The 54917-nt window shown below is 64.6% G+C and carries 61 protein-coding genes and 1 tRNA gene (2 of these 62 running past the window's edge); 40 read left to right on the top strand and 22 right to left on the bottom strand.

Annotated features, from left to right (window positions below; genetic code table 11):
- The 3 genes in view from C7G41_RS00580 to ychF are tightly spaced (at most 58 nt apart) and all read left to right on the top strand, a layout consistent with a single transcriptional unit that may run on beyond the window.
- Positions 1–193, top strand: partial view of a 50S ribosomal protein L25/general stress protein Ctc gene (locus C7G41_RS00580; RefSeq protein ID WP_018453521.1) — the 3' portion only. The gene continues 527 nt to the left of window position 1, outside the view; only the last 193 of its 720 coding nucleotides appear in the window; its start codon lies off the left edge, out of view; its stop codon occupies positions 191–193.
- A 58-nt stretch (positions 194–251) separates the two neighbouring features.
- Positions 252–857, top strand: a complete 606-nt coding sequence (pth, locus tag C7G41_RS00575; RefSeq protein WP_106940765.1) for an aminoacyl-tRNA hydrolase — start codon at positions 252–254, stop codon at positions 855–857.
- Between the two features lie 5 nt (positions 858–862).
- Positions 863–1960 carry a redox-regulated ATPase YchF gene (ychF, locus tag C7G41_RS00570; protein ID WP_106940764.1) on the top strand — a complete coding sequence of 366 codons (1098 nt, stop codon included), beginning with the start codon at positions 863–865 and terminating at the stop codon, positions 1958–1960.
- 128 nt (positions 1961–2088) lie between these two features.
- Here ychF and C7G41_RS00565 read toward each other — a convergent pair whose 3' ends face one another.
- Entirely contained in the window at positions 2089–2385 is a 297-nt protein-coding gene (locus C7G41_RS00565; protein WP_106940763.1) for a DUF4282 domain-containing protein, read from the bottom strand.
- A 177-nt stretch (positions 2386–2562) separates the two neighbouring features.
- On the opposite strand from C7G41_RS00565, the gene C7G41_RS00560 reads away from it, so the two are divergent.
- The 3 genes from C7G41_RS00560 to C7G41_RS37610 all read left to right on the top strand — a co-directional run bounded on the left by C7G41_RS00560 (position 2563) and on the right by C7G41_RS37610 (position 3842).
- Entirely contained in the window at positions 2563–3015 is a 453-nt protein-coding gene (locus tag C7G41_RS00560) for a MaoC family dehydratase (RefSeq protein WP_106940762.1), read from the top strand.
- The gene (locus tag C7G41_RS00555; protein WP_106940761.1) at positions 3015–3497 is read left to right on the top strand and encodes a MaoC family dehydratase; all 483 of its coding nucleotides are present in this window, start codon (positions 3015–3017) and stop codon (positions 3495–3497) included. Before C7G41_RS00560 ends, C7G41_RS00555 begins: the two co-directional genes overlap by 1 nt.
- Positions 3498–3695: 198 nt before the next feature.
- Positions 3696–3842, top strand: a complete 147-nt coding sequence (locus C7G41_RS37610) for a hypothetical protein (RefSeq protein WP_007596790.1) — start codon at positions 3696–3698, stop codon at positions 3840–3842.
- Between the two features lie 39 nt (positions 3843–3881).
- Here C7G41_RS37610 and C7G41_RS37605 read toward each other — a convergent pair whose 3' ends face one another.
- The 5 genes from C7G41_RS37605 to C7G41_RS00535 all read right to left on the bottom strand — a co-directional run bounded on the left by C7G41_RS37605 (position 3882) and on the right by C7G41_RS00535 (position 7271).
- Entirely contained in the window at positions 3882–4019 is a 138-nt protein-coding gene (locus C7G41_RS37605; protein ID WP_007614812.1) for a hypothetical protein, read from the bottom strand.
- Positions 4020–4288: 269 nt separating this feature from the next.
- On the bottom strand, positions 4289–4711 hold the full coding sequence (locus tag C7G41_RS00550; RefSeq protein ID WP_106940760.1) for a hypothetical protein: 423 nt from the start codon (positions 4709–4711) through the stop codon (positions 4289–4291).
- A 329-nt stretch (positions 4712–5040) separates the two neighbouring features.
- Complete coding sequence (locus tag C7G41_RS00545) at positions 5041–5958, bottom strand: hypothetical protein (RefSeq protein WP_199198051.1); 918 nt, start codon at positions 5956–5958, stop codon at positions 5041–5043.
- A 214-nt stretch (positions 5959–6172) separates the two neighbouring features.
- A complete protein-coding gene (locus C7G41_RS00540) occupies positions 6173–6613 on the bottom strand; it encodes a nuclear transport factor 2 family protein (RefSeq protein WP_018453530.1) in 441 nt (146 codons plus the stop codon).
- Positions 6614–6818: 205 nt separating this feature from the next.
- Positions 6819–7271, bottom strand: coding sequence for a nuclear transport factor 2 family protein (locus C7G41_RS00535; protein ID WP_106940759.1), 453 nt, complete (start codon positions 7269–7271; stop codon positions 6819–6821).
- A gap of 291 nt (positions 7272–7562) precedes the next feature.
- On the opposite strand from C7G41_RS00535, the gene C7G41_RS00530 reads away from it, so the two are divergent.
- The 4 genes from C7G41_RS00530 to C7G41_RS00515 all read left to right on the top strand — a co-directional run bounded on the left by C7G41_RS00530 (position 7563) and on the right by C7G41_RS00515 (position 8948).
- Positions 7563–7805: a hypothetical protein gene (locus C7G41_RS00530; protein ID WP_106940758.1), complete on the top strand. Its 243-nt coding sequence runs from the start codon at positions 7563–7565 to the stop codon at positions 7803–7805.
- Positions 7806–7897: 92 nt separating this feature from the next.
- Positions 7898–8077 (top strand): hypothetical protein, encoded by a 180-nt coding sequence (locus tag C7G41_RS00525; protein ID WP_106940757.1) that lies wholly within the window; start codon positions 7898–7900, stop codon positions 8075–8077.
- 111 nt (positions 8078–8188) lie between these two features.
- On the top strand, positions 8189–8575 hold the full coding sequence (locus C7G41_RS00520; RefSeq protein ID WP_106940756.1) for a hypothetical protein: 387 nt from the start codon (positions 8189–8191) through the stop codon (positions 8573–8575).
- Positions 8576–8582: 7 nt separating this feature from the next.
- Positions 8583–8948: a hypothetical protein gene (locus C7G41_RS00515; RefSeq protein ID WP_106940755.1), complete on the top strand. Its 366-nt coding sequence runs from the start codon at positions 8583–8585 to the stop codon at positions 8946–8948.
- A 59-nt stretch (positions 8949–9007) separates the two neighbouring features.
- Here the strand turns inward: C7G41_RS00515 and uvrB are convergent, their stop codons facing one another.
- The 4 genes from uvrB to C7G41_RS00495 all read right to left on the bottom strand — a co-directional run bounded on the left by uvrB (position 9008) and on the right by C7G41_RS00495 (position 13661).
- Positions 9008–11998, bottom strand: a complete 2991-nt coding sequence (gene uvrB, locus C7G41_RS00510) for an excinuclease ABC subunit UvrB (RefSeq protein WP_106940754.1) — start codon at positions 11996–11998, stop codon at positions 9008–9010.
- A 107-nt stretch (positions 11999–12105) separates the two neighbouring features.
- Positions 12106–12336: a hypothetical protein gene (locus tag C7G41_RS00505; protein ID WP_106940753.1), complete on the bottom strand. Its 231-nt coding sequence runs from the start codon at positions 12334–12336 to the stop codon at positions 12106–12108.
- A 55-nt stretch (positions 12337–12391) separates the two neighbouring features.
- Complete coding sequence (locus tag C7G41_RS00500) at positions 12392–12619, bottom strand: hypothetical protein (RefSeq protein WP_007596778.1); 228 nt, start codon at positions 12617–12619, stop codon at positions 12392–12394.
- A 124-nt stretch (positions 12620–12743) separates the two neighbouring features.
- Positions 12744–13661, bottom strand: coding sequence for a LysR substrate-binding domain-containing protein (locus tag C7G41_RS00495; RefSeq protein ID WP_106940752.1), 918 nt, complete (start codon positions 13659–13661; stop codon positions 12744–12746).
- A gap of 257 nt (positions 13662–13918) precedes the next feature.
- Here C7G41_RS00495 and C7G41_RS00490 point away from each other — a divergent pair, with 257 nt between their 5' ends.
- From C7G41_RS00490 to C7G41_RS00480, 3 genes are all read left to right on the top strand, one after another.
- Positions 13919–14698: a sulfite exporter TauE/SafE family protein gene (locus tag C7G41_RS00490; protein WP_106940751.1), complete on the top strand. Its 780-nt coding sequence runs from the start codon at positions 13919–13921 to the stop codon at positions 14696–14698.
- The gene (locus C7G41_RS00485) at positions 14695–14925 is read left to right on the top strand and encodes a hypothetical protein (RefSeq protein WP_106940750.1); all 231 of its coding nucleotides are present in this window, start codon (positions 14695–14697) and stop codon (positions 14923–14925) included. Before C7G41_RS00490 ends, C7G41_RS00485 begins: the two co-directional genes overlap by 4 nt.
- A 115-nt stretch (positions 14926–15040) precedes the next feature.
- On the top strand, positions 15041–15739 hold the full coding sequence (locus tag C7G41_RS00480; protein ID WP_106941437.1) for a glutathione S-transferase family protein: 699 nt from the start codon (positions 15041–15043) through the stop codon (positions 15737–15739).
- 65 nt (positions 15740–15804) lie between these two features.
- Here the strand turns inward: C7G41_RS00480 and C7G41_RS38160 are convergent, their stop codons facing one another.
- The gene (locus C7G41_RS38160; protein WP_106940749.1) at positions 15805–16017 is read right to left on the bottom strand and encodes a cysteine-rich CWC family protein; all 213 of its coding nucleotides are present in this window, start codon (positions 16015–16017) and stop codon (positions 15805–15807) included.
- Positions 16018–16130: 113 nt separating this feature from the next.
- On the opposite strand from C7G41_RS38160, the gene C7G41_RS00470 reads away from it, so the two are divergent.
- The 3 genes from C7G41_RS00470 to C7G41_RS00460 all read left to right on the top strand — a co-directional run bounded on the left by C7G41_RS00470 (position 16131) and on the right by C7G41_RS00460 (position 19328).
- A complete protein-coding gene (locus tag C7G41_RS00470) occupies positions 16131–17705 on the top strand; it encodes a DUF1800 domain-containing protein (protein ID WP_106940748.1) in 1575 nt (524 codons plus the stop codon).
- Positions 17706–17707: 2 nt separating this feature from the next.
- Positions 17708–18925 (top strand): DUF1501 domain-containing protein, encoded by a 1218-nt coding sequence (locus C7G41_RS00465; protein WP_199198145.1) that lies wholly within the window; start codon positions 17708–17710, stop codon positions 18923–18925.
- Positions 18926–19004: 79 nt separating this feature from the next.
- Positions 19005–19328: an antibiotic biosynthesis monooxygenase gene (locus C7G41_RS00460; RefSeq protein ID WP_007596764.1), complete on the top strand. Its 324-nt coding sequence runs from the start codon at positions 19005–19007 to the stop codon at positions 19326–19328.
- 17 nt (positions 19329–19345) lie between these two features.
- Here C7G41_RS00460 and C7G41_RS00455 read toward each other — a convergent pair whose 3' ends face one another.
- From C7G41_RS00455 to C7G41_RS00435, 6 genes are all read right to left on the bottom strand, one after another.
- Positions 19346–20287, bottom strand: coding sequence for an aldo/keto reductase (locus C7G41_RS00455; protein ID WP_106940746.1), 942 nt, complete (start codon positions 20285–20287; stop codon positions 19346–19348).
- Between the two features lie 306 nt (positions 20288–20593).
- Entirely contained in the window at positions 20594–21049 is a 456-nt protein-coding gene (locus C7G41_RS00450; RefSeq protein ID WP_106941436.1) for a GNAT family N-acetyltransferase, read from the bottom strand.
- A 65-nt stretch (positions 21050–21114) separates the two neighbouring features.
- The gene (locus tag C7G41_RS00445; protein ID WP_106940745.1) at positions 21115–21927 is read right to left on the bottom strand and encodes a PAS-domain containing protein; all 813 of its coding nucleotides are present in this window, start codon (positions 21925–21927) and stop codon (positions 21115–21117) included.
- A gap of 129 nt (positions 21928–22056) precedes the next feature.
- A complete protein-coding gene (locus C7G41_RS00440) occupies positions 22057–22251 on the bottom strand; it encodes a hypothetical protein (protein ID WP_106940744.1) in 195 nt (64 codons plus the stop codon).
- A 37-nt stretch (positions 22252–22288) separates the two neighbouring features.
- Positions 22289–22465 carry a hypothetical protein gene (locus tag C7G41_RS37600; protein WP_198034906.1) on the bottom strand — a complete coding sequence of 59 codons (177 nt, stop codon included), beginning with the start codon at positions 22463–22465 and terminating at the stop codon, positions 22289–22291.
- 154 nt (positions 22466–22619) lie between these two features.
- Positions 22620–23270 (bottom strand): glutathione S-transferase family protein, encoded by a 651-nt coding sequence (locus C7G41_RS00435; RefSeq protein WP_106940743.1) that lies wholly within the window; start codon positions 23268–23270, stop codon positions 22620–22622.
- Between the two features lie 516 nt (positions 23271–23786).
- Between C7G41_RS00435 and C7G41_RS00425 the strand changes: the two genes are divergently transcribed.
- The 8 genes from C7G41_RS00425 to C7G41_RS00390 all read left to right on the top strand — a co-directional run bounded on the left by C7G41_RS00425 (position 23787) and on the right by C7G41_RS00390 (position 32800).
- Positions 23787–24989, top strand: a complete 1203-nt coding sequence (locus C7G41_RS00425) for a pyridoxal phosphate-dependent aminotransferase (RefSeq protein WP_007596745.1) — start codon at positions 23787–23789, stop codon at positions 24987–24989.
- A gap of 406 nt (positions 24990–25395) precedes the next feature.
- Entirely contained in the window at positions 25396–25875 is a 480-nt protein-coding gene (locus tag C7G41_RS00420; RefSeq protein WP_106940742.1) for a DUF992 domain-containing protein, read from the top strand.
- Positions 25876–26026: 151 nt separating this feature from the next.
- The gene (locus tag C7G41_RS00415) at positions 26027–28075 is read left to right on the top strand and encodes an elongation factor G (RefSeq protein WP_106940741.1); all 2049 of its coding nucleotides are present in this window, start codon (positions 26027–26029) and stop codon (positions 28073–28075) included.
- Positions 28076–28407: 332 nt separating this feature from the next.
- Positions 28408–28680 (top strand): helix-turn-helix domain-containing protein, encoded by a 273-nt coding sequence (locus C7G41_RS00410; RefSeq protein WP_007614761.1) that lies wholly within the window; start codon positions 28408–28410, stop codon positions 28678–28680.
- Between the two features lie 108 nt (positions 28681–28788).
- Positions 28789–30543 carry a SulP family inorganic anion transporter gene (locus tag C7G41_RS00405; protein ID WP_106940740.1) on the top strand — a complete coding sequence of 585 codons (1755 nt, stop codon included), beginning with the start codon at positions 28789–28791 and terminating at the stop codon, positions 30541–30543.
- 91 nt (positions 30544–30634) lie between these two features.
- Positions 30635–31468, top strand: coding sequence for a shikimate dehydrogenase (locus tag C7G41_RS00400; RefSeq protein ID WP_106940739.1), 834 nt, complete (start codon positions 30635–30637; stop codon positions 31466–31468).
- A gap of 66 nt (positions 31469–31534) precedes the next feature.
- Entirely contained in the window at positions 31535–32161 is a 627-nt protein-coding gene (locus C7G41_RS00395) for a hypothetical protein (RefSeq protein WP_007596731.1), read from the top strand.
- A gap of 15 nt (positions 32162–32176) precedes the next feature.
- Positions 32177–32800, top strand: coding sequence for a hypothetical protein (locus tag C7G41_RS00390; RefSeq protein ID WP_106940738.1), 624 nt, complete (start codon positions 32177–32179; stop codon positions 32798–32800).
- A gap of 154 nt (positions 32801–32954) precedes the next feature.
- On the opposite strand, the gene C7G41_RS00385 is transcribed toward C7G41_RS00390, so the two are convergent.
- On the bottom strand, positions 32955–34091 hold the full coding sequence (locus C7G41_RS00385) for an alpha-hydroxy acid oxidase (protein ID WP_106940737.1): 1137 nt from the start codon (positions 34089–34091) through the stop codon (positions 32955–32957).
- Positions 34092–34243: 152 nt separating this feature from the next.
- Here C7G41_RS00385 and C7G41_RS37595 point away from each other — a divergent pair, with 152 nt between their 5' ends.
- From C7G41_RS37595 to C7G41_RS00335, 11 genes are all read left to right on the top strand, one after another.
- Positions 34244–34411 (top strand): hypothetical protein, encoded by a 168-nt coding sequence (locus C7G41_RS37595; RefSeq protein ID WP_199198050.1) that lies wholly within the window; start codon positions 34244–34246, stop codon positions 34409–34411.
- Between the two features lie 219 nt (positions 34412–34630).
- Positions 34631–35974 carry a phosphoglucosamine mutase gene (gene glmM / locus C7G41_RS00380; RefSeq protein ID WP_027565344.1) on the top strand — a complete coding sequence of 448 codons (1344 nt, stop codon included), beginning with the start codon at positions 34631–34633 and terminating at the stop codon, positions 35972–35974.
- Positions 35975–36120: 146 nt separating this feature from the next.
- Complete coding sequence (locus C7G41_RS00375) at positions 36121–37368, top strand: MFS transporter (protein ID WP_106940736.1); 1248 nt, start codon at positions 36121–36123, stop codon at positions 37366–37368.
- A 235-nt stretch (positions 37369–37603) separates the two neighbouring features.
- Positions 37604–38431, top strand: coding sequence for an outer membrane protein (locus C7G41_RS00370; RefSeq protein WP_199198049.1), 828 nt, complete (start codon positions 37604–37606; stop codon positions 38429–38431).
- Positions 38432–38598: 167 nt separating this feature from the next.
- On the top strand, positions 38599–39426 hold the full coding sequence (locus C7G41_RS00365; RefSeq protein WP_199198048.1) for an outer membrane protein: 828 nt from the start codon (positions 38599–38601) through the stop codon (positions 39424–39426).
- A 69-nt stretch (positions 39427–39495) separates the two neighbouring features.
- Entirely contained in the window at positions 39496–40086 is a 591-nt protein-coding gene (locus tag C7G41_RS00360; protein WP_106941434.1) for a glutathione S-transferase family protein, read from the top strand.
- 25 nt (positions 40087–40111) lie between these two features.
- Positions 40112–40576 (top strand): GNAT family N-acetyltransferase, encoded by a 465-nt coding sequence (locus C7G41_RS00355; RefSeq protein ID WP_106940734.1) that lies wholly within the window; start codon positions 40112–40114, stop codon positions 40574–40576.
- Between the two features lie 173 nt (positions 40577–40749).
- Positions 40750–40941, top strand: a complete 192-nt coding sequence (locus tag C7G41_RS00350) for a hypothetical protein (RefSeq protein WP_245446428.1) — start codon at positions 40750–40752, stop codon at positions 40939–40941.
- Between the two features lie 79 nt (positions 40942–41020).
- Complete coding sequence (locus C7G41_RS00345) at positions 41021–42193, top strand: phosphoserine transaminase (protein ID WP_106940732.1); 1173 nt, start codon at positions 41021–41023, stop codon at positions 42191–42193.
- 135 nt (positions 42194–42328) lie between these two features.
- Positions 42329–43918, top strand: a complete 1590-nt coding sequence (gene serA, locus C7G41_RS00340) for a phosphoglycerate dehydrogenase (protein WP_106940731.1) — start codon at positions 42329–42331, stop codon at positions 43916–43918.
- Between the two features lie 152 nt (positions 43919–44070).
- Positions 44071–45243, top strand: a complete 1173-nt coding sequence (locus tag C7G41_RS00335) for an acetyl-CoA C-acyltransferase (protein WP_106940730.1) — start codon at positions 44071–44073, stop codon at positions 45241–45243.
- A 58-nt stretch (positions 45244–45301) separates the two neighbouring features.
- Here the strand turns inward: C7G41_RS00335 and C7G41_RS00330 are convergent, their stop codons facing one another.
- Positions 45302–46408 carry an AI-2E family transporter gene (locus C7G41_RS00330; RefSeq protein ID WP_245446427.1) on the bottom strand — a complete coding sequence of 369 codons (1107 nt, stop codon included), beginning with the start codon at positions 46406–46408 and terminating at the stop codon, positions 45302–45304.
- A gap of 282 nt (positions 46409–46690) precedes the next feature.
- A complete protein-coding gene (locus tag C7G41_RS00320) occupies positions 46691–50206 on the bottom strand; it encodes a PAS domain-containing sensor histidine kinase (protein ID WP_106940727.1) in 3516 nt (1171 codons plus the stop codon).
- Between the two features lie 651 nt (positions 50207–50857).
- On the opposite strand from C7G41_RS00320, the gene C7G41_RS00315 reads away from it, so the two are divergent.
- The 5 genes from C7G41_RS00315 to C7G41_RS37590 all read left to right on the top strand — a co-directional run bounded on the left by C7G41_RS00315 (position 50858) and on the right by C7G41_RS37590 (position 54508).
- The gene (locus C7G41_RS00315) at positions 50858–51295 is read left to right on the top strand and encodes a phasin (RefSeq protein ID WP_106940726.1); all 438 of its coding nucleotides are present in this window, start codon (positions 50858–50860) and stop codon (positions 51293–51295) included.
- A gap of 193 nt (positions 51296–51488) precedes the next feature.
- A tRNA-His gene (locus C7G41_RS00310) sits at positions 51489–51565 on the top strand.
- A 222-nt stretch (positions 51566–51787) separates the two neighbouring features.
- Positions 51788–53341, top strand: a complete 1554-nt coding sequence (locus C7G41_RS00305) for a DUF262 domain-containing protein (RefSeq protein WP_106940725.1) — start codon at positions 51788–51790, stop codon at positions 53339–53341.
- A 197-nt stretch (positions 53342–53538) separates the two neighbouring features.
- Positions 53539–54201 carry a thiaminase II gene (tenA, locus tag C7G41_RS00300; RefSeq protein ID WP_106940724.1) on the top strand — a complete coding sequence of 221 codons (663 nt, stop codon included), beginning with the start codon at positions 53539–53541 and terminating at the stop codon, positions 54199–54201.
- 136 nt (positions 54202–54337) lie between these two features.
- Positions 54338–54508 (top strand): hypothetical protein, encoded by a 171-nt coding sequence (locus tag C7G41_RS37590; RefSeq protein WP_199198047.1) that lies wholly within the window; start codon positions 54338–54340, stop codon positions 54506–54508.
- A gap of 63 nt (positions 54509–54571) precedes the next feature.
- Here C7G41_RS37590 and C7G41_RS00295 read toward each other — a convergent pair whose 3' ends face one another.
- Positions 54572–54838, bottom strand: a complete 267-nt coding sequence (locus C7G41_RS00295; protein WP_106940723.1) for a hypothetical protein — start codon at positions 54836–54838, stop codon at positions 54572–54574.
- 24 nt (positions 54839–54862) lie between these two features.
- Positions 54863–54917, bottom strand: the final stretch of a protein-coding gene (locus C7G41_RS37270; RefSeq protein ID WP_158267980.1) for a hypothetical protein. It continues 116 nt past the right edge of the window; 55 of the gene's 171 nt are visible here — the last part of the coding sequence; its start codon lies beyond the right edge, outside the window; its stop codon occupies positions 54863–54865.

The raw sequence follows: 54917 nt of genomic DNA, 5'->3' as shown, positions 1-54917 counted from the left end.
GGACGCGACCCTCGTCACCATCGTGCCGCCGTCCGGCTACGCCGAAGAGCTGAAGGCCGCGGCTGCTGCTCCTGCTGCGGGTGCTGCTGCTCCGGCGGCTGGTGCCGCTCCTGCTGCGGGTGCTGCTGCTCCGGCAGCGGCTGCCAAGGCTCCGGCTGCCAAGGCTCCCGCCGGCGGCGACAAGAAGAAGTAATCTCTCAAAGCTGGCGCGCGGTCCCTGACCGCGCGCCGAGCGAGGGGCGCGCCGCGTCATGCGACTGTTTGTTGGGCTCGGCAATCCCGGCCCGAAATTCGCACGTAACCGGCACAATGTCGGCTTCATGGCCGTCGACGAGATCGCACGGCGTCATGGTTTTGCGCCCTGGCGCCGCAGGTTTCAGGGCGAGACCTCGGAAGGCACGCTCGGCACCGAGCGCGTGATCCTGCTCAAGCCGATGACCTACATGAACGAGTCCGGCCGCAGCGTTCAGGAAGCGGCAAGCTTCTTCAAGATCGCGCCGGGCGACGTCACCGTATTCCATGACGAGCTCGAATTGCCGCCGGGCAAGGTGCGGGTGAAGATCGGCGGCGGTATCGCCGGCCATAACGGCCTGCGCTCGATCTCCGCCCATATCGGCAACGAGTACCGCCGGGTGCGGCTTGGCATCGGTCATCCCGGCGTCAAGGAATTGGTGCACGGCCACGTGCTGTCGGACTTCGCCAAAGCCGACAACGACTGGGTGGCGACGCTCTGCGACGCGGTAGCCGAGCACGCGGCACTGGTTGCCAAAGGCACGGACGCGACCTTCGCCAACAGGGTGCACCTCGCCATGCAGGCGAAGGGATTTTTGACCAAGGACGACAACGGCAAGGATTAACGCTCGTGGGATTTAAATGCGGGATCGTCGGATTGCCCAATGTCGGCAAATCGACCTTGTTCAACGCGCTGACCGAGACGGCCGCGGCGCAGGCGGCGAACTATCCGTTCTGCACGATCGAGCCGAATGTCGGCGAGGTCGCTGTGCCGGATCCGCGGCTCGATAAGCTCGCAGCGATCGCCAAGTCGGGCCAGATCATCCCGACCCGGCTGACCTTCGTGGACATCGCCGGCCTCGTGCGCGGTGCGTCCAAGGGTGAAGGCCTCGGCAACCAGTTCCTCGCCAACATCCGCGAGACGGACGCCATCGCGCATGTCGTGCGCTGCTTCGAGGATTCCGACATCACCCATGTCGAGGGCAAGATCGCCCCGCTCGCCGACATCGAGACCATCGAGACCGAGCTGATGCTCGCCGATCTCGACAGCCTCGAAAAGCGCGTCGACAATTTGTCCAAGAAGGCCAAGGGCAACGACAAGGACGCCAAGGAGCAGCTCGACCTCGTCAATCGCACCCTGGTGCTGCTGCGCGAGGGCAAGCCCGCGCGTCTCGTCGAACGCAAGGCCGAGGAAGAGCGCGCCTTCGGGATGCTCGGCCTGCTGTCCTCCAAGCCCGTGCTCTACGTCTGCAACGTCGAGGAAGGCTCGGCCGCATCAGGCAATTCGTTCTCGAAGGCGGTGCAGGACCAGGCTGCCAAGGAAGGCGCCATTGCCGTCGTCATCTCGGCAAAAATCGAATCCGAGATCGCCACCATCTCACGTGACGAACGCGCCGACTTCCTGGAGACGCTGGGCCTCGAAGAGGCCGGCCTCGATCGCCTGATCCGCGCCGGCTACACGCTGCTCGACCTCATCACCTATTTCACGGTGGGCCCGAAGGAAGCGCGCGCCTGGACCATCTATCGCGGCACCAAGGCGCCGGGCGCGGCCGGTGTGATCCACACCGACTTCGAGAAGGGTTTCATCCGCGCCGAGACCATCGCGTATGAGGACTACGTCGCGCTGGGCGGCGAAGCCGGCGCCCGCGATGCCGGCAAGCTCCGCCTCGAAGGCAAGGAATACGTCGTCGCCGACGGCGACGTGATGCATTTCAGGTTCAATACGTAAGATCTCGATAGATTCGTAGGGTGGGTTAGCGAAGCGTAACCCACCATGCGTCCTCGTTTGCCGAACGAAGTTGGTGGGTTACGCCTTTGGCTAACCCACCCTACGCCACTACGGCGCCGGTGCTTGCCTCACCGCAACCCGCCGCCCTGATCCCTGATCGCGCCGAGATGCTCGTTGATGCGGAAGATGATCAGGATCAGCTCCGCGATGATGCGCGAGAACACGATCCCGACGACGACGCTCGCGATCGACGACAGCAGCATCAGGAAGCCGCCGAACGGGCTGATCGCCATCATCGCGAGGCCTGAGAAAATGCCGGAGAGGCCGAACAGGCAGATCAGCGCGATCACCAGCCAGTAGAAGGTCTTGATGATCGTCGGCGTGATGAAGCGGTCCCATTGAAACAGGTCGCTGAATGAAAACATTGCTCTCCCCAGGGCAATTCGGGTGTTGTCGGGCCTCGCAAATGGATCGTGGCCCCTGATCGATCCGACTCAAGACCAACGCCGTGCATCGAATGTAGCACGAGCCATGCGGGCCGGCGGGTTGAGATTGCCGCAAAGTGCGGCCACAATCTGTCATTCCCTCAAACCTTTCCCAAGATGACCCTGACCTTCGAAGATTTCCCGCCCGGCCGGTTCGGAACATTCGGCCCGCGCCATGTCACGCGCGACGAGATCGTAGCCTTTGCCGCCGAGTTCGATCCGCAGCCGATGCACCTCGACGAGGAGGCCGCCAGCAAAAGCATGCTGCGCGGCTTGTCCGGCTCGGGCTGGCATCTCTGTTCGCTGATGATGCGGATGATGGCCGACGGTTTCATAACCCGCGCCGCCTCGCTGGGCTCCCCCGGTGTCGATGAGGTGCGGTGGCTGTCTCCCTTGCGGCCCGGCGACGACCTCATGCTCGACGTCGACGTCGTGGAGGCCCGTACCTCGAAGAGTCGCCCGGAGCTCGGCATCGTTAAGTTCAAATGCACCGTGCGTAACGCGGCGGGGCAGGCGCTGTGCGAGATGACGTCGCCGATCCTGATCAAGCGGCGCGAGGGAGCGGTCTGATGCCGTTTTTCGAGGAGATCGAGATCGGGCATCGCCGCGAGATCGGCACCTATACGTTCACGGCGGAGTCGATCAAGACATTCGCCGCAAAATTCGATCCGCAGCGTTTTCACCTCGACGAGGAGGAGGGCAAGAACTCGCTGTTTGGCGGGCTCGCGGCCTCCGGCTGGCATGTCGGCTCGGCCTGCATGAGCCTGCTTGTCGCCGACGGCCAGCGCCTGGCGCGGGAAGCCGCTTCGCGCGGCGAGGAGGTCGCGGTGTGGGGCCCGTCGCCGGGCTTTCGCGACCTGCGCTGGATCAGGCCGGTGCTCGCCGGCGACACCATCACCTACGTCAACGTCGTCGTCGACAAGCGCAACTCGGCCTCGCGACCGGGCTGGGGCATCCTGACCGCGCGCACCACCGGCACCAACCAGCGGGGCGAGGACGTCTACGCCATCACCGCCAGTGCCTTCGTGCCGATGCGTGCGAACGGCCGTTAGATTCGTTCCAGGATGAACGACAAAAACAGCGTGCGAGTGTTGCTCCCGCGCTATGGACGCGATTCCGGGTGGCTGCCATAAGCCTGCGCAACATGGTTTTCCCGCGAAGCAGTTGGCGGAACCATCGAGTTGCTAACCAATTATGAACCTGTCGCTGTCTATTTGAACGAACTGGGCAGAGTACAGGGGACGAGGACCATGGCAGACCGCGGCGCACTCAAGCTGGTCGGATTCATCTTTGCTACCGCGACGCTGGCCGTGATGCTGGTCGCCGGCATGGTGGTGAAGGGCTATGCCGATGGTGCCTACACCCTGGAAGCTTCGACCGTGGAAGCCGCCCGGTAAGACTTCGTTAACTCCGCGGGGCCGTCATCAGGCTCCGCCTCAGCGGCTATAGACGAACGCCAATATCGCGATCGCAACCGCCAGCAATCCCACAAACCGCAGCATGATCGTGCCGAACTGGTTCGGCGCGGGCCGCAGCGGTATCGGGTCGGTGGTGTCGGGCCGAATGCTTTCCATGAAATTTCCCCCAAGCCCGGCCGCGATGGCAAGAGCGCTTGGCGTTAGTCGCCGGGGGGATGCGGGAAGTTCAAAACCCTCTGCTGTCATGCCCCGCTAAAGCGGGGCATCCAGTACGCCGCGGCTTCTCGATTCTGGCCTCGCTGCCTCTGGAATCCTGGATCACCCGCTTTCGTGGTGATGACAGCTGCGCTTGAGAAGGCATTCACGAATCAAAACCGCCGCGCTCCTTTCGGAACGCGGCGGCCGGTGATGCGGGATGTCAGCGATCAGCTGTTGCGCAGGCCGTCGGCGGCGCGCTTCCACTGCGAGACGTTGTCGGCGATCATGCGGGTCGACTTCATCGCGGCCTGGCTGAGCTGGGCATAGCCGGAGATCTCGCGCTGGACGCGCTGGCCTTCGGCGTGGAGCAGGTCGCGCAGGCTCTCGAGCTCGGAGATCAGATTCTCGATCTCGGCGAGCGAGGTGCCGGCGACGCGCTGGATCAGCGAGTTGACGTTGGTGACGGTGGCCTCCGCGCTCGGATCGAGCGGCGGCGCGTCCGTGGCGGTCGCTGCCGGACGGCGCAGATAGGCGATGTCGTTGCGGACGAAGTCACGGATGCCGGCTTCGACTTCCGTCACGGCGGCGAGGTTGGTGTCGACGGTCTCGGTCTCGGTGGCTTCGGTCTTTTCCGGACGCATGGCGTTCATCGTTATTCCCCTGTTCGCGTTGAGCGCAGCGCGAGTGTCCCCCGCACGACGACGTCAGTCTGGGACTAGGGCGTCGGATTTTGGCCGCAACTTGGCCGTGGTGCGGCAAGGGCGGTCCATTCGGGGGTTTTGCCGTGGCGTATGGTTACGGGAGTCTGAACGCGCCCGCGGAGAAGAACCTATCTCCTCATGGTGAGGAGCGCGAAGCGCGCGGCGGACGGTGCTGCGCCCCGCCGCGAGAACCATGCAGGCCCGGCTCTCGCAGTGGGCCTCGATCCTTCGAGACGCGCTCCGTTGGAGCGCTCCTCAGATGAGTGAGGAAGGTGGATCTACCAGCTCTTCTTGAAACCCGCCGTCAGGCTCTTGTTGATCGCCCCTTGCGAGGTTTCGCCGACGGAACCGGAGACGGTGACGTTGTCGAACAGTTTCTGCTCGGCGCCGACCTTGCGCAGCCATTTGTCGTCGGTGGTCGACAGCGACTGGCCCGCGGTGATGCTGGTGCCGGTGTCGGTGAGAGTGACCTTGGCCGACTGCTCGGTCTCGTAATTGCGCGTGATGTGACCGCCGACGCCGGGGAGCGCCGTGGTGCCCTGCTGGTTGACGCTGTAGCCGTTCTGGAGCGTCAGCGACGTGTCACCCGACAGCGGCACCGACTTGGTCAGCGAGGCCCCGAGCTTGCTCTGCTCGGCGCCGGGATCGACGCGGGCTTCCACCGCGGTCTTGTCCCAGATCGCGCCCGCGCCCGGCGCGGTCGCGGCCGCCCAGGCGCTGCCGGACGACTGAGGCACACTGCCGCCATTGGTGGCCTTCTGCGCCATCAGCTCCGACATCGTCCGCGGCTCGCTCGTCACCGTCATGTCGGCGCCGATGCGGGCGTCCCAGAATGAGGATACCGACTGCTTCACCGTCACCGCCGAGGAGCCGTTGGCGTTGGCGTTCGTCGCCCAGTTCAGCCCGTCCTTGGCGGCGGCCTGCGCGCGCTTCTTGGCGGCGACGATGTCGTTGAGCGTGCCGGCGTCGATCGCGAGCTGGCCCCAGTCGAGCTTGTCGACGTCGATGCCGCTCAGCACGTCGGGGTCGTTGACGTCGGGGGCCTCCGCCGTCTCGGCCTCGTCGTCGGGCGCTGCGGCCGGGCCGGGGGAGAAGGGCGGAATGATCTGCGCCGAAACCGTCAGCACCGATCCCAAGATGAAAGCGGCCGCCAGCATCGGCAGCCTGGTCCAGCCAAACCCTGTCGCGAATTCCATCGTCCTGCCCGTCAGCCCAGTTCCGGCCGAGGATGCGGAACCATCGTTGCGAAATTGTGGCGGTTCCATCAAACGTGAACCAACGGGCCGCGCGAAAGGCGCGCGCCCGATGACGAGCTTCTCCACGATTGCATCCGGCGGGGCTGGAGGCCAGGACGCGTCGCGGGGAGCATCAGCCATCGGTCCCGAACAGCGGGGCCCGTTGGTGTTCCGTTCAGCCGACGCTGGTCATCTTCGGCAGATGAATGGCGCGGCCAAGTGCCTGCTCGACCAGATCAAACGTGTCGATCAGCACGCGCATGCTGGTGAGCTTGCCCGCCCTGAACTGGGCGAACTGCGCCACCCGCAAGCTGATCGGCTTGCTGGAATCCAGCGCGGTCAGCGAATAGCGCAGCATCGAGGCGGCGGAATCGACGCCGAGCATGATGCTCTCGCGGTCGAAGCGGCGGACCTGGAAATTGTCGGCGAACTGGCGGATGACGTCGAGCACGGCGTCCTTGCCCTGGCGTGCGCCGAGGAACGGAAACATGTCGATCGGGCCGTAGAGCGCCCACTCGACGTCCTCGTCGATCAGGGCCTCGATATCCTCGAAATGCCGGTCGTTGATCGCGCGGTGCAATGCGCGCGAGAAACGCCAGAGGCTGTGCTCTGTCATCTTGGGCAGTCCTGAAGCTGGCTTGCGAAAAAAACGAAAAACAACCCCAAGCGCACAGGAAGGTGCCGCGGGGTCGCTCAACTCATTTGTATACGAACAAAATACGCCGTTTCGGCCAAAACGCAATTCACGTTTTTGCAATGCACAATTGATCCCGGCGTGTGAGATTTACAATAGGACCCCGTAGTTTCCCGGTCCGGGCCGTCTAGCCCCCGTCCACCCGCTCGCCCACGATCAGCGGGCCGATCTCGCGTTCCAGCACCTGCTGCACCAGGTCATAGGAATCGATGATCTCGCGGATCTGCGCCACCTGGCCGTGGCGGAACGTATAAAATATGGCCATGTCGACCTGAATGATGCGGTCGTTGCTGCGCTTCCTGAAAAACACGCGCAGATAGGCCGCGACGGCGTCGCCTTCGGCGACGATCTGCGGCACCTCGTAGCGGATCTCGGCGTATCGCTCCTGCACGGTGCGCCAGAATTCGCCGAGTTCCTTCTTGCCGTGGCAGGGGCCCATGTGCGGCAGCACGTCGATCGGCGCGTGGGTGAGAAAGTCGACGTCGTCGGTGCAGCACGACAGCGCGGCCTCGAGATCGCTGCGCGAGATGGCGTCGAGCAGATGCAGCACGCGCTGGCGATTGAGCTTCTCGACCGTCATTCCGCCCGTCCCTCATTCGCTGACTGAAGCTTGCGTAAAACTAACGCGCGGCCTCGGACCCCGGCAATCCGCAAAACCACAGGGGATGTTGCAGACGATATGACGCGCGAGCGCAATGCCAGGTTCATGGCGGCAATCAGGGGTTGAGTTACTGCGCACCTGCACGAATTCGCGCGGCGCTCGGCTGCATGGGCGCGCGAAGCACAGGGTGCGCGCGCCGCACCGAACGCGGGAACCGGGACGGGCCCGTGCTTGTTGAGACTGCGACACCGCATCCGGAGACATTGATCCATGAAATCCCTCGCCGCCATCGCCGCCGCACTTCTCATGCTTGGTGCGACCTCCCCCGCCAACGCCAAGGGCTGCATCAAGGGCGCCGTCGTCGGCGGCGTCGCCGGCCACTATGCCGGTCATCACGGCGTCCTCGGCGCCGCCGCCGGCTGCCTCTACGGCCGCCACCAAGCCAAGGAGCAGCAAGAGCAGGAGAGGCAACGGCAACAGCAGAGCCAGATGAACGGGCAGGGCAAGCTGTAACGGCAAAACTGTGCTCCCGCCGTCTTCTATCCGGCATGCTTCGATGGTAAATTCCGTTCGCGAGCGCTGGGGTTGAACCAGGCGAGGGAACGATGGACGCCGGGAAGTCCTTGTGGGGTTTAGTCCTCGCAATCCTGTTCCTGTATTTCGTCGTCGCTTTCGTGGGGAAGGCGTCCCGTTCTGCGGGCGTCAAGTACAATTGGGTCGGCGTCTTGCTGTCATTCTCGACGATCGGCCTCGCCATCTATCTCGTTTTCTTTCGCCAGCTTTGAGCCGGTTCCGGCTGCCTCACGTCCCGGGCTCTCGGCCGGGCGTGAGCCAGCTCACATCGCGCGCCTTCCCCTGCGGCTATCGTCCTCCCCATGTCATCAGGGAGACGTGCCATGGCCGCCATCGCCAGAGCCAGAAAGTCCAGCCTGCACAACGCGCTCGAAGGCCTCGCGCTGACCGCGACGCTGCAGAGCTTCCCGACCTTCGCCGCCGCCGCCTTCCTGCTCAAGCTGGTCGGCAATCACGACCTGGTCGGCGATCCCGGCGTCGCCATCTTCGTCGCCATCGCCTCGCTCGCCCATGCCCTGCTCGCGGTGACCTTCGGGCCGAGCTTCCCGCATTTGTTCAAGACCGTCTACGAACCGAAGTTCTTCGAGGCCCATCTGTCGCTCACTGAGAAGATCACCGCATGGCGCACCCAACCGGTCGCCTCGCTGCAATTGATGACGATCGTGCTGCTGCTGTCGGTGATGGCGGTGGTGACGGCGAGCGTGGGGTGATCGCATCATGCCCTTCATCACCGCGTCGAAATCCGCCCCGCTCAACCGGCTCGAAGGCTTTGCGCTCACCACGATCCTTCAGGGCTTCCCGATCTTCGCCGCGGCGTCGCTGATGGTGAAGCTGCTGGGACATGACCGCGGTGGCAGTCATGTCCTCACCATCGCGATGGCGTCGATCTTCTACAGCTGTCTCGCCATCTGGGCGGGATCGACATTCCCGAGATTTGCAAAGAACGCCTACGAACCGCTGTTCTTCGACGCCGGCCTGTCCTTCTCCGACAAGATCGCCCGCTGGCGCGCCAAGCCGGCGACGTCGAAGCAGCTGGTGGCCTCAGTGCTGCTGCTGTCGCTGCTGGCGGCAAGCGTGGGGTGAGGGGCACATCATTCTCGAACGCCGCCATAACCATGGGCGGCGCCGGCGCTCTGCGCCCCCTACCTCTTCTTCCACCCGCCTCTATGCCCCGGCGCGCCTCCGCTCGACCGCGGCGATGGGCCGAACTCCGGCCCCGACTGCCTTGAATCCGTCGGCTGGATGATGCGGCTTTCACCGCCGAACGGTTTTGACGGCAGAGCGCGGTCCCCCCGATACGGCAGCGACTCCGGGCCGTGCATCTCGTCGAGATGCGGCTTGTGCACCTTCGAGCCGCTGCCGCCGCTCGCCTTCAGCGCGGAGCTCACGGTCTTCTTCTTCATGGCGCTGACCGGCAAATTGGCGGCGTCGCCGTATTTCTTCGCTCCCGCATAGGCGCCGGCCTTGCCCTGCACCGTGCGCTGCTTGACGGTGGGATCGTCGACCACCGCAAGCTCGGTCGCACGCAGGCGCTTGACCTCGTCGCGCAGGCGGGCGGCTTCCTCGAAGTTCAAATCGGCGGCGGCCTCGCGCATTCTTGTTTCGAGATCGCCGAGCACGGCTTCGAAATTGTGGCCGATCGAGATCACGTCGTCGGTCATGTCGTGGCCGCCGATCTCGACCAGCACATGATCGCGCTCGTAGACGCTGTTCATGATGTCGCCGATCGACTTCTTGATGCTCTCCGGCGTGATGCCATGCGCCGTGTTGTACTCGACCTGCTTCTCGCGGCGGCGGTCGGTTTCGGCGATGGCGCGCTCCATCGAGCCCGTCATCTGGTCGGCATAGAGGATCACCTTGCCGTCGACGTTGCGCGCGGCGCGGCCGATGGTCTGGATCAGCGAGGTCTCGCTGCGCAAGAAGCCTTCCTTGTCGGCATCGAGGATCGCGACCAGCGCGCATTCGGGAATGTCGAGGCCTTCGCGCAGCAAATTGATGCCGACCAGCGCGTCGAAGGCGCCGAGGCGCAGATCGCGGATGATCTCGATGCGCTCGATGGTGTCGATATCGCTGTGCATGTAGCGGACGCGAATGCCCTGCTCGTGCAGATATTCGGTGAGATCCTCCGCCATGCGCTTGGTCAGCACCGTGATCAGCGAGCGGTAGCCGGCCTGGGCCGTGGCGCGGACCTCGCCGACGAGATCGTCGACCTGGGTGCGGGCCGGGCGGATGTTGACGGGCGGATCAATCAGGCCGGTCGGTCGGATCACCTGCTCGACGAACACGCCGCCGCTCTCGTTGATCTCCCAGGCGCTCGGCGTGGCCGAGACCGCGACCGTCTGCGGCCGCATCATGTCCCATTCCTCGAAGCGCAGCGGGCGGTTGTCCATGCAGGAGGGCAGCCGGAAGCCATATTCGGCGAGCGTCGCCTTGCGGCGGAAGTCGCCGCGGAACATGCCGCCGATCTGGGGAACGGTGACGTGGCTTTCGTCGGCGAACACCAGCGCGTTGTCGGGTACGTATTCGAACAGCGTCGGCGGCGGCTCGCCGGGCAGGCGCCCGGTGAGATAGCGCGAATAGTTCTCGATGCCGGCGCAGCTTCCGGTCGCCTCCATCATCTCGAGGTCGAACGTGGTGCGCTGCTCCAGCCGCTGCGCTTCCAGCAGGCGGCCCTGGTCGTGGAGCTGGTCGAGCCGCATCTTCAATTCGGATTTGATCGACTTGATCGCCTGGACCAACGTCGGGCGCGGCGTCACATAGTGCGAGTTGGCGTAGATCTTGATGAATTCGAGCTCGTCCTGCTTGTGGCCGGTGAGCGGGTCGAACTCCTCGATGGTCTCGACGGTGTCGCCGAACAGGTTCACGCGCCAGGCGCGGTCTTCATAATGCGCCGGGAAGATGTCGATGACGTCGCCGCGCACACGAAATGTGCCGCGGGTAAAATCGGCCTGGGTGCGCTTGTATTGCAGGGCGACGAGGTCGGCGATCAGCTGGCGCTGGTCGATGCGCTCGCCCTTCTTCAGCGCGAAGGTCATCGCGGTGTAGGTTTCGACCGAGCCGATACCGTAGATGCAGGACACCGAGGCAACGATGATGACGTCGTCGCGTTCGAGCAGCGCGCGCGTCGCCGAATGGCGCATGCGGTCGATCTGCTCGTTGATCGAGGAGTCCTTTTCTATGTAGGTGTCGGTGCGAGGGACATACGCTTCCGGCTGGTAGTAGTCGTAATAGCTGACGAAATACTCGACCGCGTTGTCGGGGAAGAAGCTCTTGAACTCGCCATAGAGCTGGGCGGCGAGCGTCTTGTTCGGCGCCAGGATGATGGCGGGGCGCTGAGTCGCCTCGATCACCTTGGCCATGGTGTAGGTCTTGCCGGAGCCGGTGACGCCGAGCAGCACCTGCGAGCGGTCGTTGCGATTGATGCCCTCGACCAGCTCGGCGATCGCGGTCGGCTGGTCGCCGCGTGGCTCGTAGTGCGACTTGATCTCGAAGCGCACGCCGCCTTCGGATTTTTCCGGGCGCGGCGGCCGATGCGGGGTCCACACCCTGGTGGAGCCATCGTCCTTGCGGAACTCCGGCCGTCCCTCGCGGATCAGCGATTCCAGCGCGTCGGCGGTCGCCTTGACGCCGAGCGCCTCCATCTTGCTGCGCGGCGGGCGCGCCAAGGCTTCGGCATCGTCCTCTTCCGTGGGAAGGCCGAGCTGACGGGCCAGTTCCGGATCGAGCGTCGGTATCGTGGCCGCGGTTCCGTAATTGGCTTGCGGTGCCTCGTGGAACCCCGCATCGCGGGCGCCGAGCGGCTGCGGATTGGGCCGCAGCGGCATCGGCCTCGTATTGTCCTGCGGAAACTCCTTCGGCGTCGAGGCCCGCGCGCGATGCGCGGCGGCCTCGCCGCCGGAGCGCCGGTCGCGCGAATTGTCGGGGGGCGGCTGCAGGCCGGTGCCCGATCCGAGCCCGGCATCGCCGCGATTGATCGCCGGATTGAGCAACTCGGCCAGCGCCGGCCCGATCGGCTGCACGTCGGGGCGAGACGCCTTGGAATTTGGCGCCTTGGAATTCGGCGCCTTCGCGTTCGGAGCCTTGGCCTTGGGGGATTTGCCGGATTTTTCGGAGGATGCAGGTTTCTTCGCCATGCTCCGAATATGGGGCGAGTCCGCCTCGCAATAAAGAGCGAATGCCCCTCCCGGATCAGACTGCTGACAGCAGGTTGGCAGCAGGCCTGGATTGCCGGATCTTGCGATCAGGCCGCCGGCGACGGTCCGTCATCGTCCCCGGCCGCCTGGCGCGGCTCAAGGATGTCGAGATGGATGCTGCCGCAATCGGTGCAGCGCATGGCCCAATACTCGCATCCGGCACGGCCGCCGATTACGCGGAGCACCGTGAGATCGCCGTCGCATTCCGGGCAGCTGGACAGCACATTGCGGGTGTAAATCCTCGGCCGCGACGTGTCTTCGAATTCGATGACTGACATGACCGGTTTCCCCTGACCCTGCGCCGTTCCCTGGTTCGCTTGCGGTCCCGCTCGCTTATTCGTCGTCGCTGTCGTCGGCCCGCCGGCGGAAGCGATCGATGTGATGCTTGGCATGGGCAATCGCGGCATCGGGATCAGGCCAGGCGAAGCCGACTTCCATGGCCGGAAACAGCACGCCGTCGATGGCAACCGGGCTGAAATCGGCACGCCGGATACGGGCGTGCCAAAGCCCCTGGCCAGCTTCGAAGGATTCGATGTCAAAGCCGTCGTAGAGGGTCGTCATTGCAGTCCCCAAAATGTTTTGTTCGAGCGCCTTGTTGGAGGGTCAGGAGACCACGTTTGCGGATTTCAGGATGTGAAGCCGTTCACAAGCGGCGGGCTTTTTTGCCCAAAGGCGGATTGCAGCGTCAGTTCCGCGTGCTGACGCGGCCGGTCCGCCGGACGGGACGGGCGGCGGGTTCCGACGCCGCGCGCATGATCCAGCGGCGGAACGCGGCAAAGTCGCGCTGCTCGGTCTGGAAGCTGCGATAGAGCAGGTACCAGCGCATGCCCTTGGGCACCGAGAGGTCGAATGGCGCCACCAGCCGGCCGGCGGCGAGATCGTCGTCGATATAGGGCCGGATGCCCATGGCGATGCCGAGCCCGTCGGCGGCAGCCTGAAGCGCCTGGCCGTAGAACTGGAACTCCGGCCCCCGCGCGTTGATGCGCGCGAGGTTCGCGGCCTTGAGCCAGATCGGCCAGTCATCGGGCGAATGCGCCACCCGGATCAGGCTCGGTCCCCTGAGATCGGCCGGGCGCTTCAGCGAGGAAGCCAGCCGGGGCACGCAGACCGGTGTGAGGTCGCCCGCGAACAGCGGCTCGGCCACCAGTCCCGGCCAGTCGCCGGTACCGAGCTGGATGCCGCAGCTCCAGTCCTCGCCGAACGGCACCGACGCGCCGCCGGTGGTGAAGCGCACCTCGATGTCGGGCTCTTCGCTGCGAAACTCCGACAGGCGCGGGATCAGCCAGCGCATCGCGAAGGTGTGGCCGATGCCGATGGTGAGCACGCGGACGCTCGAGGGCGCCGTCACTTGGGCGGTGAGGCTCGCGAGCGCGTCGAAGATCGGCGTCAGCCCGCTCTGATAGGCGCGGCCCGCCTGCGTGAGCAGCAGCTTGTTGGCCTTGCGCTCGAACAGGGCGACGCCGAGCCGTTCTTCCAGGATGTGCACCATGCGGCTGACCGCGGCCGCCGATACGCTCAGCTCGAGGCCGGCCGCGGCAAAGCTGCCGGCCCGCGCCGCGGCTTCGAATGCCTTGATGCCGTTGAGAAACAGCAAGCGCCGCAAATGACCGACCCTCAGAAAAGCTGATGCCAGGCCAAGATAACTCAGTTTGCGCGCCGGCGGCAAGCGGGGCACGTTCTCCTTCGCCTCTCCCCGCCCGCGGGGAGAGGCCGACACGCGAAGCGTGGCGGGTGAGGGGGAGCCTCCGCGATTCCCGCTGCTAGCTCCCTTGCGGAGACTCCCCCTCACCCCACCCTCTCCCCGCAAGCGGGGCGAGGGAGTGAAACAGCGTGCGTCCCTTGCCTTACAGGAGATCCCTCGTGACGCCCATCATGATCGCTGCCCTTGGATTGCTGATGGTAGGCACCGCGTTCCTGTCGGGGCTGTTCGGCATGGCGGGCGGGCTGATCCTGATCGGCGTGCTGCTGGCCTTGATGCCGCTGCCGACCGCGATGGTGTTGCATGCGATCACGCAGATGGCCTCGAACGGCTGGCGCGCCTTTCTCTGGCGCGCGCATATCCGCTGGCGGCCGGTCGCGAACTATATGGTCGGCGCGGCTGTAGCACTCGCGGCGTGGTCGCTCACGCGCTACGTACCGGACAAGCCGGTCGCGCTGCTGCTGCTCGGCATCACCCCGTTCATGGCGCGGCTGCTGCCCGCGAACATCAAGCCGGATCCCGACCGTCTCTGGCAGGGCACCGTCTACGGCACGATCTGCATGGGCCTCATGCTGATGACCGGCGTGTCGGGGCCTCTGCTCGACACCTTCTTCCTCGGCGGCGATTTCGGCCGGCGCGAGAAGGTGGCGACCAAGGCGATGTGCCAGCTCGTCAGCCATTTCACCAAGCTGATCTATTTCGGCGGCGTGATCGACCAGGCCGCGACGCTCGATCCCGTGCTCGCCGGGGTCGCGATCGCAGCGTCCATGCTCGGCACCACGCTGGCGCGGCGCATCCTCGAAGCCATGACCGACCAGCAATTCGTGGCCTGGTCGATGAAGCTGATCACCACCATCGCCTGCTACTACATCGCCTATGGCAGCTGGCTGCTGGTCCGCACGCCCGTGCTGGCAGCCTTCGACAAGGGAGGTTTGCAATGAGCGAGACGGCCGACCCGCTGGTGCTGGACTTCGTCGAATGGGTCGCGCGCGAGCCGCGCGCCTATGCCGAGGTGATCGCGACCTGGAAGACCTCGTGCCCGCGCCTCACCATCTGGGAAGACGCCGCCGACCGCGGCTACGTCGCCCGCGAGACGATCGCCGGCCTCGGGCTGATCATCGCGGTGACAAAGGACGGCGAGAGATTGCTGCGCACCAACGGGCGGTGAGCTCTCCACATCCGTCATTGCGAGCGCAAGCGAAGCAATCCAGAATGTTTCCGCGGCGGCAGTCCTGGATTGCTTCGCTTCGCTCGCAATGACGGAATACCGGGAGACCTCTTTCATGTCGCTCAAACTGTTCGAACTCGTCGGCGTCGATGCCTCGCGACCGTTCAGCCCGTTCTGCTGGCGCACGCGGATGGCGTTGGCGCACAAGGGCCTTTCGGCGGAAACGCTGCCCTGGCGCTTCACCGAGAAGAGCGCGATCGCCCCGCACGGCTCGGAGAAGGTTCCGGTGCTGCTGCATCACGACCAGCCGGTGGTCGATTCCTGGGCGATCGCGACCTATCTCGAAGACAAGTTTCCGGACCGTCCGTCGCTGTTCGGCGGCGAGGGCGGCCGCGCCATGGCGCGCATGCTCAATGCCTGGGGCGACATCGCCATCGTCGGCGGCATCTTTCCGCTGATCATCGCCGACATTCCGAACAATCTGGACGCGGTGGACGCCGCTTATTTCCGCCAGTCGCGCGAGGCGCGTTTCGGCGGCAAGACGCTGGAAGAGGTGATGGCAGGCCGCGATACCGGCGTGGTCGCCTTCCGCAAATCGCTCGAGGCGATGCGGCAGACCCTGAAGAGGCAGCCCTTCATCGGCGGCGCCGCACCGAACTATGCCGACTACATCGTGTTCGGCGGTTTTCAGTGGGCGCGCGTGACGAGCCCGTTCAAGCTGCTGGAAGCGGATGACCCGGTCTACGCCTGGCGCGAAAAGCTGCTGGATGCGTTCGACGGCATGGCGCGGACATCGCCGGGGCACGCGGTCTAAGCTTCGTAGCCCGGATGGAGCGCAGCGCAATCCGGGAAGGTCGCAATGCGTGGCACGAACCCGGATTACGCTTGCGCTCCATCCGGGCTACGCATCGCCGCCGCTTCTCGCAAGCACGCCCGGCACAGGCAATCCTCGCCCTTGACCGGCATCGGCAGCCGCGCCGTTTCTTCCGCGCACCAGCAGGTGCCTGAGAGATCGCAGCCGAATTCGGTGCCGCAACGGGAGCAGGCGAGGCGGCGCGGTTCCTGCACCGGCATTTCTTGCGGATTTGTCATGATTTGCGCAAAAGCTGTGCTGTCATTTTCATGCCGGGTTCATCTCCCGCTACGGTATATTACGCCTCGCGCACGTATCAGGAAAGCGTTGGCAAGGCGCGAAGGACACATCGATGGCCCGCGATTCGCAAGCCGCGCTCGTCGCGCTCAACCGTTTCGGCTTCGGCGCCCGCGGCGGCGCATCCGGCGATCTTATCAACGCGGCCTCCGATCCTCGCGGTTTTGTGAAGGCGGAACTCGCGCGTCCCAACGCTGTGCTGCTGGAGGCGCCGGGCCTGCAATCCACGCCGCAGCTCGGGCAGGCGGTGTTCGTCTATCAGGATCAGGTCAAGCAGGCGCGCGAGGCCGCCGCCAAAGCCGGCGCGCCGACCGAAGCGCCGTCGCAGGCGCCCGCCGATCAGAAGTCCGGACTGCGCCGCAATCTCTCGCTGAACGCCGCGGCAACCGAGATCGCCGGCCAGATGGCCGAGGTCAGGCCAACCGACAATAAGCCGGCGGACAACGCGGCGAAGCCGGACACCATGCAGCCCAACGCGGCCGCGCCGCCTGCCGCAAAACCCGCCCCGCAGCCGCTCAACGTCATCCAGAAGACCTTTCGCGCCGAGGCGTTGGCGCGGTTGCAGCGCGCGACCCTGGTCGAGTGCGGCTTCACCGAACGTCTGGTCGTGTTCTGGTCCAACCATTTCTGCATCTCCGCCAGCAAGGGCGAGCTGGCGCGGATATGGGCCGGCGCGTTCGAGCGCGAGGCGATCAGGCCGCACGTGCTCGGGCGTTTCGCCGACATGCTGAAAGCGGTGGAGCAGCATCCGGCGATGCTGTTCTTCCTCGACAACCAGCAATCGCTCGGACCGGATTCGCGCGCGGGCCAGAACCGCAAGCGCGGGCTGAACGAAAATCTCGCGCGCGAAATCATGGAGCTGCATACGCTCGGCGTCGGCGGCGGCTACACGCAGGACGACGTCACCTCGCTCGCCCGCATCATCACCGGCTGGACCTTTGCCGGCCGGCAGGGACAGCTGGGGGCGCCCGGTTCGTTCGTGTTCAACGTCAATGCGCACCAGCCCGGGCCGCAAATGCTGCTCGGCAAGACCTACGAGCCGAGCGGACTTGCGCAAGGCGAAGCCGCCCTCGCTGACATCGCGCGCCATCCCTCGACCGCGAACTTCATCGCCACCAAGTTCGTCCGCCATTTCGTCGCCGACGATCCGCCGCCGGCGCTGGTGGCGCGATTGCGCGATGTCTTCATCAAGACCGACGGGGATCTCAAGGCGCTGGCGACGGCACTCGTCGAGTCCGACGAGGCGTGGCAGGCGCCGCTGACCAAGATGCGCAGCCCCTATGATTTCCTGGTCGCGAGCGGCCGGCTGCTCGCGCGCGTGCCGGAGGATCCCGGCGCTTATCTCAACAACCTCAATCTGCTGGGCCAGCCGCTGTGGTCGCCGGCCGGCCCGAATGGTTTCCCCGATACCAGCGCCGCCTGGGCTGCGCCCGAAGGCATCAAGCTCCGGCTCGACATCGCCGCGCAAATGGGCGCGCGGCTCGGCCCCAACATCGACCCGCTCGACCTGCTGGAATTTGCCGCCGCAGATGCGGCCTCGATCGAAACGCGCAAAACCATCGAGCGGGCGGAGTCGCGGCAGCAGGCGCTGGCGCTGCTGTTGATGTCGCCGGAAATGCAGAGGAGATGATGATGATCGACTGCGTCGAGAACCGGCTCCTCACCTCGCGCCGCGGCCTCCTGCTCGGCGGCGCGTCCTTCGCGGCCTGGGCGTATTTGCCGAAATTCGCCCGCGCGGCGGACGGTCGCGATCCCCGGCTGATCGTGGTGATCCTGCGCGGCGCGCTCGATGGTCTTTCGACCGTCGCGCCGATCGGCGATCCCGATTATGCCGGCCTGCACGGGGCGATCGCGCTCACGGCGGACGGCGCGCATCCCGCGATCATGCTCGATACGTTCTTTGCGCTGCATCCGGCGATGCCCGAGTTTGCACGCATGTATCGCGACACGCACGCTGCGGTGATCCACGCGGTGGCGACGCCCTATCGCGACCGCTCGCATTTCGACGGCCAGGACGTGCTCGAAAGCGGCTATGCCGGGCCCGGTCGCGTGCAGTCCGGCTGGCTCAACCGCGCGCTGGAAGCGCTGCCGCGCGGCGAGCGGGTGTCGAGTGCTCTTGCCGTCGGCCCGACCACGCCGCTGGTGCTGCGCGGCAATGCGCCGACCGTCGGCTGGGCGCCGGTGGCACTGCCGCAGGCCGATGACGACACCGCGATGCGTCTGGTCGAGCTCTATCGTCATCGCGATCCCGCGCTGGCAGCCGTGCTGTCGCAGGGCCTTCAGCTGGAAAAGGCCGCGAGCGGCGACGACATGAAGCCGAAGCCGGGTAACCAGGTCGCGCAGATGCGGCAGGTCGCGCGCGGCGCCGCAAAACTGATGGCGTCCGACGACGGCCCGCGCATTGCGGCGCTCGCGTTCGATGGCTGGGACACACACGCCAATGAAGGCGGCCCTGTCGGTCGCCTCGCATTCCTGCTCGGCGGGCTCGACGGCGCGCTCGCCGAATTCGAAAGCGGCCTCGGCGAGCGCTGGCGCGACACCGTCGTTGTGGTCGCCACCGAATTCGGCCGCACCGCGCGCATCAACGGCACCGACGGCACCGATCACGGTACGGGAACGATCGCGCTGCTCGCCGGCGGCGCGGTGAAGGGCGGCCGCGTCATCGCCGACTGGCCGGGCCTCAAGCCCGCCAACCTCTTCGAGGCCCGCGATCTCAAGCCCACCACAGACCTGCGCTCCGTGATCAAGGGCGTGCTGCAGGGCCAGTTCGGCCTGTCGGATCGCGTGCTGGCGGAGACGGTATTTCCGGACAGCGCAAGCGCACGTCCGATGAAGGGGCTGGTTACTTAAACCGCGATTCCAAGGCCCGCGCCTTGCGGCGCGTCCCGGAATGACGACATGATCGGCCGAACATCAGGAGATCATTCCCATGTACATCGCCATGAACCGCTTCCGCGTCGCCAAGGGCTCCGAGGCCGCCTTCGAGCAGGTCTGGCTTTCGCGCGACACCCATCTCGACAAGGTGCCGGGTTTCGTTGAATTCCATCTTCTGCGTGGGCCCGAGCTTGAGGACCACACGCTGTACGCCTCGCACACGGTGTGGGCCAACCACGCCGCGTTCGAGGCCTGGACCAAATCGGATGCTTTTCGTGCCGCGCATGCGCGGGCCGGCGACACCAAGCCGACCTATCTCGGCCATCCCCAGTTCGAGGGCTTCGAGGTGATGCAGACGGTCGGGCGCGGCGCCAAGTAGCGCGCACGCCGCAACGATCAGCCCAGCGTGATCTTGTCGATCTCCGACATTTCCTCCGCACCGAGCTTCCACGCAATCGCCTTCACGTTCTCCTCGACCTGCTCGACGCGGGTGGCGCCGGCAATCACGCTCGACACCTGCGGGCGCGCGGCGAGCCAGGAGAAGGCGAGCTCGAGCGTGCTGTGCCCGCGCGCTTTCGCGAATGCCGTGAGCTTCTCGACGATGTCCTCGTTGCGCGGCGTGACGTAGCGGTCGCGTAACGCCGGTACCTTGCCGAAGCGCGTATCGGTCGGGGCGGCCGCGCCGCGCTGGTACTTGCCGGTGAGGAGCCCGCTTGCGAGCGGGAAGAACGGCAGGAGGCCGAGCTTGTACTCTTGTGCGGCCGGCAGCAGGTCCTTTTCGATGTCGCGCACCAGCAGGCTGTATTCATCCTGGCAGGAGACGAAGCGGCTGACATTCATCGCGCGCGCGGTGAATTCGGCCTCCGCCAGGCGCCAGGCGGGGAAATTGGAATTGCCGATGTAGCGTACCTTGCCCTGACGGATGAGATCGTCGAGCGCGCGCAGCGTCTCGTCCATCGGCGTCAGCGGGTCGTAATCGTGCTGCTGATAGAGATCGATGTAGTCGGTCTTGAGCCGCGTCAGGCTCGCCTCGACGGCGTTCATGATGTAGCGGCGCGAAGCGCCCTGTTTGGTTCCGTCGGTGGCCATCGGCTTGGAATATTTGGTGGCGAGCACGATGTCCTTGCGGCGGTCGCCGAGCACGGCGCCGAGCACCGTTTCCGAACCGCCCATGCCGGCATAGATGTCGGCGGTGTCGAACAGCGTGATGCCGAGATCGAGGGCGCGATGGATCACCTTGCGCGAGGTCTCCAGGTCCGTGCGCTGGCCGAAATTGTTGCAGCCGAGGCCGACCGCAGACACGCGCAGGCCGGAGGCGCCGAGGTTACGAATTTCCATGGGAGATCCCTGTCGGAGATAGGCAGGGGCGCATTGTGACTGCGGTGCGTCGCCGCAGCAAGCCGCGCGCCGCGTTGCTGCCATGCCTACAAGGAGCTGCCTACAAGGAATTGCCGACATGGACCTGCCGACAAGGAATTGCCGACAAAAAAATGCGGCCCCTGTCAGACGCGGCGACTGACGGGGACCGCTTTGGGGCGCTTGATCGGTGACGGGGGGCTGATCAGACGCAGCTGCAGCCTAGCCCCGCTATGTTACGCGCGGGTGACAGGCAGAGTTATCCACAGGCCTCGCGATCACGAGGGATCAGAAAATCTTGCGATAGACAATGAAGCCGGATCGCTCGGCGACCTTGTCGTACAGGCGCTGCGCCGTGACGTTGGTCTCATGCGTTTGCCAGTACACGCGCGGCGATCCCACGAGCTTAGCGCGCTCGTAGACGCCGTGGATCAGCGCCGAGCCGACACCCTTGCCGCGTGCGGCCTCGGTCGTGAACAGGTCTTGCAGATAGCAGGACGGCTCGATCGCGGTGGTGCTGCGGTGAAAGAGATAATTCGTCATCCCCAGCAGGCGGCCGTCGCTCTCGGCGACCAATCCGTGCACCGGCTCATAGGCATCGAAAAAGCGCTGCCATGTCACGCGCGTGATCTCGGGCGAGAGCGCGGTCGGGCCGGAGCGGCCATAGAAGGCGTTGTAGCCGTCCCACAGCGGCAGCCATTGTTCGTAGTCCGGCCTGGTGACGGGTCGAATGGTGAGGGGCATATGAATTCCCGCGATCGATGAGGCGTCCTTCATACGTGATGATGGACGTGCTGATCAATCGCGCATCACTCCGCCACGCGCAGATACCGGATCAGCTTGCGGCCCGCGGGATCGCGCAGCGAGCGGTAGTAGTCGGCGCGGGACGGCGCATCGGTGTGACGCACGAGGTCGGTCACGGGCGTGTAGCTCAGCATGCGGCCGCCATCGGGCAGCGCGGCACAGACGAAGCGCAACACCTCGCCATTGCGCAAGGCGATGTTGATCGGCGTGGCATCGCCGATCCGCACCATCTCCATGCGCTGTGCGATGAAGGTGCCGAGCTCGTCCTCGGGCAATTCGAACGCGCCGGTGTCGCGGCCGTGATACATCAGCGCGATGAACGGCGGCTTGTCGTCGGCGATGTCGTCCGGCACCGCAAAATAATCGCGGAACGCGCGGTTGATGAATTCGGAGCGCGTCTCGGCATCGAGCAGCACGATGCCGATATCGACCTGGTCGAGCGCGGCCGACAGCCGCCCGGCGATGGCGTGGCTCCGGCGCTCGGCGGCAAACGTGCCGAGCAGCCGCTGGCTCATGAGGCCGGTGATGCCTGCGGTGCCCGCGGCCGTCGCGGCCAGGAGGCCGAGCCGGATAATATCCGCCGTGGTAAGGCCTGAAACGCCGTGCTGGCTGAGGAGCAGCAGTGCCGCGCCGATGACGGCGATGGCTGCGCTGGCGACGGCGGAAGCGGGGCCCGAGAGCGCGCCGGCGAGGGCCACGATGCAGACGAGCAGCGGCGCGAGCGAGGGAGTGGGGACGAAGCGATCGAAAAACATCGTCAGCAGCAAAGTCGCTGCCGTCAGCGCCGGACCGGAGATCGCACGCCATCCCAATCGCATGGGCCTGTCTCGCTCCTTCCTGAACGAGGTAAGGCGGCAACACTGACCGAACATTGCGCCATTGCGATGCGGTTTCGCGCGTTGTGCTTAAGGTGCGCTTGGGGTCACGTGCAAAGCTTTCGGATGATTTTAGACCAAGTGCGCGTGCTTGAGCCGTTGTTGCAGCGCGGGCGCATTCAGCGTCGACGTCCCCTGGCCCTTGCGCGTGCCGACGAAGATCAACAGCGATGCCGCGACGAGGATGGCCGCGGTCAGGGTGATTGCAACGATGACCACAGGTGATTTCATCGACTTCCTGTCGCGATGCCGGTCGGCGCGGGCCACGCGGCGCCTTGAAGGCGGGTCCAGGATGAAGCGGGAATCAGACCGGCAGGCCCATCGCCATGGTCGCCTTGGTCGACAGCACCGTCAGGGTGACGATCAGGCACAGCGATAGAGCGGCGACGGCGAGCGAGGCCGCGACCGCATTGGCAAGCCGGGAAGACGATACCGTAGCGGGTGGGCCCTGAAAGCCTGCCGTGCCGGACGCCCGAATCATGGTCTAAATCCTTCAACGCGCGAGCGAATCACCCGCGACATCGAACAATTTCACTGTTGCAATCGGCAATATTGCGGCGGCCAGCACGCCTAAAATGGCGAGATTGCGGCGAGAGGGGCCCTTGTGCCCGCTATTCGCCAGAGCGCGGTACGCCTCAGGCGCCCGCGGCGATGCTGGCGGGGTCCTCGACGTCGGCCGGCCGCCAGTCCATTGCGACGAAGCCGGGGGCCGCCTCCACGCGCTTCAGCCAGTCCCGGATCGCCGGGAAGGTCGAGAGGTCGAAGTCGCAGCGGTCGGCCAGGTGGGTGTAGCCGTACAGCGCGATGTCGGCCACCGTGAGCTGGCGGGCGGCGAAATAGGCGTTGGTCTTGAGGTGATTCTCCATCACCTGGAGCGCGCCATAGCCGCGCTCCATCCAGTCCTCCAGCGAATGAGTCTGGAGGTCGCGGCCGCCCCTCACCAGTGACAGCCAGAAATAGGCCGCGCCGATGTTCGGCTCCAGCGCGTGCTGCTCGAAGAACATCCATTGCAGCGCGTCGGCGCGATCGATGCGGTTCTCCGGCGCCAGCGGCGTGCCGACGGCGACGTACCAGAGAATGGCGTTGGACTCGGCGAGATAGCGATCGTCGCCGACCTCGAGCAGCGGCACCTGACCGGACGGATTCTTGGCCAGGAAGTCCGGGGTACGGCTCTCGCCGCGCAGAATGTCCACCTCGACCGCTTCGTAAGGCAAGTTCAGCAGCGCCAGCGCAAGGCGGACCTTGTAGCTGTTGCCCGAGCGCTGCATCGAATAAAGCTTGTACATTCTGAGGATGATTCCGGAAGACGGGAGGGCGCGGCGCTTGTTGCCCCGCAACGCGGCTAAACAATGATGCCGATGCGAATCCGCCGCAAGACCCGGCCAATAGAAAAACTCGAAAACCCTACCGCATTGCAACGCGGAGGAAGATCATTTCCGTGCGACCATCCAACTCAGTTCACGCTTGCGTCAACGCGCGGCATGCATGGCGCCTCGCATTGATGTCGCGCAAGCGCTCGCGCCGAGGCGGGACAAGCCCGGGCATGACGACGGTCTGGATTTCGCGGCGATCAACCCGTCAAAATTGCTCCGAGGACACCCCTTGCCGGATATGTGGGATTTGTCCGGCAAAGTTGCGGAAAATTGCGGAAAGTCACGAATTGATGCGCGCCAGACCCGTAAACTCTTGCGGGATCGGACCGAAGTTTCTTGCGGTGCAACGGCACTCGTTTTAGGGTGGCTCATTCCCACAATCGGAGTCGTGAAGCTCAAAGAGTTCACGACGCTTGTCAGGAGATGACGATGTCCTTCCTTGCCGCTGCGCTCGACCGTGTGAAGCCGTCCGCGACCATCGCGGTCACGGATAAAGCACGTGCGCTGAAAGCGGCGGGCCGCAACGTCATCGGCCTAGGTGCCGGCGAGCCCGACTTCGACACGCCCGCCAACATCAAGCTGGCCGCGATCCACGCCATCGAAGCCGGCAAGACCAAGTACACCGCGGTCGACGGCATTCCCGAGTTGAAGGAAGCCATCATCGCCAAATTTCAGCGCGAGAACGGCGTTGTCTACAAGGCGAACCAGATCATCGTCGGCACCGGCGGCAAGCAGGTGCTCTACAACGCGCTGATGGCAACCATCAATCCGGGCGACGAGGTGATCATCCCCGCGCCGTACTGGGTCAGCTATCCCGAGATGGTGGCGCTCGCCGGCGGCGAGCCGGTGCCGGTGGTCTGCACCGCCGCGACCGGCTTCAAGCTCCAGGCCGAGGCGCTCGAGCGCGCGATCACGCCGAAGACCAAATGGGTGATCCTGTGCTCGCCGTCGAACCCGACGGGAGCTGCCTACACCAGGACCGAGCTGAAGGCGCTCACCGACGTGCTGGTGAAGCATCCCCACGTCTGGGTCATGACCGACGACATGTACGAGCATCTCGTCTATGACGACTTCCAGTTCACCACGGTCGCGCAGGTCGAGCCGAAACTCTACGACCGCACGCTCACCGTGAACGGCGTGTCGAAGGCCTATTGCATGACCGGCTGGCGCATCGGCTATGCCGGCGGCCCGGCGCAGCTGATCAAGGCGATGTCGACGATCCAGTCGCAGTCGACCTCGAACCCGTCGTCGATTGCGCAATGGGCCGCGGTTGAGGCGCTGAACGGTCCGCAGGACTTCATCCCGGCCAACAACAAGGTGTTCAAGGAGCGCCGCGACCTCGTCGTCTCCATGCTCAACCAGGCCAAGGGCATCGAATGCCCGCGGCCCGAGGGCGCTTTCTACGTCTATCCGTCCTGCGCCGGCACCATCGGCAAGACCGCGCCGTCGGGCAAGGTGATCGACAATGACGAGACGTTCGTCACCGAGCTTTTGGAGACCGAAGGCGTCGCCGTGGTGCAGGGTTCGGCCTTCGGCCTCGGCCCGGCGTTCCGCATCTCGTATGCGACCAAGACCTCGGACCTCGAAGACGCCTGCAAGCGCATCCAGCGCTTCTGCGGCAATCTGCGATAAGGCTATCGCGACAGTGCAAATTGGAAAGGCCCGCTTCGCGCGGGCCTTTTTTTGTCGTGTTTTGAATGAGCGGAGTCGGATGGACTTCTGCTCTGATCGACATTCTGCCATGCCCCTCACCCGGATCGCTGCGCGATCCGACCTCTTCCCGCAAAGAGCGGGGAGAGGTTAAGGACGCTCGCGGCGTCCCGCTGAAGTTCGATCGGCCCTTGAAGTGAGGGACGCACTGCTCGTGCTCTCCCTCGCCCCGTTCTTACGGGGAGAGGGTGGGGTGAGGGCTCTCTCCGCGAACTCGGTTTTAGACGTGTTCGATCTGGCACCTCCAAGACTCTTGTGGCATAGACCATCGCGCGTCACGGGTGCCGCGCCCTTTCTGCTCGCATCACATTCACCGCCGGAGATATTCATGCGCCGCTCACTCCTCCTCGCCGGGCTTGCCGTTGCGAGCCTCGTTGCCTCCGTTGCGGGCGCCAGCGCGCAGTCGCGGATGGTTCAGGTGGGCGTGCTCGAATGCCGCGGCGGCGCCAGCGTGGGCTTCATCGTCGGGTCGGTGACCCATCTCGGCTGCGTGCTGCGTGTCGATGGTTTGCCGGACGACCGTTACGTCGCGACCATTCGCAAGGTCGGCCTCGACCTCGGCATCACCCAGGAAACGGCACTCGCCTGGGGTGTGTTCGCGCCGGTAAACCGGCTCGGACCGGGCGACCTCGCCGGCACCTACGCCGGTGCGCAGGGCAGCGCCTCGGTCGGTGTCGGCCTCGGTGGCAATGTGCTGGTCGGCGGCTCCAACAATTCGATCGCGCTGCAGCCGCTCAGCGTGCAGGGCCAGGTCGGCCTCAACGTCGCCGCCGGCCTCGAGAGCCTGGAACTGCGCCCGGGCCGTTAACAACTCCGTGTGTGAATCGCGTCGCTCCGACGCGATTCCGGCAACGACGCACCGCAGCGACGTTTGATGCTTGCCAAATCTCGGGGACGGGCAGAGCATCGGCGTTTGCCGACCCAATCATGGGCCGAGCTCCACACCAAGGAGGCGGCGAATGGGACAAGACGTCAGAAGTCCCCGAGGTCCACGGTGCATCGCGCTGGTGGGCCCTTTCCAAAGCGGTAAAACCACACTTCTCGAAGCAATACTGGCGCGAACGGGCGCAATCCCGCGCGCCGGCAGCGTCGACGCCGGAACCTCCGTCGGCGACGCCACGCCAGAGGCTCGTCATCACAAGATGACCGTCGGGCTGACTGCCGTCACCACGAGTTTCATGGGCGACAGCTACACCTTTCTCGATTGTCCCGGTTCCGTCGAATTTGCTCACGACATGCGCGCCGCGCTGCCTGCGGTCGATGCCGCCATCGTGGTCTGCGAAGCCGACGAGAAGAAGCTGCCGCAACTTCAGATCATTCTGCGCGAGCTGGAGGAGCTGAAGATCCCGCGTTTCCTGTTCCTCAACAAGATCGACCGCGCCAACAAGCGCATCCGCCAGACACTCGAGATACTCCAGCCCGCCTCGCGCGTGCCGCTGGTGTTGCGCCAGATCCCGATCTGGAAGGACGAGCTGATCGAGGGCTTTGTCGATCTCGCGCTGGAGCGCGCGTTCATTTACCGCGAGCACAAGGCCTCCGAAGTGGTCGCGCTCGAAGGCGGCGATCTCGATCGCGAGAAGGAGGCCCGCTTCTCGATGCTGGAGAAGCTCGCCGATCACGACGATGCGCTGATGGAGCAGCTGCTCGAGGACATTCCGCCGCCGCGCGATGCCGTGTTCGACGATCTCGCGCGCGAATTGCGCGACGGGCTCATCTGCCCCGTGCTGCTGGGCGCCGCCGCACGCGAAAACGGCGTGCTGCGCTTGATGAAAGCGTTGCGTCACGAGGCGCCCGGTATCGCGGAGACCGCAAAACGTCTCGGCGTTCCCGAGACCAGGGACGCTCTCGGCTTCGTCTTCAAGACGCTGCATTCGCAGCACGGCGGCAAGCTGTCGCTGACGCGGATGCTCGCCGGCCATCTCGACGACGGTGCCACGCTGCAATCCTCCTCCGGCGGGGCCAGCCGCATCTCCGGCATCCTCGCCGTCACCGGGGCCTACGACACCAAGCGTGCCGCGGCGGAAGCCGGCGACACGGTGGCGCTAGCCAAGCTCGACCCGATCAAGACCGGCGACACGGTCTCGAACGGCAAGACCCAGCCGGCAGCGCTCGCAGCCAGCGAACCCACTCCGCCGGTGCTCGCGATCTCGGTTGCGGCCACCGATCGCAAGGACGACGTCAAGCTCGGCCAGGCGCTGACGCGGCTGCACGAGGAGGATCCCTCGCTCGTCGTCGTGATGAACGCCCAGACCCACGACACCGTGCTGTGGGGGCAGGGCGAGATGCACTTGCGCGTCGCGAGCGAGCGGCTGCGCGACCGTTTCGGCGTCAAGGTCGCCTCGCATCCCCCCGCGATCGGCTATCAGGAAACCATCCGCAAGCCGATCGTCCAGCGCGGTCGCCACAAGAAGCAGTCCGGCGGCCATGGCCAGTTCGGCGATGTCGTGCTCGACATCAGGCCGCTGCCGCGCGGCGACGGCTTCAAGTTCGCCGAGAAGGTGGTCGGCGGCGCGGTCCCGCGCAACTATATCGGCGCGGTGGAAGAGGGCGTCGTCGACGGGCTCGCACGCGGCCCGCTCGGTTTCCCGGTCACCGATTTGCAGGTGACGCTGACCGATGGCTCCTATCATAGCGTTGATTCCTCCGACCTCGCCTTCCGCACGGCGGCGCGGGTCGGGCTCAACGAAGGCCTGCCGCTATGCCAGTCGGTGCTGCTGGAGCCGATCCACGTGGTCGAGATCGTCTGCCCGACCGACGCCACCGCCAAGATCAACGCGATCCTGTCGGCGCGGCGCGGCCAGATTCTCGGCTTCGACACCCGCGACGGCTGGAGCGGATGGGACTGCGTCCGCGCCATGATGCCGGAAGCGGAGATCGGCGAATTGATCGTCGAGCTGCGCTCGGCCACGGCGGGCGCCGGCAGCTTCACCCGCCAGTTCGACCACATGGCCGAAGTCACGGGCCGCGCCGCCGACCAGATCATCGCAGCGCACCAGCACGCGGCGTGAGTCTGTCTCGCGCGCAGTGAGGGACGCATCGCTCTCTCCCACCCTCTCCCCGTTCTTTACGGGGAGAGGGTGGGGTGAGGGCTGTTGCCATGCACGCGGTGAAAGTTGGACTCGCGCTGCTCCTCCCGACCGTCATTGCGAGCGCAGCGAAGCAATCCAGTCTCTCCGCGGAGGAATTCTGGATTGCTTCGTCGCTTCGCTCCTCGCAATGACGGCGGAGACGGATGGCTCGCATGGCGAGCTTCCCCTTGCGCTCGTCCTAAGATGATGTATTTTATATCATTGTATACGTGTAGAACATCACTTATAATCTCTCATACGTGAGGCCAAGGTTGATCACGTCGTTCCAGATGCGGGCAGCGCGCGCGCTGCTCGGCATTGACCAGAGAGCCTTGGCGGAGCTCGCAGGCGTTTCGCTGCCGACCATTCAGCGGATGGAGGCGAGCACCGGCAACGTTCGCGGCGTGGTCGAGACCTTGATGAAGGTGGTCGAAGCCTTCGATCGGGCCGGCGTCGAGCTGATCGGCGAACAGGCGCGCAGCGAAGGCGGCGGACGTGGCGTTCGGCTCAAGGAGCCGGGGCCGCCGCGTCGGGTGGGGGCGTGATCCCGCAATGATCATGCTCGGAAGCAGTCTTAACTAACGCACCGTCGCGCCCCGATACGCGGCCGCACGATGCATCGGAGCGTTGTGGGCAGCGGAGCATTTGCTGAAATGAGCGTCACAGGCGAACACGCAGGCAAGCTGCACCAGCTTCGTCGGCCGACCTTTACCGAACTCTATCTGCCAAAGCTCGTCACCGTATGGCGCGAGGGCTACGGCTGGTCGGATTTCCGCGCCGATGTGTTCGCGGGCCTCACGGTCGCGATCGTCGCGTTGCCGCTGTCGATGGCGATCGCGATTGCCTCGGGCGTCACGCCGGACCGCGGACTCTACACCGCCGTTGTCGGCGGCTTCATTGCGTCGCTGCTCGGCGGCAGCCGGTTCCAGATCGGTGGTCCCGCCGGCGCCTTCATTGTGCTGGTCGCGGCGACCGCCGACCGTCACGGGGTTGACGGCGTGGTCCTGGCCACGCTGATGGCGGGCCTGTTCCTGATCGCTGCGGGCTTCCTGCGGATCGGCACCTATATCAAATTCATTCCGTATCCTGTGACGGTCGGCTTCACGGCCGGCATCGCCGTCATCATCTTCGCCAGCCAGCTGCGCGATCTCGGCGGGATCACGCTCCTCGCGAAGGAGCCGAGCGAATTCGTCCCGAAACTCGTCGCGCTTGCCGGGGGCCTGCACACCGTCAATCCGTCAGCCGTCGCGGTCGCGATCGTCAGCATCGCCATCATCGCCGGCATGCGACGCTGGCTGCCGTCCTGGCCGGGCATCCTGATCGCGGTCGTGCTCGCGGCGGTCGCATGTGCCGTGCTGTCGCTGCCGGTCGAGACCGTCGGATCCCGCTTCGGCGGCATTCCGCGCGAACTGCCCTCGCCGGCGTTGCCTGCGTTCTCGCTTGCGAAGGCGACCGCCGTGCTGCCGGATGCGATCTCCTTCGCGCTGCTCGCCGCCATCGAATCGCTGCTATCGGCGGTGGTGGCCGACGGCATGACCGGACGCCGTCACCGCTCCAATTGCGAGCTGGTGGCGCAAGGCGCCGCCAATGTCGGCGCGGCGCTGTTCGGCGGCATTTGTGTCACGGGACTGATCGCGCGCACCGCGACCAACATCCGCGCCGGCGCGCGGGGGCCGCTCGCGGGCATGCTGCATTCGGTCTTCCTGCTGCTGTTCATGCTGATCGCAGCGCCGCTCGCGAGCTACATCCCGCTGGCCGCGCTCGCCTCCGTGCTCGTCGTCGTGGCCTGGACCATGGCGGAGAAGCACGAATTCGCGACGCTCCTGCGCTCGTCATGGGGCGATGCAGTTGTGCTGCTCGCAACCTTCCTGCTCACCATCTTCCGCGATCTGACCGAAGGCATTCTGGTCGGCTTCGCGCTTGGCGCGGTGCTGTTCATCCATCGCATGGCGGAAATGACCGGCATCGAGGAACGTTCGCCGATGGTGGCCGCCGATCGTCCCGACGACGAAAATGGTGAACGCGTGCCTTATGACCCCGCGCTTGCGGTCGATCGCGACGTGCTGGTCTATCGCATCACCGGCGCGTTCTTCTTCGGCGCGGCCTCGGCGATCGGCAGCGTGCTCGACGGCATCGCCGACAAGCGCAAGGGATTCGTGGTCGATTTTGCCGCGGTACCGTTCCTGGATTCGACCGCGGCCAACGTGCTCGGCCGCGTCGCCGCCAAGGCCCACCGCCAGGGCATCCGTCTGTTCATCACGGGGGCATCGCCTGCGGTTCGCCGCGCGCTGCTCACGCATGGGGTCACGCCGCCGCGCGCCCGTTATCGCGAGACCATCGCGCGTGCGGTTGCCGACATCAAGGGCGGTGCCGCGCACCCCGCTGCCGGCGAGGCGGGCACGACCTGACGTCGAGCCTCTCCCGAGATGGCCCGCGCTTGACAGGGCCTGCGGGACGCGAAATGGATCGCCTCCGAAACGATCCCAGGGGAGGACGACCGTGACCAAGGCTCCCGCAGCCTGTCTGATCGGATGGCCGGCCGCGCATTCGCGCTCGCCGCTGATCCATCATTACTGGCTGCGCACGCTCGGGATCGAGGGCGGCTATGTCGTCGAGGCGGTTCCACCCGATAATTTGCGCGACTTCGTGCTGCGGCTGTCGCTGCGCGGCTTCGTCGGCGCCAACGTCACCATTCCGCACAAGGAGGGCGTGCTTGAGCTCTCGACGCCCGATGCCCGCGCGCGGGCGGTCGGTGCGGCCAACACGCTTTGGTTTGCGGACGGCGAGCTGCGCTCGACCAACACCGACGTCGAGGGCTTCATCGGCAACCTCGATGCCAGCGCGCCCGGCTGGGACGGCCTCGAAGAGGCGCTGGTGCTGGGCGCCGGCGGCTCCGCGCGCGCCATCGTGTTCGGGCTGCTCGAACGCGGCATCAAGCGCGTGCATCTCGCCAACCGCACCATCGCCCGGGCCGAGATGCTTGCAAGGCAGTTCGGGCCGAAGGTGCATCCTGTTGCCTGGGAGGGCATCGACGACATCCTGCCGCGTGCAAAACTTCTCGTGAACACGACATCGCTCGGCATGCACGGTCAGCCTTCACTCGACCTTGAAGTCGCGCGCCTGCCGGATGGCGCCGTGGTCGTCGATCTCGTCTATGTCCCGCTGGTGACGCCGCTGCTGGCGGCCGCAAAGGCGCGAGGGCTCAAGACCGCCGACGGGCTCGGCATGCTGCTGCATCAGGCGGTCCGCGGCTTCGAGCTGTGGTTCGGCCAGCGGCCGCAGGTCACGGCCGAGCTGCGTGCGCTGGTCGAGGCCGATCTCACAAAGACTTGAGAGAATAGCGCGTAACCTCCGGAGTTCTATGTCCGTAGGGACAATAGGGGGCAATCGGAGATCATCATGTCTGTTCAACGTGCAACTTTCACACGTCCGCTCATCGCCGTCGCGATGGTGGCCGTCTCGACCCTCTCGGCCCTTGCGCAAAGGGCGCCGGTGCCGACGCGCGTGCGCGGCACGATCGAAAGCGTCAATGGTGACACGATGCAGGTCAAGGCGCGCAGCGGCGAGGACGTCAAGCTGCACATCGCCTCCGACGTGAACGTGTCGGGCATTACCAGGATTTCACTTGCCGACATCAAGCCCGGCTCCTTCGTCGGCGCCACCACCGTGCCGGGACCGGACGGCGGCGCGAACGCGGTCGAGGTCCACGTGTTTCCGGAGAGCATGCGCGGCACCGGCGAGGGCTCGCGCCCCTATGACCTCAAGCCCAACTCCAGCATGACCAATGCGACCGTGTCGGAGAGTGTGGTCGGCAATGACGGCCATACGCTGCTGGTCAAGTACAAGGACGGCGAGAAGAAGGTATTCGTCGCCGACAATACGCCGGTGGTGACCTTCGTACCCGGCGACAAATCCGATCTGAAGGCGGGCGCCAAGGTGATCGCCTTCATGAAGCAGCTGCCGGACGGCTCGTTCGAGACCAACCGCGTCAGCGTCGGCCGCGACGGCCTGACACCGCCGATGTAAAGGGAGAATAACATCATGTCGAAGAGAACCTGGATATCACGCGTTGGCGTGGCCGCAATCGCCGCCTGCATCGTCACGTCATCCGCCCTGGCGCAGCAGACGCCGACGGTCCGCATCCGCGGCACCATCGAAAGCGTCGACGGCAACACGCTCGGCATCAAGACCCGCGAGGGCACGGACGTGAAGGTGCGCATGACCGACAACGTCGCCGTCTTCGCGGTGGTAAAGACGTCGTTGTCGGAGATCAAGGATGGCTCCTATATCGGCGTCACCGGCCTGCCCGAGCCCGACGGCACCCAGAAGGCGATCGCGGTGCACATCTTCCCCGAGAACCAGCGCGGCGCGGCCGAAGGTTTTCGTCCGTGGGACGCGCGCGCCAACTCGACCATGACCAACGCCACCGTGGCGCAGACGGTGAAGGGCACCGACGGCCAGAACATCACGGTCAAGTACAAGGACGGCGAGAAGAAAGTCGTGGTGCCCCCGGACACGCCAATCGTCACCTTCGTCGCCAGCGACAAATCCGAGATCAAGCCGGGCGCCAAGCTGATCATTTTCGGTGCGGTGAAGAAGGACGATGGTTCGCTGGAGGCCAACCGGATCAACGTCGGCCGCGATGGGGTGACGCCGCCGATGTGAGGGGCGCGCCAAGCGGAGGATTTGTAGGGTGGGTTAGGCGAAGCCGTAACCCACCATGCTTCCGCAAATACGGACCGAAGTTGGTGGGTTACGCTCAGCGACCGCGCTTCGCGCAGCTGCAGAGCTAACCCACCCTACGGCACTGCCGGTTCAATCACATCGCGATGATATGTTCGTCGATCTCGTCGATCCTGTTGACGCCGCACAGGCCCATGGTGGTGAGCAGCTCTTTCTGGATGATGTCGATCGCCTTTGCGACGCCGGCCTGGCCGCCGGCGCCCAGGCCATAGGCGTAGGCGCGGCCGATCATGCAGGATTTTGCGCCGAGCGCGAGTGCGCGCATCACGTCCTGGCCGGAGCGGATGCCGCCGTCGAACATGATCTCCATCCTGTCACCGACCGCCTCGGCGATCTCGGGCAGCACTTCGATCGATGACGGCGCACCGTCGAGCTGACGGCCGCCATGGTTCGACACGACGAGAGCCTGCGCGCCGGTCTTGGCGGCTTCCTCGGCGTCCTCGACGTCCAGAATGCCCTTGATGATCAGCTTGCCCGGCCAGATGCTGCGAACCCATTCGACGTCCTTCCAGTTCAACGACGTATCGAACTGCGAGGCCGTCCACTCGGCGAGGCGATTGAGGTCCCCGGTGTTCTTCACATGGCCGGCGATGTTGCCGAAGGTGCGGCGCTTGCCCCGGAGCACGCCGGAGACCCAAGTGGGCTTGCTGGCGAAATCCAACAGCTTCGAGAGCGACCATTCCGGCGGGACCGTCATGCCGTTCTTGATGTCCTGGTGGCGTTGTCCGATGACCTGGAGATCGACGGTCAGCACCAGCGCGGAGCATTTCGCCGCGATCGCGCGCTGGATCAACTCCTTGATGAAGCCACGGTCCTTCATCACGTAGAGCTGGAACCAGAACGGCTTCTCGACATTGGCCGCGATGTCCTCGATCGAGCAGATCGACATCGTCGACTGCGTGAACGGGATACCGGCGGCCTGCGCGGCGCGGCAGGCATGGATCTCGCCGTCGCCATGCTGCATGCCGAGCAGGCCCACCGGCGCGAGCATCAGCGGCATGGTCGAGGGCTCGCCGAGGATCGTGGTCGCGGTGTCGCGCTTGGAGACGTCGACCAGGATGCGCTGGCGGAACTTGATCGCCTGCATGTCATCGCGGTTGGCGCGCAGCGTTTCCTCGGCGTAGGAGCCGCGGTCGCAATAATCGAAAAACGCCTTCGGCACGCGGCGCTGATGCAGTGTGCGAAGATCGTCGATACAGGTGATGTGCTTCATGAACGTTTCCCCGGCCCGTCTTGTCGGAAGAGTCTTGCATTGGAAGAGTCTTCCATTGGAAGAGTCTTGCATCGGAAGATCGAGGGGTCATCTAGCATGGTTGGATGCACAGCCAAATCGTTTGCAAATCCTTTGTGGAGAGGAGGGCGCCCATGACCAAGCCGCACACCGGACCGACGCCGGAAGAGATCAAGGAGAAGCACGATCTCGAGGAAGCGCTGGAAGAAGGTCTGGAAGAGACCTTTCCGGGCTCCGATCCCGTCAACGTCACCCAGCCGGCGCCGAGCCGCGGGGACGGCCATGTGAAGCGCTCGGACTAGCGCGGGTTCCGCTTTGTTCCAACGTTCTCGCCGGAAATATAATGTTAACAAGACGTTATCGGCGCCGGGGCACACCCGGTTCCGTAATGATTCATCATATTTTTTGAAGCCAAGTTAGCCGCGATGGCTTTATAAGACCTCAGCAAATCAGGGATGCGGGTCCCGCTAGGGCACCTGCAGGTTGTATTGGGGATCCCTGGTTGTCGCGTGGGGGACGATATGAGCCGCAAATATTTTGGGACGGACGGGATCCGGGGCCGCGCCAACGGACTGATCACGCCGGAGCTCGCGCTCAAGGTCGGCCAGGCCGCAGGCCTGGCGTTTCAGCGCGGTGACCACCGCCACAGGGTCGTGATCGGCAAGGACACCCGCCTGTCCGGCTACATGATCGAATACGCGATGGTCGCGGGCTTCACCTCGGTTGGGATGGACGTGCTGCTGGTCGGCCCGATGCCGACGCCGGCGGTCGCAATGCTGACCAAGTCGATGCGCGCCGATCTCGGCGTGATGATCTCCGCCTCGCACAATCTGTTCGAGGACAACGGCATCAAGCTGTTCGGCCCGCAGGGCTTCAAGCTCTCCGACGACGTCGAGAAGCAGATCGAGCAGCTGCTCGACGAGCCGATCGACAAGCGTCTCGCCCAGAGCGCCAGTCTCGGCCGCGCGCGCCGCATCGACGGCGTGCATGACCGCTACATCGAATTCGCCAAGCGCACGCTGCCGCGCGATCTGTCGCTCGACGGCCTTCGTGTCGTGGTCGATTGCGCCAATGGCGCCGCCTACAAGGTGGTGCCGGAAGCGCTGTGGGAGCTGGGCGCCGATGTGATTCCGATCGGCGTCGAGCCCGACGGTTTCAACATCAACAAGGAATGCGGCTCCACCTCGCCGGAAGCACTGTCGAAGAAGGTGCGCGAGATGCGCGCCGACATCGGCATCGCGCTCGACGGTGACGCCGATCGCGTCATCCTGGTCGACGAGCGCGGCCACATCGTCGACGGCGACCAGCTGCTCGCGGTGATCGCGCAGAGCTGGAAGGAAGACGGCCGGCTGTCGCGATCGGGCATCGTCGCCACCGTGATGTCTAATCTCGGGCTCGAGCGCTTCCTCAATGCGCAGGGGCTCGATCTCGTGCGCACGCCGGTCGGCGATCGCTACGTGCTCGAGCAGATGCTGAACGGCGGCTACAATCTCGGTGGCGAGCAGTCCGGCCACATCATCCTGTCCGACTACGCCACCACCGGCGACGGCTTCGTTGCCGCATTGCAGGTGCTGGCCGTGGTGCAGAAGCTGCGCCGCCCGGTGTCGGAAGTCTGCCACCGTTTCGATCCGCTGCCGCAGATCCTGAAGAACGTCCGTCACAAGGGCGGCAAGCCGCTCGACAATTCCGACGTCAAATCGGCGATCTCCGACGGCGAGCAGCGGCTCAACGGCCACGGCCGCCTGCTGATCCGCTCCTCCGGCACCGAGCCGGTGATCCGCGTCATGGGCGAGGGCGAGGACCGCATCCTGGTCGAGGACGTCGTCGACACCATCGTCTCCGCGCTCGGGCAGGCCGCGGCGTAAGCCTGATCGCTGCGCGGAGCGCGAACCCCCACAGACGGGGGAGAGCGAAGCGCATCCCAGCCATCGACGAATGGCGGTGGTTCGGCCACTGCTTGCATCGTAACTAGCAGGTCGCGGCAATCTGCCGCGCCCGCCGGGATGCTCCAGTGAACAAGCCTGTCGTCGTCTCAGAGGAAACGCTGACCGAGCCCGTCATCGTCAGTGACGTGGCGCCCACAGCCAAGGCCGCAGGGCCGGCCTATGTCGTGCTTGCCGGCATCAGCTTCTCGCACTTCCTGAACGACACCATGCAGTCGCTGATCGCTTCCGTGTATCCGATCCTGAAGGACACCTACGCGCTCGACTTCGCGCAGATCGGCATGATCACGCTCGCCTTCCAGTTCACGGCCTCGCTGCTCCAGCCGGTGGTCGGGCACTACACCGACAAGAAGGCGCAGCCTTACTCGCTCTCGATCGGCATGGCCTCGACCTTCTTCGGTCTACTGCTGCTCAGTGCCGCCCACCAATATCTCGTCATCCTCGTCGCGGCTGCGCTGGTCGGCCTCGGCTCGGCGGTGTTTCATCCCGAATCGGCGCGCATCGCGCGGCTCGCCTCCGGCGGCCGCTACGGTTTTGCACAATCGGTGTTCCAGCTCGGCGGCAGTTTTGGCACCTCGATGGGACCGGTGCTCGCCGCGCTCATCGTCGTGCCGTTCGGGCAGGGCAGCATCGCCTGGTTCTCCTCTATCGCCTTCCTCGCGATCCTCATCCTCTGGCGCATCGGCCGCTGGTACGAACCGCAGATCAAGGCCAAGAAGACCGCGGTGACTCAAGCCCATCCCGACGCGCCGAACTCGCGTCGCGTCGTCGTTGCGCTCCTCGTGCTGGTCGCGCTGCTGTTCTCGAAACAGCTCTACGTCTCGAGCCTGTCGAGCTACTACATCTTTTATCTGATCGAGCGCTTCGGCGTGTCGACGCAGGCCGCGCAGATGTATCTCTTCATTTTCCTCGCGGCGAACGCGGTCGGGGCCTTTCTCGGCGGCCCCTTGGGCGATCGCTTCGGCCGCAAGATCGTGATCTGGATCTCGATCCTGGGAGCGCTGCCGTTCACGCTGGCGCTGCCCTATGCCGGGCTCTATGCGAGCGCGGTGCTGTCCGTGATCATCGGCCTGATCATCTCCTCGACGACGTCGTCGATCATCGTGTTCGCGCAGGAGTTGGTCCCGCATCGCTTCGGCATGATCTCCGGCGTGTTCTTCGGTGTCGCCTTTGGCATCGGCGGCCTGGGCGCCGCCGTGCTCGGCAAGCTCGCCGATCACACCTCGATCGAGTTCGTCTACCAGGTCTGCGCCTATCTGCCGGCGATCGGCCTGCTTGCGGTGTTCCTGCCCAAGCTGCCGCGGCACGCGCGTTAACATATCCTGTCTTGCTGCAACGCGGCTTCATACATCGTTAGGAAATGCGGCGAAGACGTCGCATTTGGCGCTGCATTTTTGCAACGCTCGCGCCGCATGCGCGCGTGCGGTCAGAAAAAATCAACCTTAAAAATTAGGGTTAATTGGCGCTTAAACATTTGCTGGCATCGTCCGGGCCGTGAGTTTCCAGAACGTGAGGCGCCGTATTGCCTCACCGGCCAAAAGGACGAAGCCAATGCGTAGCGTTATGTCTCTCCTTGCCGCGGGTGCGGCAACCCTGATCTCCTCGATGGCGTTCGCCGCCGACATGCCGATCGCGGCGCCCCCTCCGATGTACGCTCCCCCGGCTCCGCCCGCCGATTTCGGCGGCTGGTATCTGCGCGGCGACGTCGGCATGACCAACCAGCACGCCAAGAGCATCGAGGGCGCCATAGCGCCTGGGTTTACGAAGACGACGGAGGGACTCGGCTTCGACTCGGCGACGCTGTTCGATCTCGGCGTCGGCTACCGCTTCAACAACTGGTTCCGTGGCGACGTGATCGGCCAGTACCGGGGCAGGGCCAATCTGCACGGCAGCGACAACGTCATTGGACCCGGCTTCGTCGGCGTCAACAACTACAGCGGCAGCAAATCCGAGTGGGTCGTCATGGCGAATGCCTATGTCGATCTCGGCACCTGGTGGTGCATCACCCCGTTCATCGGCGCCGGTGTCGGCGGCTCCTACAACAAGATCAGCGGCTTCCGCGACGACGGCGTGTCATACAGCCCGGGGCTCAACAACAGCGTCGCTTACTTCGCCGACAACGGAAAGTGGAACCTCGCCTGGGCCGCCCACGCCGGTCTCGCCTACAAGGTCAATCCCGGGTTCACCGTCGAACTGGCCTACAGCTACATGAACCTCGGCGACGCGGCGCCCGGCAACTATCGCTTGTTCGACAACAGCGCCTCGGGTCCGTCCACGATCAAGATCAAGGAGCTCACCTCGCACGACGTCAAGCTCGGCGTGCGCTGGGATCTCAACAGCCCGCCGGCCTACATGCCGCCGCTCGTCACCAAGGGCTGATCGTCAGCCTGATCGGTTAGGACTTCTTAACGGCGCGGGATCATCCCGCGCCGTTTTGCTTTGCATATTTTTCATGGCGCTCGGCGACGAAATGCTCCGACGCAACCATTGGTTAAGGTTAACGAGCCATGATCACGGCTGAAAGTTCGAGTTCGATGGAGCGTTCGATGCGTAGGCTTTTGTTGGCGGCGGCGATGTTGGGGACGGTCTCTGCCGCGCATGCGGCCGACATGCCGGATTTGCCGATCCTGCGGGGCGGCTTCACCGACGGCTTGAGCAAGTCCAACGTCAACTGGCAGGGCAGCTATATCGGCGCCCAGGGCGGCTATGGCTCGTCGGACGAGAACTTCAACGGCTCAACCAGCAACATGATGGCGGCGTTGCTGGCCGATACCTTGATCGAAAGTTCGATGGGCGTATCGCAGTGGAACCTCGGACTTGGCAAGGCGTCGCAGCGCACCAGCGGCTACGGCGCTTTCGTCGGCTACAATGGCCAGTGGGATGATGTCGTACTCGGCCTTGAATTCAGCTACCTGCACGGCAAGTTCGGAGGAACGGCGTCAGCCTCGGAGCGGCGCGTGAGCCCCGTCGCCCTGTCCGACGGCAATTTTCACGACGTCACAGCGACCTCCACGTCGTCGATCAACATCAGCGACATGGCGACATTCCGCGGCCGCGCAGCTTACGCCTGGGGATGCTTTCTGCCCTACTTGTTCGCGGGTCTCGCACTCGGGAATGCCGACATCATCCGCACGGTCAGTGCGCAGGACCGCATCAGCGCGACCCAACTCGGCACCTATACTCCACTCGCGCTGCTGAGCTCGACGGACGCCCAGCATAACCATTTGATCTACGGCTACAGCGCCGGTCTCGGCGTCGACGTCAATCTGGTCGGTGGCCTGTTCTTCCGCGGTGAGTACGAATATATTCGCTTCAGCTCGGCGGTCGACACCAGCATCAACACCGTTCGCGCGGGCCTCGGCTACAAATTCTGACGCGCCTGCGCGGGCCGATTGACAGGCCGCCTCCGTTTTGATGCTCTGTCGCTGAACGCGGGGGCAGCGATGCGGATCTACGGCGATACCAATTCCGGCAATTGTCTGAAAGTGAAGTGGGTCTGCGACAAGCTCGCGGTGCCCTACCAGTGGATCGAGATCGACACCCGTAAGGGCGAGAGCCGCACCTCGCAATTCCTCGAGATGAACGGTGCCGGCCAGGTGCCCACCGTCGCTTTCGACGACGGTCGCACGCTGGCGCAGTCCAATGCCATCATCCGCTATCTCGCGCGCGACAGCGCGCTCATTCCGCGCGATGCCTTCACCGCCGCCAAGATGGACGAATGGCTGTTCTGGGAGCAATACAGCCACGAGCCCTATATCGCGGTGTGCCGCTTCCAGCTCGTCTATCTCGGCAAGGACGCCTCCGAGCTCGATCCAGAAAAGGTCAAGCGCGGCTATGCGGCGCTCGACCGCATGGAGCAGCATCTCGCCGGCAGCCGTTTCCTCGCCGGCGATGCGGTTTCGCTCGCCGATGTGTCACTGCTTGCCTATACCCGCGTCGCGCACGAAGGCGGCTTCGACCTCGGCCGCTTTGCCGCCGTCCGCCGCTGGATCGCCGAAGCCGAGACCTTTCTCGGCCTTCCCCCGGTGCGCTAAGGCGCGCTGAGGCAGGAGTAATGTCATGAACGCCGAGTCCGTCTCCATTCGTCCCGCGTGCCGCGAGGACGTTGCTGCGATCGTGGCGATGCTCGCCGACGATCATCTCGGGAGCGCACGCGAACGCCTGGAAGATCCGCTGCCTGCGTCTTATTACGAAGCATTCTCGCGGGTCGAGCGCGATCAAAATCTCCAGCTGGTGGTTGCCGAGAGCGAGGGCAGGGTGGTCGGCTGCCTGCAACTCGCGATCCTGCCGGGTCTCAGCTCGCAAGGCGGCCTGCGCGGTCTGCTCGAAGACGTCCGTGTTGCTTCCGATTGCCGCAGCCGCGGCATCGGCGAGAAATTGGTGCAATGGGCGGTGACGGAAGCGAAAGCGCGCGGCTGCAATCTGGTCGAACTGCTCACGCATCAGACGCGAACAGATGCGCAGCGCTTCTACAAGCGGCTTGGGTTCACAGCGAGTCACGTCGGCATGACTGTCCGCTTTTGACGCAGCACGCTATGAGCCTTGCGCGATCAGCGAAATCGGATCGCGCATACGTTCATATTAAGAGCTGATAAACTAACCGTTCGACGTTCACGTGGAACCAGGAACGAACGGTGCTAGGCGAGCGTCTGAAACCGGGCTCTGTCGGTTCGGGGATTTCGATGACAAGCTATTCGATGATCAAGGTCGGCAACGACTACGTCGTGCAGGCCAATGACAAATGCATTCTGAAAGTCGGCAGCCGCCGCCGCGCCGCGCAATTGATCAACGATGCCACGGACTTGCTGAACGCGCTGGCCGTGGTCGAATCCCCTGATATCGCGCCGGAGGCGCTATCACCCGCGCGTGAGGCCCCGGAACTTCCTTGACTGGTCTTCCCGATTCCCGTATCAGCCGCGGCGGGACACCTCCCCCCAACGGGAGGCTTACTATCTGGAAGGGTAGACGATGACTGTAGCGAAGCCCGCTTCGCGGCCGAACGTGCCGCATTTTTCCTCCGGCCCCTGCGCCAAGCGCCCCGGATGGAATGCCCAAAATCTCAAGGACGCAGCGCTCGGCCGTTCGCATCGCGCGAAGGTCGGCAAGACCAAGCTCAAGCTCGCGATCGATTTGACGCGCGAGGTGCTCGAAGTGCCTGCCGATTATCGCATCGGCATCGTACCGGCCTCCGATACCGGCGCGGTCGAGATGGCGCTGTGGTCGATGCTGGGTGCGCGGCCCGTCACCACGCTCGCCTGGGAATCCTTCGGCGAGGGCTGGGTCAGCGACATCGTCAAAGAATTGAAGCTCAAGGACGTCACCAAGCTCAACGCGGCTTACGGTGAGATCCCCGACCTCTCCAAGGTCGATCCGAAGTCCGACGTCGTCTTCACCTGGAACGGCACCACCTCGGGCGTGCGCGTGCCCAACGCCGATTGGATCAGCGCGACCCGCGAAGGCCTGACCATCTGCGACGCCACCTCGGCCGCGTTCGCGCAAGCCCTCGACTGGGCCAAGCTCGACGTCGTCACCTTCTCCTGGCAGAAGGCGCTCGGCGGCGAAGCCGCGCACGGCATGCTGATCCTGTCGCCCCGCGCGGTGGAGCGGCTCGAAACCTACAAGCCGGCCTGGCCGCTTCCGAAGATTTTCCGCATGACCAAGGGCGGCAAGATCAACGAAGGCATTTTCGTCGGCGAGACCATCAACACGCCGTCGATGCTCTGCGTCGAGGATTATCTCGACGCGCTGAACTGGGCCAAGTCGATCGGCGGCCTGAAGGCGCTGATCGCGCGCGCCGACGCCAACACCAAGGTGCTCGCCGACTGGAAGGCGAAGACGCCCTGGATCGACTTCCTGGCCAAGGACGCCGCGATCCGTTCCAACACTTCGGTGTGCCTGAAGTTCACCGATCCCGCGATCACCTCGCTCTCCGAGGACGCGCAGGCCGACTTCTCCAAGAAGCTGGTGGCGCTGGTCGAGAAGGAAGGCGCGGGCTACGACTTCGCCTACTATCGCGATGCGCCGGCCGGCCTGCGCATCTGGTGCGGCGCCACCGTCGAGGCCAGTGACGTCGCGCTGCTGACGCAGTGGATCGACTGGGCTTTTGCCGAGACCAAGGCCACGCTCGCCAAGGCGGCGTAAGCAAGCTTCGCTCGTCGCGTTATCTCCATCTCGTCATGGCCGGGCTTGACCCGGCCATCCATCGAAGAGAATGGATCCGCGGGTCAAGCCCGCGGATGACGGTCTCAGATTTATCGACCATCAGGGATCATTCCCATGACCAAGCCCAAAGTTCTCATTTCCGACGCGCTCTCTCCCGCAGCCGTGCAGATCTTTAGAGATCGCGGCGTCGAGGTCGACTTCCAGCCCAACCTCGGCAAGGACAAGGACAAGCTCGCCGAGATCATCGGCAATTACGACGGCCTCGCGATCCGCTCGGCGACCAAGGCGACCGCGAAGATCCTGGAGAAGGCGACCAAGCTCAAGGTGATCGGCCGCGCCGGCATCGGCGTCGACAACGTCGAGATTCCCGCCGCCACGGCCAAGGGCATCATCGTGATGAACACGCCGTTCGGCAATTCGATCACGACCGCCGAGCACGCCATCACCCTGATGCTGGCGCTGGCGCGCGAGATTCCGCAGGCGGACGCTTCGACCCAGGCCGGCAAGTGGGAGAAGAACCGCTTCATGGGCGTCGAGATCACCGGCAAGGTGCTCGGCGTCGTCGGCTGCGGCAACATCGGCTCGATCGTCGCCGACCGCGCGCTCGGCCTGCGCATGAAGGTGATCGCGTTCGATCCGTTCCTGTCGCCGGAGCGCGCCAGGGATATCGGCGTCGAGAAGGTCGAGCTCGACGACCTGCTCAAGCGCGCCGACTTCATCACGCTGCACACCCCGCTCACCGAGAAGACCAAGAACATCATCGACGCGGCCGCGATCGCCAGGATGAAGAAGGGCGTGCGCCTGATCAATTGCGCCCGCGGCGGCCTCGTCGACGAGCAGGCCGTGGTCGACGCCTTGAATTCCAAGCACATCGCGGGCGCCGCGTTCGACGTCTTTGTCGAGGAGCCCGCCACCGCGAACGTTCTGTTCGGTCATCCCAACGTGATCTGCACGCCGCATCTCGGCGCGTCCACCACCGAAGCGCAGGAGAACGTCGCGCTTCAGGTCGCCGAGCAGATGTCGGATTATCTGCTCACCGGCGCGATCTCGAATGCCGTCAACTTCCCCTCGATCACGGCGGAAGAAGCGCCGAAGCTGAAGCCGTTCATCGCGCTCGCCGAAAAGCTCGGCTCGTTCGCCGGCCAGCTGACCGAGAGCGGCATCCTCAAGGTCGAGATCACCTATGAAGGCCATGTCGCGGAGATGAAGATCAAGGCGATCACCTCCGCCGTGCTGTCCGGCCTGCTGCGGCCGATGCTGGGCGAGGTCAACGTCGTGTCCGCGCCCGTCGTCGCCAAGGAGCGCGGCATGGTGGTCGACGAGATCGTCCGCGCCGCCCAGAGCGACTATGAAAGCCTGATCACCGTCACCGTCACCACCGAGCGGCAGGAGCGGTCGGTCTCGGGCACGGTCTATGCCGACGGCAAGCCACGCCTGGTCGACATCAAGGGCATCCGCGTCGACGCTGAATTTGGCAAGTCGATGATCTACGTGACCAACGAGGACAAGCCGGGCTTCATCGGCAAGTTCGCGAGCCTGCTCGGCGATGCCAAGATCAACATCGCGACCTTCCATCTCGGCCGCGTCGCGCCGGGCTCCGATGCCATCGCGCTGATCGAGGTCGACGGCGCGGTGCCGGCCGATCTGCTCGCCAAGGTGCAGGCCCTGCCGCAGGTCAAGCAGGTCAAGGCGCTGACGTTCTGATACGCCGACATATTCCGACCCGCGGAACAACGCCGCCCTCTCGCGAGGGCGGCGTTTTTATTTCTCCCGCGACCGCTGGACATTGTGTACCAATGGCGCCGAGAAGACGTCGACCGACGCTCCGTTCAAATCGTTCGAAAAGGGAGAAAACAATGCGTGAAGCCGTCATCGTTTCCTATGCACGCACGGGCCTCGCGAAATCCGGCCGCGGCGGGTTCAACATCACCCCGCCGATGTCGCTCGCGGCCCACGCCATTCACCACGCGGTCGACCGTGCCGGCGTCGAGAAGGACTATGTCGAGGATTGCTATCTCGGCAATTGCGCCCATGGCGCGCCGAACATCGGCCGCCAGGCCGCGCTGCTGGCAGGAATGCCGAAATCGACCGGGGGCGTCTCGGTGAACCGGTTCTGCTCGTCCGGTCTCCAGACCATCGCGATGGCCGCCAACTCGATCCGCTCGGACGGTTCCGATTGCATCGTCGCAGGCGGCGTCGAGAGCATCTCGATGCCGGGCGGCGGCACGCCGAAGGAATCGATCGATCCCGAGCTGCTCAAGACGGCGCCGGCGATCTTCATGGCGATGATCGACACCGCCGATATCGTCGCCGAGCGCTACAAGCTCAGCCGCGAATATCAGGACGAGTATTCGCTGGAGTCGCAGCGCCGCATGGCCGCCGCGCAGCAGGCGGGCAAGTTCAAGGACGAGATCGTCCCGATGAAGACCAAGATGAAAGTGGTCGACAAGGCGACCAAGGCCGAGTCGATCGTCGATTACGTCGTCGACCGCGACGAGTGCAACCGGCCCGAGACCACGCTGGAAGGTCTCGCCAAGCTCGAGCCCGTCAGGGGCCCCGGCAAGTTCGTCACGGCGGGCAACGCCAGCCAGCTCTCCGACGGCGCCGCGGCCGTGGTGCTGATGGAAGCCAAAGACGCGGAGAAGCGCGGCCTCAATCCCATGGGCCGCTTCGTCGCCTGGGCGGCGGCCGGTTGCGAGCCGGACGAGATGGGCATCGGTCCGATCTTTGCCGTGCCGAAGCTGTTGAAGCGTCATGGCCTGAAGATCGACGACATCGATCTCTGGGAGCTCAACGAAGCCTTCGCCAGCCAGTGCCTCTATTCGCGCGACAAGCTCGGCATCGATCCCGCCAAGTACAATGTCAACGGCGGCTCGATCGCGATCGGCCATCCCTTCGGCATGACCGGCGCACGTCTCACCGGCCACATCCTCCAGGAAGGCAAGCGCCGCAAGGCCAAATGGGGCGTGGTGACGATGTGCATCGGCGGCGGCCAGGGCGGCGCGGGCCTGTTCGAAATCTACAGCTGAGATCGAGCTTCATCAATGCGGAAGGCACGGCGTCGCAAGCGCCGTGCCTTTTGCTTTCTCAACCGTTCTTATGCGCGACAGGTCGGAACACCCACTCGCGCCAGACCACCAGCAAGGCTGACATGATCACCGGGCCTAAAAACAAGCCCAGGAGGCCGAAGGCAGCCAAGCCTCCGAAGATTCCGACGAACGCGAACAGAAACGGCAGCCGCGCGGAGTCGCCGACCAGGGTCGGCCATACGAAATGATCGCCGGCCAACATGACGATCGCGCCCCAGAAGAAGACGCCCGCGGCTGCGAAGCCGCTGCCGCCGCCGGAGATCAGGACCAGCGCCGCAGCGGTGAAAGCCAGCCAGGCGCCGAAGGGAAGCATGGCGAAGGCCGTCGTCAATATCGTGAATACGATGGCATGCGGCACGCCGGCGACGAAATAGGCGACGCCGATCAATAATCCCTCGCCCGCGGCGACCAGCACCGTACCGTTGACGGTGCCGCGGATCGCATCGACCATTTGCTCGGCGAGACCCTCTCCCGCCTCACCGAAAAGTCGATCGCAGGTTTCCAGCACGCGGTCCGAGATCGACCGGCCGTTGCGCAGCAAGACGAACAAGGCCACCAGCGAAAAGAACAGAAGAAACATGCGGTGAAGCAGCTGTCCGCCGAACGTTCGAAACAGTTCCGATGCGTTGTCTGCGTTGACGCTTTTCAGCCACGCGGTCGCGGCCTTGGGATCGGAAAGATTGGTGCGCCACCACTGCTCCATGCTCTCCGCGGCGATCGGAAGGCGGGCGAGCCAATCAGGCACTTCGATTCCGCTCTCTCCGGCCTGCTTCATCCAGCCCACGAGCAGGTCGCCTTGCTGCGCGATCTGATAGACGGCGAGTGACATCGGCGTAAACAGGATGAGGGCGACGACGAGCGTAAAGACCAGCGGAGCCAGGCTGGACCGGCCGGAGCTCACGCGTGCTGCAAATTTGGTGTAGAGCGGCCACAGGCTGGTTGCGAGAATCGCGGCCCAGATCAAAGCGGGAAGAAATCCCGCCGCCGTCCACAACGCGAGTGCGACCAGCCCAAGGGCAAGCACGACCCGGGCGTTCATGCGCGCGCCCGCGCCGGTGGGCAGCGGCTTTCGCTCAGGGGTGGTCGAGCCTCCCTCGCTCCGCACCGCGTCGCTCCGCTTGAGCGAACGCTGCTTCGATGCCACGGATTTCGCTCGGCCGGTCATCTGAAATCACTGGGGTGCGGGCGCTGCAATGTCGAACCGGTCGGCAGGAGAAAAGTTTGTCAATGCCTCAAGCCGCAACAAGGGGCTTCGGTTCCGTTCGGGAATACGTTGCAATGAGGTGGCGCCCTTCGTCGGACGCGGCGCGGCCGAAGCCGCCCGGCACGAGGCCGGCCGCCGCGCGGCCGCGGCGTGCAGCATCGGCGGGAAATCGAGGCGCCGCGACTAGGCCTTTGCCAGCGCCGGTGCGAACACCACCTCGATCAGCGAGCCGGAGTTCGCCGCGCTCTTGATGTTGAAGCGGGCGCGGTTGGCTTCGACCAGGGCCTTGGTCAGCGACAGGCTCAGCGCCGAATTGTCCTCGGCGTCGCCAGGCGGTGGCGTCCGGAACGGCTCCATCGCGGCGGCGACTTCGCGCTCGGTGAGGCCATGGCCGGTGTCGCGGATGCGAAGTGCGACCTCGCCGCGGTCGGTGAGCGCGGTCGAGACGATGACCTGGCCGCCGGCGCTCGCAAGCCGGATCGAGTTCGAGATCAGGTTCATGGTGATCTGCCGCATCGCGCGCGCATCGACGCTCACCTGCGGCAGCGCATGGCCGAGCGAGGTGCGGATGATGATGCGCTCGCGATTGGCCTGCGGCTGCATCACGACCACGCAGGCCTCGACCAGATCGTTGAGGCTGAGATTGGCGAAGTTGAGGTCGAGCTTGCCGGTCTCGATCCGCGACAGCTCCAGCAGATCGTCGATGATGGCGATAACGCGCTCGCCGGACGCGCGGATGTCCTTCATGTACTCGCCGTAGCGCTCGTTGCCGAGCGTGCCGAAGCGCTCCGAGATCATCACCTCCGAGAAGCCGATGATGGCGTTGAGCGGCGTGCGGATCTCGTGGCTGATCCGCGCCAGCATGTCGGCCTTGGCATTGGCCGCGCCGTCGACGAGGCGTCGTGCCTGCGTCAGCTCGCTCTCGCCCTGCTTGCTGTGCGAGAGGTCACGGAACACGGCGAAGAAGTTCGGGCCGTCGGGTCTGGTGCGGCCCATGATCATCGCGAGCGGAATGACGCCGCCCTTCTTTTCGCGCCCCAGCACCTCGCGGCCGTGGTCGAGCAGGCTCGCGATGTCCTGGCTCTTGAGGTTCTCCAGATAGTCGATCACGATATGCTGGCTTTCCGGCGCGAACAGCGTCACCAGATTCTGCTGCATCAGCGTCTCGCCGTCATAGCCGAACAGCGCCTCGGCGCTGCGGTTGCAGGCGTGGATGTTGCCTTCGGCATCGAACATGACGATGCCCTCGGCCGTGGTGTCGAGGATCGCGGCGAGATCTTCGGCGTCGGCCTCGCCGACCTCGGGCTCGGGCGCGGTGGTGTAGGTCTCGGGCACAATGGTCTCGGTGACGATGGTCTCCGCGATGACGGGCGCTGCCGCAACGGGGGCTGCTTGCGGCAGCGCGCAGATCAGCGCATGCGCGCTCTCGCCGTCCCAGTCGATCGCGTGCAGATGCGCCTCGGTGGTCGGCAGCGGCGCTTCGCCATTGGCGAGCGTCGCGCTGATCGTGACGGGCGTGCCTGCTTGCGACGTGCTGCTGGCCGCGGACACGCCCGGCTCGACATAGAGCGCGTCCAGCCCGCCGGCATTCTCCAGCGCGCTCAGGCTGGCGTAGCCCATGCGCGCGAGAAAGGCGGGGTTGGCGTAGAGCAGGCGGTCGAGCCGGTAGATCAGGATGCCGGTCGGCAGCAGGTCGAGCAGCGCGCGGTCGCGCGTGCTGTGGCCGTGCGCGGGCGGCGCGGGCTCGGTCAGCCATTCGGCCGGCGCGTGCGGCGTCTCAGGCTCAGGCTTGGGCTCCGGCGTCGGCGCCTCAGACGTGATCTCGTCATCCGGCGGCTCGGACGATGCCGCGATGGTTTCCTTGTCGCGTTCGAGGCGCTCGGACAATTGCCGGGCGAGCTCGTTGAACGCGCTATTCTCGACCGGCGTCAGCGTCGGCGATCGCGTGTCGCCGGGCGCGCGGAACGGCAGGACATTGGGAGGCGTTTCCACTGGCGTTTCCGGATCGGTTGGATGTGAATTCGCGTCGGTTTTGGGTTCGGGCAGTTCGGCTTCAGGCTCAGGTGCGGGCTCAGGCTCAGGCTCAGGCTCAGGCTCAGGTGCGGGCGGCTCGATCGGCGGAGGCGGCGGCGCCTCTAGCTGAGGCTCGGGCTCGGGTTCAGGCTCCGGCTCGACCACATCGGCGGACAGGCTTTGCGGCGCCGACGGTTGGGCCAACAGTTCGAAACGCCTGAGCGCATCGAGCCGGTTGAGGCCGTCGAGATCGCGGCAGACGCCAAAACCCCTGAAGCCCGCGAAGTTGCGTTCGCCGTCATAAACCGGAAGCCCGGCAAGCTCGACCGGCAGATGCTCGCCGCCGTCGGCCGGCCAGTTCACGGTGATCCCGGCCCAGGTGTCCTTGCTGGCCAGCGCCTGCGCCACGCGTCCCTCAGGATCGAGTGCGAACGCGTCGGCGATCTCGCGCCAGGAGCGGCCGAAGCCGGCGGCTGTGCGCGGACCGATCAGGTGGATGAATTCGTCGGAGAGAAGCACAAAGCGGCTCTCTGCATCCATCTTCCAGAGGAAGCGCAGAGGATGCTGACGCGGTGCGGGCGGCTCTTCGTGGCCCGACGGCGGCTCGACCATGCCGGTCACGGTCGGCGCGGCCTGCGGCGACACCATGGCTTCGGCCGAGTTTTCAACCGGAGTCTTGTTTTCAACCGGAGTCTTCGGTTCGACCTCGGCGGGCGCGGCTTCGGCCGCTTCCTCGACGGCCTGCTGGATCGTCACGATCTCCGTCGCCGGCTCGTGCACGGGCGGTTCATGCGCGATCGTTGTTTCCGGCGCGTCGACCGGCTCGGCAAAGGCGTCGAACAGCGCGATTTCGGATGGCGCCTCGTGCGAGGGCGCTGCTTGCATATGCTCCGGCACGGCGGCGGGAGCAGGGGGCGGCGCAGCCTCGGGCTGAGCGATGTCTTCGCGCCCGACGTCTTGGCGCGCGATGTGTTCAGCGGCCTCGGGTTCGACGTGGTCAGTCGCAGGCGCCGCCTGCTGCACGGCAGGCTCGATCAGCGCGACCAGGCCGACATCGGCGCCGCTGCCGACCCGCTGCAGCACCATCTGGCCGATGCCGATCGGCGTCTCGGCGCGGCCCTGGCGAAGCGCATCGCTGCGCGCCTGCTCGAGGCCGGCCTCGCCCAGGTCGCGGAAGCCGAGCAGGGTGCGGGCGGTTTCGCTGGCGCCGACGAACAGGCCGTCGGGTGCGAACGCCGCCATCGGCGTCTTGGCGCCGTCGACGAGACGAAGCAGCCGCTCGACCAGCGGCATGGAGCGTAAGCCCGGGTCCATCGCGGTGACGAGCACTGCAGATCCTTGGAAGAATTGGCCGCCATCGGCGAAGTCGAGCCGGGCACAGGCGCAGGTCATCAGCGTGCCGAGCCGCGCGCCGAAGCCGCGCAGCCGTTCGAGCCGGATGGCGCCGTTCGCGGGCAACCGGCCGGCCAGCCGGATGATCTGGCGGCGGTGGCTGTCGGCGGGGCCGAAGGTCTTGTCTGCCAGCGCGGTGGCATGGGCCGCGCCGAACAGCCTTGCGCCGACCGGATTGGCCCAGAGCACGCGCGTGCCGTCGATCGACCAGAGCCAGGCGGGCAGCGGCGAGGTCGCGTGCACGGCCAGCCGGGGATCGCCCACGCCTCGCAACTGGAAATCCGAACTACTCATCCAACCGGCTTCGCGTCCCGCTTGTGCGCATAAGGCTGCCGGGAATGGCAGCCTTAAGAAAGGGTTAGTATCGCCCGCAGCCGCGGGCAGGTCCACGTCCCAAGCCTAGGCGGCAAGGCCTAAAGCCGCGATAACCTTAATGTCCCCGACCCCGCAAGGCGCGACGGCGCTGCATCCGCAGGATTCGCGTGGCGGGGATCGTCAGTCGCACCAAGCCGAACTCGTGCCCCACCCAAGCTGCGTTCCCTCCCCCCTTGTGGGGGAGGGCTAGGGAGAGGGGTAAGCCCAGCAAATAGTGTCAGCCGTTGCCCCGAGGCGAAGCGCGACAGAGAGAATCCCCGTGTGGCACCCCCCTCCCTGACCCTCCCCCACAAGGGGGGAGGGAACGGAGACAGCGCTGCCGCCGCCCCAAAACAACCTCAACCACCGGTTCCCCCGCCCGGGAACCTCATCCTCTCCGAGATTAAATTTTGCAATGCACCCTCCAAACCCGTTGCGCTGCACAATGTTGACATTTTAGGCAGGCATGGTCCTCGCGCTGGGCGAGCCATCATCCGTTTTGTGTTTCCAGTCTTCGCTCCCGTCACCCGGTTGGCCGGTGGGCGCGCCTGAAGGCTCACTCCGTTTTTTCATTCGTGTGAGGGACAAACCATGACAGGTACGACTGATCCATTCTCCGCCTCCGTCATTCCGTTCGAGGTTCCGGAGCAGATGCGTGCGTTCGCCGAAAAGGGCGTGTCGCAGGCCCGCGAGAACTACGCCAAGTTCAAGGACGCCGCCGAAAGCCACAACGGCACCGTCGAGGCCGTGTTCGCGTCCGCCCACAAGGGCGTCAGCGAATACACCGCCAAGCTGATGGAGTTCGCGAAGGCCAACACCAAGGCCCATCTCGACTTCACCCAGGAGCTGTTCAGCGTGAAGGCGCCGCAGGATGCGTTCGCGCTGTGGACCGGCCATTCCAAGACGCAGCTCGAGACCTTCCAGGCCCAGGCCAAGGAGCTCGCCGAGATCGCCCAGCGCGCTGCCAGTGCCGCCGCCGAGCCGATCAAGGCCTCTGCCGCCAAGCTCTACACGCCCCCCGCCGCCTGATCTGGCTGGGACGTCTGAATTAAGAAACCCGGGCCTAGAGCCCGGGTTTTGCTTTGGAAATAACGTTGTTGAGGCGCGATTATCGGGTTTTGCGGCCTTGCCAAAAACGCCCGTTGCACCTAGTTTCCGCCCCGTCCAGCCCCCCTCGGTGACCGGCCCTATCAAGGGCGCCCCTCGGGCGGCTCGCAAGGATGCAGTTGTAGCTCAGTTGGTTAGAGCGCCTGTCTGTGGAACAGGAGGTCGGTGGTTCGAGCCCACCCAACTGTACCAGCGATTTCAATCATTTGCCTGTGTGCCTGATCCGTTCGCAACGATTGGGCAGCGAATCTGGGTTTTCGTGGCATTGCGCCGCCGCCCATTTCGCGACGGCTCGCGATCCGGCTAGCTGGCGTTGCAACCCAAAGGTTCGCGGGGACAGTCGAAAACAGCCCCTAGTTGAGCTAGCGATTCATGAGATAGTTCTGGGATTTGGTTCGACTTTGGGGAGTTGAAATGGCTCGACGCGTAAACCTCGATGCGATGATCCCGCGAGAAGATTTTGAGATTAAGGAGGAAGAGACTGCCATCGATCTCTTCAAAGATTTCCCAATCACTCATCTAGCGCCAGAGTCGCCGTATCTAAAGTTGCTTCGAAAACCAGACTTTCAACGTGAAACGAACCATTGGAGTCCCGATCAAGTCGCGACGTTCATCGCAAGTTTTCTCGACAACGAAGTTATTCCGTCGCTCATACTCTGGAAGTCACCTGGTTTCATTTTTGTCCTCGACGGAGGCCATCGACTGAGCGCACTACGAGCATGGATCACGGATGACTATGGCGACCGCAGCATTTCTCTCGACTTTTACGGGAACGAGATTTCAAAGGATCAAAAACAGATCGCTGCACGTACTCGAAAGCTGATTGAAGAGAGAGTCGGCCGCTACACGACATTGAAAGGGTTGCTTGGTAGCAAGAAACAAGGAATTGAAACGAAGCGTGCGAACACTCTTTTTACCCGATCGCTTACGCTACAGTGGGTTCAAGGCAGCGCTGATGTCGCGGAGACGTCATTCTTCAAGATCAATTCGCAGGGAACTCCGCTTGATGACGTAGAGACTATGCTGATCCGCAATAGGCGGAAGCCAATCGCTATCGGAGCACGAGCAATCCTGCGTTCAGGCACCGGTAACGCTTACTGGTCGGCGTTTGAAGAAACAAAGAAAGCGGCGGTCGAGGAACTAGCCAAAAAACTGTACACGTCTTTCTTTGAACCTGAAGTTGATATGCCTTTGAAGACGTTAGATGTCCCCCTCGGGGGATCAGTTTCCCCTGTTGATGCTTTAAGCCTCTTAATTGAGTACCTGACGATATCTGGAACAACACACGTCAACGGTGCGCGACCGATCGACAAGTACGAAAATGACTCCGATGGTGAGGAGACACGCCGCGTTCTAAGAGTCGCCCTTTCGATAATCGAGAAAATGACAGGCAATTCGCACGGCAGCCTTGGTCTCCACCCCGCAGTCTACTTCTACAACGAAAAAGGAAAGTACAGTCGATTCCTATTTCTTGGCATGGCCAGTCTGATAGCGGAGAAACTGCGAAACAACGACGATGGTTACTTCAAAAAATTCACCTACGCTCGGAAGAATTTAGAGAGGTTCCTGATTGACAACAAATCGCTCATTGGAATCCTGTTGCAGAATATGGGGAAAGGCAATCGCGTCTCAAAGATGCGGGACTTGTTTGCGTTCTTAATCAGCGACTCTGCAGATCGACTAGTCACTCCTGAGGAAGCGATTGCTCATTTGGGACTTCGTGGGCGCATAATCGACGTGAATACTGCGCAACTTGGCCCCACGCGTTTTTCCGACGAGGACAAGTCGCAGATATTCATCTCAAAGGCACTCATCAACGCCATCACATGTAACGTTTGCGGGGGGAAGCTCGATCCGCACAAGTCGGTTTCCTACGATCATATAAAGCGCGTGAGAGAAGGAGGACTAGGAAACCCCGCGAACGGCGATTTGGTCCATCCCTTCTGCAATACTGGCGTCAAGAACTAAGGACGGCCAAACGGGGCTGCTTCGACGACATCGATTGGAATTACGGTGACAGTGCACAAAGCCCTCGACGCGGGGAGTGTCCGCAACGCTGCTCGAGCCCAGTGTTGTCCGCGGTCACCGTAGCCACTCGGTCCGCAATGCGCTATCGGTAGCTTGCCAAAGACGTTCATGGACAAGCAGGCCGGGCAGACAAGATCGTGAGTTTCTTCGAGCGTCTCAAGACAGAAGCATCCGTTGAGTGGCGGGCCTACACCGAGCATCCCTTCACGAACGGATTGGCGGACGGCTCGCTCCCTGAAGCGGCGTTTCGTCACTACCTCGTTCAGGACTATTTGTTCCTCATCGAGTTTGCTCGCGCCTACGCGCTCGCGGTCTACAAGTCGCCCCGGCTTGCCGACATGCGTGAAGCCGCGGCCGGCCTTTCGGCCATCATTGATGTCGAGATGAACCTGCATGTGAAGCTCTGCGCCGATTGGGGTCTGTCCCCGACCGATCTTGAACAGGCCCCTCCGGCGGCCGAGATGCTGGCCTATACACGCTACGTGCTCGACGCGGGAATGCGCGGCGACCTGCTGGCTCTCAAGGTGGCGCTTGCCCCCTGCGTGATCGGGTACGCGGAGATCGCAACGCGGCTCGCCTCGTTCCCCCTCGCGGACGCTGCGACGAACGCCTATCGCGTTTGGATCGCCGAGTACGCCGGTGCGCCGTACCAGGAGGTCGCTGCCAGAGCGCGGGCGCATATGGAGCATCTCGCCGATCTCTACGCCACGCCGGCCCGCGAGGCAGAGCTGATTGCGATCTTCAAGGAAGCCACCCGACTCGAGGCAGACTTCTGGCAGATGGCCTGGCGCGCGGGCTAGCCGGTTCAATAGCGCCGAGCTTCCGTTACGATTCCTGCGGCTTAGCCGAAACCACGTCTGTCGGCCGTCCCCGCTAGACCACATTCATCATTTCGCGTAGTCTTCTCGCACAGCAACATGTCAGCGGAGGTCCTCCGTGAAACATCGCGGCGTCAGCTTCTCGATCGTTGAGATGCGCTATTTGTCCGGTTGGCAGTGGACCGTGGGCAAGGGCCGGACGGTGTCGGTCGGTGTCTGTGCGACCAGGCTGGATGCGATCCGCCAGGCTCGGACGTTCATTGACGCAATTGTGGACTGGGCTGCCTGAGCCGATCACGCGGCGCCCCGCGCCGGCGGTTTTTCGGAATTGCGGGCACGACCGTGGAATGATTCACGCTTGCCGATCTGGATCACGGATCGTCGGAGAAATCTCCTGATCGCCGCCGGGCGCGAGCTTTCGCTCGTCCTGCCCGGCGTTCAACCCGGACAACCCCGCACTGATCAATTCGATTTCCTCTTCAAGAGTGGCAAGCATCCGGCTGTTGTCCAGTTCGGCAACGGACTTCGCCGCTTCCAGCATTGTAATGCGATGGACGCGCAGCTTCTCCAGGGCGTCGCGATCCCTCAGCCGCACATAGCCGTCCACGATCAGGGACATTGCGAGTGGCATGCTGCGTCCGGCTCAGAGATCACGCGGCGCGCGATATCCCGCGCTTCGCAGCTTCAGGACGTTCAAG

This window comes from Bradyrhizobium sp. MOS002, from assembly GCF_003020115.1.
Taxonomy (GTDB): Bacteria; Pseudomonadota; Alphaproteobacteria; order Rhizobiales; family Xanthobacteraceae; genus Bradyrhizobium.
The sequence above is the reverse complement of the archived record's forward strand: the minus strand, read 5'-3'. Positions and strand labels throughout refer to the sequence as shown.

Excerpts from the sequence above, each read along its gene's own strand:
- pth (WP_106940765.1), top strand. The coding sequence starts at position 252 with ATGCGACTGTTTGTTGGGCTCGGCAATCCCGGCCCGAAATTCGCACGT.
- C7G41_RS00565 (WP_106940763.1), bottom strand. The coding sequence starts at position 2,385 with ATGTTTTCATTCAGCGACCTGTTTCAATGGGACCGCTTCATCACGCCG.
- C7G41_RS00560 (WP_106940762.1), top strand. The coding sequence starts at position 2,563 with ATGACCCTGACCTTCGAAGATTTCCCGCCCGGCCGGTTCGGAACATTC.
- C7G41_RS00555 (WP_106940761.1), top strand. The coding sequence starts at position 3,015 with ATGCCGTTTTTCGAGGAGATCGAGATCGGGCATCGCCGCGAGATCGGC.
- C7G41_RS37610 (WP_007596790.1), top strand. The coding sequence starts at position 3,696 with ATGGCAGACCGCGGCGCACTCAAGCTGGTCGGATTCATCTTTGCTACC.
- C7G41_RS37605 (WP_007614812.1), bottom strand. The coding sequence starts at position 4,019 with ATGGAAAGCATTCGGCCCGACACCACCGACCCGATACCGCTGCGGCCC.
- C7G41_RS00550 (WP_106940760.1), bottom strand. The coding sequence starts at position 4,711 with ATGAACGCCATGCGTCCGGAAAAGACCGAAGCCACCGAGACCGAGACC.
- C7G41_RS00545 (WP_199198051.1), bottom strand. The coding sequence starts at position 5,958 with ATGGAATTCGCGACAGGGTTTGGCTGGACCAGGCTGCCGATGCTGGCG.
- C7G41_RS00540 (WP_018453530.1), bottom strand. The coding sequence starts at position 6,613 with ATGACAGAGCACAGCCTCTGGCGTTTCTCGCGCGCATTGCACCGCGCG.
- C7G41_RS00535 (WP_106940759.1), bottom strand. The coding sequence starts at position 7,271 with ATGACGGTCGAGAAGCTCAATCGCCAGCGCGTGCTGCATCTGCTCGAC.
- C7G41_RS00530 (WP_106940758.1), top strand. The coding sequence starts at position 7,563 with ATGAAATCCCTCGCCGCCATCGCCGCCGCACTTCTCATGCTTGGTGCG.
- C7G41_RS00525 (WP_106940757.1), top strand. The coding sequence starts at position 7,898 with ATGGACGCCGGGAAGTCCTTGTGGGGTTTAGTCCTCGCAATCCTGTTC.
- C7G41_RS00520 (WP_106940756.1), top strand. The coding sequence starts at position 8,189 with ATGGCCGCCATCGCCAGAGCCAGAAAGTCCAGCCTGCACAACGCGCTC.
- C7G41_RS00515 (WP_106940755.1), top strand. The coding sequence starts at position 8,583 with ATGCCCTTCATCACCGCGTCGAAATCCGCCCCGCTCAACCGGCTCGAA.
- uvrB (WP_106940754.1), bottom strand. The coding sequence starts at position 11,998 with ATGGCGAAGAAACCTGCATCCTCCGAAAAATCCGGCAAATCCCCCAAG.
- C7G41_RS00505 (WP_106940753.1), bottom strand. The coding sequence starts at position 12,336 with ATGTCAGTCATCGAATTCGAAGACACGTCGCGGCCGAGGATTTACACC.
- C7G41_RS00500 (WP_007596778.1), bottom strand. The coding sequence starts at position 12,619 with ATGACGACCCTCTACGACGGCTTTGACATCGAATCCTTCGAAGCTGGC.
- C7G41_RS00485 (WP_106940750.1), top strand. The coding sequence starts at position 14,695 with ATGAGCGAGACGGCCGACCCGCTGGTGCTGGACTTCGTCGAATGGGTC.
- C7G41_RS00480 (WP_106941437.1), top strand. The coding sequence starts at position 15,041 with ATGTCGCTCAAACTGTTCGAACTCGTCGGCGTCGATGCCTCGCGACCG.
- C7G41_RS38160 (WP_106940749.1), bottom strand. The coding sequence starts at position 16,017 with ATGACAAATCCGCAAGAAATGCCGGTGCAGGAACCGCGCCGCCTCGCC.
- C7G41_RS00470 (WP_106940748.1), top strand. The coding sequence starts at position 16,131 with ATGGCCCGCGATTCGCAAGCCGCGCTCGTCGCGCTCAACCGTTTCGGC.
- C7G41_RS00465 (WP_199198145.1), top strand. The coding sequence starts at position 17,708 with ATGATCGACTGCGTCGAGAACCGGCTCCTCACCTCGCGCCGCGGCCTC.
- C7G41_RS00460 (WP_007596764.1), top strand. The coding sequence starts at position 19,005 with ATGTACATCGCCATGAACCGCTTCCGCGTCGCCAAGGGCTCCGAGGCC.
- C7G41_RS00455 (WP_106940746.1), bottom strand. The coding sequence starts at position 20,287 with ATGGAAATTCGTAACCTCGGCGCCTCCGGCCTGCGCGTGTCTGCGGTC.
- C7G41_RS00450 (WP_106941436.1), bottom strand. The coding sequence starts at position 21,049 with ATGCCCCTCACCATTCGACCCGTCACCAGGCCGGACTACGAACAATGG.
- C7G41_RS00445 (WP_106940745.1), bottom strand. The coding sequence starts at position 21,927 with ATGCGATTGGGATGGCGTGCGATCTCCGGTCCGGCGCTGACGGCAGCG.
- C7G41_RS37600 (WP_198034906.1), bottom strand. The coding sequence starts at position 22,465 with ATGATTCGGGCGTCCGGCACGGCAGGCTTTCAGGGCCCACCCGCTACG.
- C7G41_RS00435 (WP_106940743.1), bottom strand. The coding sequence starts at position 23,270 with ATGTACAAGCTTTATTCGATGCAGCGCTCGGGCAACAGCTACAAGGTC.
- C7G41_RS00425 (WP_007596745.1), top strand. The coding sequence starts at position 23,787 with ATGTCCTTCCTTGCCGCTGCGCTCGACCGTGTGAAGCCGTCCGCGACC.
- C7G41_RS00420 (WP_106940742.1), top strand. The coding sequence starts at position 25,396 with ATGCGCCGCTCACTCCTCCTCGCCGGGCTTGCCGTTGCGAGCCTCGTT.
- C7G41_RS00415 (WP_106940741.1), top strand. The coding sequence starts at position 26,027 with ATGGGACAAGACGTCAGAAGTCCCCGAGGTCCACGGTGCATCGCGCTG.
- C7G41_RS00405 (WP_106940740.1), top strand. The coding sequence starts at position 28,789 with ATGAGCGTCACAGGCGAACACGCAGGCAAGCTGCACCAGCTTCGTCGG.
- C7G41_RS00395 (WP_007596731.1), top strand. The coding sequence starts at position 31,535 with ATGTCTGTTCAACGTGCAACTTTCACACGTCCGCTCATCGCCGTCGCG.
- C7G41_RS00390 (WP_106940738.1), top strand. The coding sequence starts at position 32,177 with ATGTCGAAGAGAACCTGGATATCACGCGTTGGCGTGGCCGCAATCGCC.
- C7G41_RS00385 (WP_106940737.1), bottom strand. The coding sequence starts at position 34,091 with ATGAAGCACATCACCTGTATCGACGATCTTCGCACACTGCATCAGCGC.
- C7G41_RS37595 (WP_199198050.1), top strand. The coding sequence starts at position 34,244 with ATGACCAAGCCGCACACCGGACCGACGCCGGAAGAGATCAAGGAGAAG.
- glmM (WP_027565344.1), top strand. The coding sequence starts at position 34,631 with ATGAGCCGCAAATATTTTGGGACGGACGGGATCCGGGGCCGCGCCAAC.
- C7G41_RS00370 (WP_199198049.1), top strand. The coding sequence starts at position 37,604 with ATGCGTAGCGTTATGTCTCTCCTTGCCGCGGGTGCGGCAACCCTGATC.
- C7G41_RS00365 (WP_199198048.1), top strand. The coding sequence starts at position 38,599 with ATGCGTAGGCTTTTGTTGGCGGCGGCGATGTTGGGGACGGTCTCTGCC.
- C7G41_RS00360 (WP_106941434.1), top strand. The coding sequence starts at position 39,496 with ATGCGGATCTACGGCGATACCAATTCCGGCAATTGTCTGAAAGTGAAG.
- C7G41_RS00355 (WP_106940734.1), top strand. The coding sequence starts at position 40,112 with ATGAACGCCGAGTCCGTCTCCATTCGTCCCGCGTGCCGCGAGGACGTT.
- C7G41_RS00350 (WP_245446428.1), top strand. The coding sequence starts at position 40,750 with ATGATCAAGGTCGGCAACGACTACGTCGTGCAGGCCAATGACAAATGC.
- C7G41_RS00345 (WP_106940732.1), top strand. The coding sequence starts at position 41,021 with ATGACTGTAGCGAAGCCCGCTTCGCGGCCGAACGTGCCGCATTTTTCC.
- serA (WP_106940731.1), top strand. The coding sequence starts at position 42,329 with ATGACCAAGCCCAAAGTTCTCATTTCCGACGCGCTCTCTCCCGCAGCC.
- C7G41_RS00335 (WP_106940730.1), top strand. The coding sequence starts at position 44,071 with ATGCGTGAAGCCGTCATCGTTTCCTATGCACGCACGGGCCTCGCGAAA.
- C7G41_RS00320 (WP_106940727.1), bottom strand. The coding sequence starts at position 50,206 with ATGAGTAGTTCGGATTTCCAGTTGCGAGGCGTGGGCGATCCCCGGCTG.
- C7G41_RS00315 (WP_106940726.1), top strand. The coding sequence starts at position 50,858 with ATGACAGGTACGACTGATCCATTCTCCGCCTCCGTCATTCCGTTCGAG.
- C7G41_RS00305 (WP_106940725.1), top strand. The coding sequence starts at position 51,788 with ATGGCTCGACGCGTAAACCTCGATGCGATGATCCCGCGAGAAGATTTT.
- C7G41_RS00295 (WP_106940723.1), bottom strand. The coding sequence starts at position 54,838 with ATGTCCCTGATCGTGGACGGCTATGTGCGGCTGAGGGATCGCGACGCC.